The following is a 57,671-nucleotide window of genomic DNA, read 5'->3' as shown; positions in this document are numbered from 1 at the left end:
ATACCACCAAGCTGCTTTGGAGCGTTATCAATGATAGCACAAAACTCTTTATAATAAGTTTTTGAGTAGTTGAGAAACTTATTTTTCTTTTGAGTTTAAGACCTTAATATTCGTTGTAATGCGCCATACCCTTTTCATATTAGGCACTTGTGCTGGCTTGGTAGCTGCCCTTTCTTTTACCGGAACCAACACCCTCCAACAAGCGTATCAAACAGTAACCCAAGGAGATTCTAATCAAGTATATGTACCCGAAGACCTCGAAGCGACGCTCTGGGCTACCACACCTTTGTTTCATAATCCTACCAATATGGACATCGACGCCAAAGGCCGGGTATGGATTACGGAGGCGGTCAACTACCGAAATTTCAATAACAAACCTGACCAAAAACTCAGTTTTGCCGAAGGCGACCGGGTGGTGATTTTGGAAGATACCGACGGCGACGGCAAAGCCGACAAGTCGAAGGTGTTTGTCCAAGACAAAGATTTGGTGGCGCCCTTGGGGATTGGAGTCATTGGCAACAAAGTAATCGTAAGCTGTGCGCCTAATCTCATTGTATATACCGACGAAAACGGCGACGATGTGCCCGACAAAAAAGAAATCATATTGACGGGTTTTGGTGGACTCGACCACGATCACTCGCTGCATTCGCTTACGGCAGGGCCTGATGGACTTTGGCATTTCAATACTGGCAACGCCGGCTCACATCTCGTCAAAGACAAAAGCGGCTGGACGCTTCGCTCAGGAAGTATTTATATTGGCGGTACTCCCTACAACAAAAACAACCAAGGCAATCAGAAAAGCGACGACGGACGCGTGTGGGTGGGTGGCTTGGCGCTTCGTATGAATCCCGATGCAACGGGACTCAAAGTAATGGCGCACAATTTCAGGAATAGCTACGAAACCGCTATCGATAGTTATGGCAACTATTGGCAAAACGACAACGACGACCAAGTCGTAACTTGTCGTACAAGTTGGGTCATGGAAGGCTCTAATGCGGGCTATTTTAGCGCCGACGGTACACGCTACTGGCAAGCCGACCGCCGCCCCGATCAAGATATGTTTACGGCTCATTGGCACCAAGAAGACCCTGGTGTGCTCATCGCTAGCGACAATACCGGCGCAGGCTCTCCTACGGGTATGCTCGTGTATGAAGGCGACGCCCTTGGCTCCAAATACCGAGGCACGGTACTGAGCTGTGAAGCAGGTCGAAATGTAGTATGGATGTATTGGCCCAAACCCAAGGGCGCAGGCTACGACCTCAGTCAGCGCATTGATTTGATAAGTTCGTTTCCTAAAGTGGACGAACATTATATTTGGCATGAAACAGGTCAAGACAAACGGAAATGGTTTCGTCCAAGCGATGCTGCTACTGGCCCTGATGGTGCTATCTATGTGGCCGATTGGTACGATGCTGTCGTGGGAGGCCACCAAATGCACGATAAAATCGGCTATGGTCGCATCTATCGGATTACGCCCAAAGGTAAAAAACTTACCACGCCCAAAATCGATTTGACCACTACCGCTGGACAAATCGAAGCCCTCAAAAATCCCGCTATCAACGTAAGAAACCTCGGTTTTGTGGCACTGAAAGCACAAGGAGAAAAGGTAACACCTGAAGTAAAAGCCTTACTCAATGCCCCCAATCCCTTTGTACAAGCAAGAGCGGTGTGGCTATTGGCGCAATTGGGGCCAAAAGGAAAAGCTGAAGTAGCTACAATTCTCAAAAATAGCCCTAATAATCAACTCAAAATCACCGCTTTCAGAGCGCTGAAACAGCTCTACCCTGCCAACGACCTTTCGTGGGTGCCCGCTATCAATAGCATCACAGATGTGGCTTTGCTACGCGAAATCGCCATTGCATTGCGGGATGTTCCTTACGAAACTTCCAAAAATCCTCTCAAAGCGCTCATTGCTAAATTTGACGGTAAAGACCGCTACTATCTCGAAGCACTTGGGATTGGATTGGACAGTAAAGAAGAGGATATCTACCGTGACCTTCGCCCTTCTTGGCCTAAAAATCCGGTTCAATGGACACCTCAGCAAGCTTGGCTCACGTGGAGAATTCACCCCAAAGCTTCTCTTTCTGATTTGAAAACAAGAGCAACCGCGGCTACCCTGCCCGCCGACGAGCGTAAAAGGGCTATTACGGCTTTGGCTTTTATCAAAGACAAAGAAGCTGCACTCACGATGCTTGAACTTTCTAAAAATCAGCTTAAAGATGTAGCCGAGCAAGCATTCTATTGGGTCAATTTCCGCAAAACCAACGATTGGCAAGACCTCCTCAACTGGCAAGAGGCCGCTGCGGCACAACTGACTCCTGAACAGAAAAAAATGCTCGAATGGCAAAAAATAATGCTCGATACCTTAGCTTCCAAACCTGACCGTGAAAATGCCGCAAAAAGCCTCGCCGCTGATGTGTTTGGGGGACAATTGATTTTGGCGACCGCAAGCGAATATAAAATTCCTAAAGAAGTACGTCCCGTCATTGCCGAGCATATTTTCAACAATCCCGACCGTAGTATTCGTATGATGGCGGGCGATTATTTCCCACGTCCAAGCGGCAAGGGACTCTCAATCAATTTGGCAGCAAGCTTTCCAAGTGACGCTGCAAAGGGGCAGAAAATTTTCCAAACCAATTGCGCCATTTGCCACCGTTTTGGTAAAGACGGCAAAGACATCGGCCCAGATTTGTCGTTGATTGGCAAGAAGTTTGATAAACCCGGCTTGCTTGACGCCATCATCAACCCAAGTGCTAGCATGGCTTTCGGCTATGAACCTTGGATTATCCAAACCAAAGACCAAAATACTTATTATGGTTTTATTGTAGGTGACGGCGCCACGGTGGTGCTCAAAGATGCAGGCGGTCAAACTACCGCTATCAAAGCTACCAATATCGCCTCTCGCAAACAACTTACCAATAGCCTTATGCCAGAGCCGTCGTCGCTAGGACTCAAAGAGAAAGACCTTGCTGATTTGGCCGGTTATTTATTGAAACTACCAGCTACCAAATAAGCTCAGCATTCATTTATTTGTATAATTTTCAACAATTACAAATTCAATATACCCTTAAAAAATCAATATAGTTCAAATTTTGGCAATTTGAAGGCTAGAAATTGACTTTGAGGTTCCATTATCTTTGTATTATTATTTCAATCAAAAATATTACAAAACATGGAAGCGCAAACAATGACCCCTACCATGATTCCGAATCAGAATCACAAAGAAATACCCGGTAACCCCTCTACCGCTACAAGCAGTCATATCAAACTCAGCGACCGCTCCAATGGACAGTCTTTAAGAGTTTTGACCGAAGAAGATTGGACATTTTGGATACATAACGGTTACGTAGTTGTCAAAAATGCAGTACCACGCGAGCAAGCCCTAAAAACCGCAGAATTTTTGTGGGAATTTGAAGAAAAAGACCCCAACAATCCCCAAACGTGGTATGCTCCACCGCGCGCCGAAATGAAAATGAAGGAGTTGACGGGCACCGGAATGGTAGAAGTATACAACCATCAACATCTCTGGAACAATCGCCAAATGCAGCGGGTCTATGATGCCTTTGTGGATGTGTGGGGTACAGAAAAACTATGGGTCACCATCGACCGCGCCAACCTCAACTTCCCTATTCGTCCGGGTTTTGAATACAAAGGGTTTATTCACTGGGATTATGACCCCGAAACCAAACCCCAAAATGTACAGGGGGTACTCGCCCTTGCCGACCAAACCGACGAAAATATGGGTGGGTTTCAGTGTATTCCTGAGCTTTTCAGAACTTACGATACTTGGAAGCTTACCCAACCCGCCGACCGCAATCGCTTCCAGCCCGACATCAGTGGTTTGGAAGACAAACTCGTAAAAGTAAAACTCGAAGCGGGTGATTTACTGATATTTAATAGCAGTCAGCCGCACGGTATTCGGCCCAACTTGTCAGGAGATAAAGTCAGAATCGCCCAGTATATCTCAATGATGCCCGCCGAAGAAGACAATGATGCCATGCGCGAATGGCGCATCAATTCATGGAAAAACCGCATTGCCCCTGAAGGCTACGCTTTTCCGGGCGACCCTCGCCGTTGGGAACAAATCAAATATGACCGTGCCGAACTCAACGAACTAGGCAAGAAATTGTTAGGACTTGAAAAGTGGTAAAAAATAGACAAGCCTGCTGAGAGAAATCCTCAGCAGGCTTGTCTATTTTCAATGGTAGTACTTAATTGCTTATTCAGAAGTTTTAAACTGCCCTTGCCCTACGCCCATTTTCCCTGCACTGGTCATACCTTCTACTTTTAGTTGAATCGTAGATTTTGCATCGGAAGTAAAAAAGGTCACTTTGGCCTTTCCTTCTTGGTTGGTCTGGATGAGAGGTGCCCAAAATACAGTAGGACGAAAATCAGGTCGAACATGCTCAGGAGCAGGCGTATCGTATTTAGGAGCGTAAAATTCTATTTCTGGGCTGTATCCTAAGATTTTGGTGACTAAGGTGCCTGGAACCGCTTCTTTTGACCAATCGTAGTTGCTACCACCACGCTTTGTCAATATCGCAATCACTCCTCCTCCGCCACGGCTCCCATAGATAGCCGCCGAAGCACCTTTCAAAATATCGACCGCATCTACGTCCGACGGTGGGAGATTCATGATAGCTTGTTTGTCAACGGGTGTGCCGTCCAACACAAAAAGCGGTTCTACTACGCCACTAAAATTGGCCGCTCCCCGAATTTGGACTGTTCGGTTCATACCACTTCCCGTGATAGTAACCCCCGCTACTCTGCCCTGAATCACATCAAAAATATTCATAGCTCCCGCTGTATTGATTTGGTCAAATTTCACAGTGGCATCAGGATTACCATAAAGTGCCCTTCGTCCATCATCTTTTAGTGGGTCAGCTTTTTTTGCTTTTACTACCACTTCTTGTAGCATTTGCTCTCGGCTTGCCCGTATTTGCCGCTCAATGCGCAGGTATTCTTCGGTTCGTCTGAGATACTCCGCCAATTCGTTGGCGTCAAATTCGACTGGATTGTAAGGTACTTTAGTCACCGTCATTTTGGCAGGCTGAATGGGCGTAAGACTAAGAACGAGGTTTCTATTGCCTTTTTCCGTAACAGCCTGTACCAACAGATTGGTAGTATCTCGCAAGTCTACGTCATATACTGCAAACTCTCCTGTTTCGGTGCTTTCGCCCGTCAAAAACGACTGAGCGCTGTCTTTTTGCATCATCATGAAAGTCAGTTTTACCTTACCGGGTTGCTTTTTATTGAGGCGCGTTACCTTGCCTTGGAAACTTATACCCTGCTCTAAGAAAAAGGGATGAGTGCCCAAAGAATCACCCAAAACCGACGCCCAATTGAACCGTCGCCAGCCTTGGGTCATCATCAACAAATCAAGTTGCGCATTTGAATTGGTATTTTGGGTACTAAAATACCTTGCAGGTTCTTCAATATTTCCTTTCAAATCAGAAGTCAACAAAAAGTACGAGCGGATGTTGTTAGGGTAAAGTTCTTTGTCAATGATTTGACCAGCATCAACGGCTGCCAACGAAAAATTACCGCTCACAGGCTGTCCATTAGCGTCTTTGGCGGTAATTTCTACCTCTACTTTTTCGCGCGATTTATAGACTTGCTTATCAGTCGCAACCTGAATATTTAATTGTTGGTTTTTATTGATAAAAGCCAAACGCTCAGCTACGGGCTTTGCTTGCTCATCAAACAACGTAAAATGAATAACACCTTCGGGCAATTCAGCGCGTGGGACGCTAAAAAGCAGCGTTTTTTTTGCCATTGCCCCTTTGGCACCGTATACTACTAGTCCCCTTGTGTGTGCAAAAAGTGCTAATTCTCCTTGAGTCACGTTTTTATTATGCCTCACAATCACCCTTATGTTATCTTTATTCGAGAGATTATCGACGGTCAGTACAAAGCCTTCAGCCACTATCTCGGGCATCGGATATTTGACGTATTGTCCATTAGGTTTTCGAACTTCTATTCTATATTGTTGCCCAGACTCAGGTTTTAGATTAAAAAAGCCCATCCCTAAATGCCCAGTATTAAAACCTGCCACAGTATCATTGGCTTGGTTCAATACTGCTCCTGTAATATCGGTTCCTTTTCCCAAGGTATTGAGTGCTTTAAAAGCAACTCGACTTTCTAAATTGACTACAAGATGCCCACCTTCTGGCATAAACTGCACATCAATATCATCAGGGTTTGGTGGCAATGACGACGCTTTAAAATCGGGACGCAGAATTTTTATATCTCGTTGAAAAAAGAAAGAATCGTCGTAATTACGCATCCAATTGGTATACGCTCTTAAACGGTACTCTCCTACTGCTAGCGAGTCTCCAAGAGCCAACTCCCCCCTTCCTATTCCACCCGACATAGCGACTTTTTTCATCAAAATGATATTTCCATTTTGCTTGTTTACCAAATCCACATAAAGCACTCGGCTGATGGAATCGGCTTCGTGAAGCATAGCCGTTACAAGGTAGGCTTTAAACCAAATTCGTTCTCCTGCCGAATAATAGGGCCTGTCTAGATGCAAATAGACTTTTTCTTGAGGATAGCTACGCTGGTAACTTTGAAATTTACTCACAATTTTGTCAAACCAAGCATCGTCCATTTGGAAGGAGCTCAACAAAAGACTTAGTACAATAGTAAAAGTTAAGAGGCTGTAACGGGTCATGACTTTTGTTTTTATTTATATGAAGTGCTAATAAACAAAAAATGAGCTTACAAAAAGCTCATTTAATACAAAATAACTAACTTTTTAAGTATATCATTTTTTTATGTCTTATTCCTTTGGTATATAGTAAAGAATTTTACTTGTTTGTTTTCCAACTGAATTTACGTTTTTTCCTCCCAAATCTGGCACAAATTCACAATCACTTCAACGGCCTTCTGCATATCTTGCACCGATACCCACTCTAGTTTGGAATGGAAGGCATGTTCACCCGCAAAAATATTAGGGCAAGGCAAACCCATAAAAGACAAACGCGAGCCGTCGGTTCCTCCTCGAATACTTCTTCTTAGGGGAGTCAAGGCTGAGCGTTTGATGGCTTCTAGGGCGTATTCGCTTACTTGGGGATGCTGGTCTAACACTTCTTTCATATTTCGGTACTGCTCAATCACCTCAAAATCAGCCCTAGAGTGAGGATAGTTGACGAGTATATTGTCCAAAATATTTTTCAAAAAAGTTTCTTTTTCGTGCAAACCTTCTACCGAAAAATCACGAATGATAAACTCCAACACTACTTTTTCGAGAATGCCTTCTATGTGTGTCGGGTGAATAAATCCTTCCTTTTCTTCGGTGGTTTCGGGCGAAAGGCGGTCTTTGGGCAAAGCGGCCAACACATCGCCCGCTATTTTAAGGGCATTTTCCAATTTCCCTTTGGCAAACCCAGGGTGAGTACTAACGCCATAAATTGTGATTTTGACCGCATCGGCGCTAAAAGTCTCATCTTCGAGCGTTCCGAGGCTTTCCCCGTCAATCGTATAGGCAAAATCTGCCCCCAATTTCTCCAAATCGACCTTGGCAGTTCCTCGCCCTATTTCTTCATCGGGCGTAAATAGGATTTTGATAGTGCCGTGTTTTATCTCAGGATGATTGACAAGCTGATAAACGGCATCCATGATTTCGGCTACCCCTGCTTTATTGTCAGCCCCCAAAAGCGTAGTCCCACTGGCCGTCACGATATCATTACCGATTTGGGCTGCTAAATCTGGATGGTCAGCTACTCTCAAAACTTGCGATATATCCTCCGGCAAAACAATATCTGAGCCATCCCATTGCTGATGCACAAGTGGCTTTACACCTTTTCCCGAACAATCTGGCGCCGTATCTACGTGCGAGCAAAAGCAAATCACGGGAACATTAAGCTTGGGAGTATTGGCGTGTAAAGTAGCATATACATAGCCATACTCGTCCAAATGAGCATCTACAAGCCCCATTTCAAAAAGCTCATTTACCAAAACCCGACTTAAATCTTTTTGTTTTTCGGTAGAAGGTTGAGTAGAAGAATGAGGATCTGATTGAGTATCTATTTGCACATAGCGAAGAAAACGCTCCAAAACAGTAGAAGACATGACTATCGGTTAAGAGGTGAAAAAACAAAAACCGCTTAGTGCGTACACACTAAGCGGTTGCTAAGTTACCAAAGTGGTTTATTTTGGCAAAATTCTAGCCTAAATCGTTGATAATTTTCAACGAGCACTAATAGGGACCTTTTGGTATCTTCCCCAAGCCACAAACAACGCCAAAGCTCCCAATACGAAATTGAAACCAATAGCCGCAAATTCACCTTTAAGCGCATGATAAACCGCCGCTGCAATCATCACCGTAGCCAGTCCTAAGGCAGCAAGGGGAGTCAGAATAGGCTTTATTCTCAGAAGCGAAGGCAAAATAAGGCCGATTGCTCCAAGCAGCTCTACTGCTCCCACAAATCGTACCATACCTTCCGAAAAATCATTAACCCAGGGCATTTGAGGTGCCAACTCGGCGATTGGAGTCGTCAGTTTCATGAAACCAGCCATCAAAAACATAGCCGCAAGCAATACTTGAACAATCCAAAGCGTAATTTTCATGAGATTGGTTTGATAAAGATGTGAGTTATAACAATTCTATACAAGACTTCAACGGGGTCGTTTTACGACCTAAGATATTTTCCAAGGCAGCATCTGTGGTACTTAGTTCGCCATCTTTGATTGCTTCTGCTATCCCTCCAATCATCCCTATGACGGGTTCGGGCAGACCCGCTTGTTGCAATCCACCCACAAAAGCTTCGGTCGGAATACTTGTATAAGTAATCGTCTTGCCCTTCGCTTCGGTCAAAAGGGCAGCAATTTGGGTAAACGATAACGACTCACCCGAGGTAATTTCATATACCTGATTGAGGTGCTTTTCGGGGGCTACGAGTACCTTTGCCAATCCTTCAGCTATATCAAAACGTGCTACTAAGTTGATCTTGGCATCTCCCACAGGATAATACCAATCCCCTGTTTCGAGTGCATTACCCAACAACATCGGCAATACTTCGGCATAAAAAGTGTTTCTAAAAATAACATAATTTAGCCCTGACGCTTTGAGGTATTCTTCGGTTTTGATGTGATCAAGACCTGGCAAAAACTTGGTTTCGTAAGATGGCTTCACTACACTTGTATATACAATGTATTTTACGCCCGCTTTTTTGGCGGCATCTATGGCATTGGTATGCTGTAAAAATCGGTTTTCCATTGAACTTGATGAAATCAACAACAAAGTATCTATTCCCTCAAAAGCCTTTGATAGTGAATCGATATCCGAATAATCTCCCTGACGAACCTCAACCCCTTTTTCCGTGAGGTTGCCTGCTTTAGCTACATCTCTCACCAATGCTGCTATTTGTGTACTAGGCGTTGTTTCTAATAAAAAATCAATCGTAGCTGAACCTAAATGCCCTGTCGCTCCTGTTACTAATATCATCTTTGTAATTTATTTTATGGATACTCTTTTTATCAACAGCAAAGGTAGCTACCTTTACTATACAAAAGTAACTACTATACCAAAGTATAGTAATATACTCTATTATAGCAACTAAACGATTTATATAAAATGATGAAAGAAGAATTGCCCAATTGTGCAGACTATGTAGTACCCGTTCGCGACTGTCTTGACATCATCAGTGGCAAATGGAAACTGCCCATTTTGGGTGCCTTAATACAGGGCAAAAAGCGATTCAAAGAATTAGAAAGATCTATTCACAACATTACCCCTCGGATGTTGTCTAAAGAATTGCGTGAGTTAGAAATCAATCAAATGGTCAAACGTACCGTGTACGACACTGTTCCTGTCACCGTAGAATATGAATTAACTCCCTACGGGCATTCATTACGCAATGTTCTGAACGAAATGAGAGCATGGGGCATACAGCACCGCAAGCGTATTATGGGTGCGGGTATATCTAATGAAGTAGTACACGCTGAAGACTTTGCTTTAGTAGAAGAAGATATACAATCCTAAAAGCTTCGCCTTGGAGCTTTTAGGATTGTTATCAAGTCTATTTTATTTTTTTCAAATCTTTGACACTTACCGTACCTCCAGGATAGCTAAAAGTAAGATTTTGAGCACTGTTTGATTGGGATTGCTGCACTCCTGAAAGCGGATAACCTTTGGTACTATACTTTGTAATTTTACCTTCATGCTCAATCTCTAACTTATCCTCTGAGGAAAAATAAGCATAATGATACCCATTTTGGCTTCCCCGAAATGAGGCAGAAGATTTGGTATTTGTGCTTTCAGTTTTTGGAGGCGATTTGGTTTTGGAAGTGGTTTTAGTGGGAGTTTTAGGCGTTTCTTCCTCTGAACGAACTAGTTCCGATAGCTCAGTGCATAATCCGTCTACTTTGTATTTCAAACCTATGTCAAACATATCTCCTACCATGATCATTCCGGGTTGCCATTGACCCATTCCGCCCAGTTCGCCTATGTTAAACTGTACTTGTCGTCCACCAGTGACTTTCAGCCCCATCAGCAGAGCTTGGGCAGTTTCTTCACTTACTTGGTATTTTTCGGCAATTTTTTTAATTGTTTTCATGTGTTAAGTATTTAATTGGTTATCAAAAACTCAACTCCAAACATTCAGTGAGAACTATGGCACAGTTTTTACCTCTTACTCATTTTGCTTGTATTGAGTACTTCTTGTTATACTGATTCAAAAAACCATGCCAAGACCTTACAGTTTTGCCATCAACTCCCAATCACCAATAGCCTTTAGATATAAAAAGTCCAGTAAAATACCATTGACATTGTTGATAAGTCGATGACCCTCTACAAAAGGCAACACACAAGTCACGATGCGCTCATGCTCAGAGGCTTCTCCCATAAATTGCTCATCGTAGGCTTTGATTTGAGCTAATGGAAGTTCGATTTCACAATAGAAATAGTGCATTGCTTCGTCGCTCGTACCTGTAGAAGGGTAAGTGGGAAAATCTAACAGGCGTACCAATTGACTTCTGTCTAATTGAATCCCTGTTTCTTCCCACACCTCTTTTGCGGCCACTTTATAGGCATCCGATTCACTATCGAGCATACCTGCGGGATGCTCGTACGTCATCGAACCATCGCAGATGCGGCGCTGTTTTACCAGCAAGAGGTATTTGTCTTTGGTTTGCTCATCTATCAGGCACACCAACACACAAAGTACTTCACCTTTCAAAAAACAAATAGGGGGGATTTTGTCGCCTTCGGGCGTGGTAGCATCGAGCATTAAAAGTGAAAAAAGAGCTTCGCCATTGCTATTATGACGGGTATATTTTTCATCAATATTATGGATTTGAAGGCCATTACTTAACAAATGCCCCTTCCAAAGTTTAAATTTGTGGGAATCAAAAACGTTTTCTTTCATTGTCAAAATTTTGGACAAAGGTAATTTTAATCCAAGTTGAATTTGAGCCAAAAACTAATTTTATTGTGTTTATTCCAACTTTTTCGCCGCTTAGTTGGGATAGATATATTAAGTAGTTGGGGGATATTCTTAACTTGGTATATTTACATTGATTTTAAGAGATTCAACCGATAGCACATAGCGGCTTCTCCCTAGCAAATTACAATTTCAATAAAAACATGGAACTCGCCATAAGTACCCCAGCCATTTTGTTTTCTACAGTATCTTTGATGATGATTGCCTTCACCAATCGTTATCTAGCGATTGCGAGCCTCATTCGCGAATTGCACGACAAATTCAGAATCACCCCCGACGTCAACTACGTCGAACAAATCAAACACCTCCACCGACGTGTGCATATTATTAGAAACATACAGTTTATCATCGTGACGAGCTTGCTGTTGAGCGCAATTTCCATGCTTTTCATCTACTTACATTACCAATCTGCCGCACAAATGTTATTTTTCGTTGCTTTATTGCTCCAGATAGCTGCTTTGGGGCTTTCGGTTTGGGAAATTTCGCTTTCCATTCACGCGCTCAAAATCGAACTTAGCGATATGGAAGAACAACTCGGGAAACGCTCAGGCTTCTTTGGACGCTTTAGAGTAGATGAATAGTAAAAGTAGATTGACACACTTCAAAAACAACTAAAACTCATGAGAAAACCACTATTGTATTTGCTGTGTCTAGGCGGGTTTACAGCCTTTGCGCAAGACAATGTCGGCTATCAAACACCACCCAAACCGCTGGCTGATTTGGTGTTGGCTCCACCTACTCCTACGGTAAGTGTTGATAGCAAAGGTCAATGGCTGCTGATTTCTGAACGAAACACAGCGACTACCACCATCGAAGAGCTTTCTGAGCCAGAGCTTCGAATAGCAGGCTTACGCCTCAACCCTGCCAATAGCGGTCCAAGTCGTGCAGTATATGTCAACAATCTGAAATTGAGACAAATATCTGCAAGCGCTACAGACATTCAAATCAAGGGTTTGCCTGCTAACCCTAAATTAGCCAATATTCAGTGGTCGCCCGACAACAGTAAAATTGCTTTTACTAACACGACCGAAAGCAAAATTGAATTGTACGTAGCCGATGTGGCCACTGCTACCGCTGCCAAACTTTCTGATGTAGCTCTTAATGCCACTTTACGAGGTCCATATCAGTGGGTTTCAGACAATCAAAGCATTATTGCCAAAATCATTCCTGCCGAGCGTGGTAGCGCTCCCGAAATCAGTCGCGTACCTTCAGGGCCAACCGTACAAGAAAACTTGGGCAAAAAAGCCCAAGCAGCAACCTACCAGGATCTGCTCAAAAACCCTACCGACGAAACGCTTTTTGAGTACTATGGTACTGCCCAAGTGGCTAAAATCAGTTTGACGGGTGCAATCCAAAAAATAGGTAATATGGGTGTTATTGCAAGTGCAACCCCTTCGCCTGATGGAAGCTATGTGATGGTTGAAACCATTCACCGTCCTTTCTCCTATCTGGTAACTGTCAATCGCTTCCCTTCCAAAATTGACATTTATGGTAGTACAGGAAGTTTTGTAAAAACCCTTACAGACACCCCTTTACACGAAAACGTACCTTGGGGACCAGATGCAGCGCCCATGGGGCAACGCAACCACAACTGGCGCAACGACGCTCCTGCAACTGTCTATTGGGTAGAAGCCAAAGACGGCGGCGACCCCAAACGCAAAGCTGATGTTCGCGATGTAGTATACGCTTTGGAGGCTCCTTTTTCAGGAACGCCTAAAGAATTGTACAATGCCGCCTATCGTTTTGCGGGCGTTACTTGGGGAAATGACCAAGTGGCTTTGTTTTCAGAACGCTGGTACAGTACTCGTAAAACCTTGACAAAATGGGTCAATCCAACTAACCCAGCCAATCCAGTGGTACTATTTGACCGCTCTTCGGAAGACCGCTACAACAACCCAGGCTCGCCCGAATTGAAAAAAAATGCGTATGGTGAATATGTTTTGGACCTTACCCCCAACAATGAAATTTACCTCACTGGCCAAGGAGCTTCTCCCGAAGGAGACCGTCCTTTTGTAGATATTTTTAATCTTACCACCAAACAAAGCACCCGCTTGTGGCGTTCGGAAGCGCCTTATTTTGAGCGCCCTATCAGCATCCTTGATGCCCAAAAGGGATTGATTCTTACCTCTCGCGAATCCCAAGAAGAGCAACCCAACTATTTTATTCGTAACCTCAAGCCTGCTCCCAAAAAAGGCAAAAAGCCTGCCGAGCCGGCTTTGACTCAGATTACGTTTTTCCCGCACCCTTACCCACAATTCAAAGGGATTCAAAAACAACAACTCCGCTACAAACGCCCCGACGGCGTAGATTTGACCGCTACCCTTTTGTTGCCTCCTGGCTATAAAAAAGAAGATGGCCCGCTACCTACGTTTTTGTGGGCTTACCCTGCGGAGTTCAAAAGCGCAGCAGCCGCTAGCCAAGTCAATGGTTCGCCTTACCAGTTCAATCGTATTAGCTACTGGACGGGTGCGGCTTTTGTCACTATGGGATATGCCGTACTCGAAAATGCCTCTATTCCGATTGTGGGTGAAGGCGACAAAGAGCCCAACGATACTTACGTAGAACAACTCGTGGCCAGTGCCAAAGCGGCTATCGACGAAGGGGTAAGACTTGGGGTGGTAGATGCCAGCCGTGTAGGAGTAGGTGGTCACTCTTATGGAGCATTTATGACAGCCAACTTACTATCACACAGCAATTTGTTTAGAGGAGGAATTGCCCGCTCAGGTGCTTATAATCGTACTTTGACTCCTTTCGGTTTCCAAAATGAGCAACGTACCTACTGGCAGGCTCCTGATGTATACAACAAAATGTCGCCTTTTATGAATGCGGAAAAGATGAAAACACCGCTTCTCATGATTCACGGCGAAGCCGACAACAACACCGGTACTTTCCCGATCCAATCAGAACGCTATTACAACGCTCTCAAAGGCATGGGTGCCACTGCAAAATTGGTATTCTTACCTTACGAAAGCCACGGCTATACTGCCAAAGAATCGCTTTTGCATATGCTATTTGAGATGAACGGCTGGCTCGACAAATATGTCAAAAACGCCCCCGCCAAAACCTCTGGTAGTAAAACTGGACAGATGTCAGGCGAAAAATAAAATCATTTTATTCTTTACAAACCAAAAAAACCTAGCTCATGAGCTAGGTTTTTTTGGTTTGTAAATACAGGTGTTTATTTATCTACGCTCCTTAAGGTGATTGACAATTAGTTTTCCCCTAGGCCGAGCAGTGAACTAAGTTTGGTTGATTTTAACATGGAAAGTCCTGATGAAATTTTCCATGTTTAGCTGTATTTTATTCTGTTACAGCAACATCTATTCAACTTTTACAATGCAATATTCACACTGACTATCAGCCACTTAAACCTAAAAAATCACTCTCAACAAGGGATAAACAGACTCACAAAAGTTAATGTTTTTTTAATGTGGTTTGGATTACATTTGAGATTTCTAATCTAAACTTAAAATCTCAATGAAAAACTTGTTTTCCTTCTCATTTACTTTAATAACCATCATTCTGTTTTTATCAAGTTCTACCTTTGCTCAAAGATGGGAGCAAATAGGAAAAAAAGGTGACTGGGAAAATACAATTGATGTAGTAGCGATGAACGGATACCTATATAGTATCGAAAAAAACGGCACACTCTTTAAAACTGATAAAAACGGAAGCTATGAACAAATCGGCACCAAAGGAGAATTTGATAACGTCAATTTTCTAGTCGCTATGGGCAACGAAATTTGGACAGTGGAAGATGGAGATTTATATCACACTAACCCCACAACAGGAACTTGGGAAAGAGTAGGAAAAAAAGGTGATTGGAAGAATACCATAGGCATGGTAGGGCTAAACGGCAAACTTTATAGTATTGAGACAAACGGCACACTCTACGAAACAAACAAAGATGGAACTTGGTCTCAAATCGGTGACAATGGAGCGTTTTCCTCTGCTGAAATGCTAGAATCAATGGATAACCACCTTTGGACTGTCGAAAAAGGTACTCTTTACAAAACCAACATGCGTACGCTTCGTTGGCAACAAGTAGGTGATGAGGGAGATTGGGAAAATACAGTTGCAATGGTGGCCGATGGTGGTTTCCTTTGGAGCGTTGAGAAAGACGGTACACTTTTCCGTACTGACAAAACTGGAACTTATGAACAAATTGGCCCTAAAGGTATCCTTAGTGAAGTCAGTCTTATGACTGCCATGGGAGGAATGCTATATGTAGTCGAAAATGGAACTCTTTACCGTACGAAAGGGTAATATGATTGTATAATCTGCTACACTTTATAAAATTCGTTTTTATTCAAATGACTTCTTTAGACATCGTAAGACAGTACTACGCTTATTTTAATGAAAAAAACTGGGAGGGAATGTTGTCTTTGCTAGACCCCGAAGTGCGCCACGAGCCCAACCAAGGCGAGGTCAGAATCGGCAACGAAAAGTTCACGGAATTTATGCAGCACATGGACGAATCGTACGAAGAAACCCTGACCGACATGGTATTTTTTAGTGCTTCAGACGATAGCCGCATCGCCGCCGAATTTGTGGTCAATGGCACTTACAAGCAAGCTGAAGAAGGCCTTCCTCCCGCTCATGGACAGCAGTATGTGTTGCCAGCAGGGGCGTTTTTGGAAGTAAAAAACGGCAAAATCACCCGCGTCACCACCTATTACAACCTACCTCTTTGGATTAAATTAGTTTCGTAATCTGACGCATGAATCTATCTTTTATCAGCAAGCACGGTGGCGAAATCGCTACCGTGTTTGAAGACCTAGGTCAGCTCCGTATCGCTGTTTTTCGAGATTTCCCCTATCTATATGAAGGTACACTTTCTCACGAAAAAGAATACTTACAAACCTACGCCAATGCCGAAAGAGGGTTTTTGTTTGCAGTATATGACGGCCCACAAATGGTAGGAGCTACCACCTGTATTCCACTTCTCAACGAAACCCCCGAAGTACGTTTGCCCTTTGAGGAAGCAGGTTATGATTTAAGTAAAATATTTTATTTTGGCGAAAGCATTTTACTTCCTGCCTATCGAGGGTTAGGACTAGGTCATCGTTTTTTTGACGAACGCGAAGCTCATGCCCAAAGTTTTGGCACTTATACTATTACCTGTTTTTGTGCCGTAGTAAGAGTAGAGAACCACCCTGCTCAACCCCAAAACTACCGCTCCAACGATGTCTTTTGGCTCAAAAGAGGCTATCAAAAAGACCCAAGCTTACAAAGCAGTTTTGAATGGCTTGATGTAGGCGATACCTCTCCTACTGTAAAACCGATGGTTTATTGGAAAAAAGAATTATAAAATGAACGTTACCGTAGCCTCTGCCCAATACCCTATCAGTCATCATATACATTTTGAAGCATGGCAACAGCACACCTCTGAATGGGTCGCTCAGGCTGTGAAGCAACAAGCGCAGCTTTTGGTATTTCCTGAGTATGGCTCGATGGAATTGGTGAGTATCTTTCCCGACGAAATTCGCCTTGATATTAGGCGACAAATACTAGAACTTGACACCATCAAAAACGATTTTTGCGCAGTTTTTGAGAATTTGGCACGTATGCATCAAGTCGTGATTGTGGCTCCGAGCATCCCTGTTATCGAAAATGGAAAAGCACACAATCGCGCATTTGTCTTCTCGTCCAAAGGATTGGTAGGCTATCAGGACAAATTTTTCATGACTCGTTTTGAAGATGAAGAATGGGGTATCCAAACCTCTCCTAAAGTGTTGACGCTTTTTGAAGCCGAATGGGGCAGTTTTGGGATACAGATATGCTATGATGTGGAGTTTAGCATTGGAAGCCAGAAACTTAGCGAAGCAGGCGCGTCACTGATTTTGGTGCCAAGTTGTACAGAAACCATCCGAGGGGCTACGCGTGTACATGTAGGTGCTCGCGCTCGTGCCCTCGAAAATCAAGCCTATACGGTAGTCTCGCAAACCATTGGCGAGGCTACGTGGTCGCCTGCCGTGGATGTGAACTATGGCTTTGCAGCTTGTTATTGTACTCCCGACAAAAATCTCCCCGAAGAAGGTATTATCAATAGCATGACTCCCCAAAAAGTAGGATGGCTGGTAGAAACCCTTGATTTTACCAAAATCGACCAAGTACGTATGGATGGTCAAGTCTTCAATTTTAAAGATCACGCAAGGCTACAAGCAGATTTTCGTAGCGAACAAATTAGCATTTGTAGAATAAAGCTTTAAACGCGGGCGGCGTTTTGAACATATCAACGCAGGGAGCGTTCAAAACGCTCCCTGCGTTAAGTATGCACACACAAGGCTATAAGCAGATTTTCGTAACGAACAAATTAGCATTTGTAAAATAAAGCTTTAAACGCAGGCGGCGTTTTGAACATATCAACGCAGGGAGCGTTTTGAACGCTCCCTGCGTTAAGTATGCACACGCAAGGCTATAAGCAGATTTTCGTAACGAACAAATCAGCATTTGTAGAATAAAGCTTTAAACGCAAGCGGCGCTAACATTTAAACGCAGGGAGCGTTTTGAACGCTCCCTGCGTTAAGTATGCACACACAAGGCTATAAGCAGATTTTCGTAGCGAACAAATTAGCATTTGTAGAATAAAGCTTTAAACGCGGGCGGCGCTAACATTTTAACGCAGGGAGCGTTTTGAACGCTCCCTGCGTTAAGTATGCACACACAAGGCTATAAGCAGATTTTCGTAACGAACAAATTAGCATTTGTAGAATAAAGCTTTAAACGCAGGCGGCGCTAACATTTCAACGCAGGGAGCGTTCAAAACGCTCCCTGCGTTAAATTAAATTACTTAATCATTTTTTAATTTAAAAATAAACAAACATTCATTTATCTTTGTACCCATCATGAGAACACGTGACGAAAACAAAGAAATACAAGTACAACAAAAAGCCATTGAGCTAATCGTAGCTCACGGATTAGAGGGTTTTAGTATGCAAAAACTGGCAAAAGCGGCGGAGGTCTCCCCTGCCACTTTGTATATTTACTATAAAGACAAAGAAGACCTCATTACGAGCATTGGGCTAATCATCGGCAAAAAATTCAGTGAAAGTGTTTTGAAAGATTTCCACGCAGATTTGCCTTTTGCCGAAGGGCTCCGCATTCAGTGGCGAAACCGCGCTCAGTACGCTATCGAAAATCGATTAGAATCAGAATTTTATGAACAGATTAGAAGTTCTTCTTTCAAAGAAAAAATTATGGAAAACTTTGTAGAAGATTTCAAAATCTCGATGGGGATGTTTGTAAAAAATGCCATCAGGCGTGGCGAGCTTACTCCTATGCCCATAGAAGTATTTTGGTCAATAGCCTACGCACCTCTTTACAATCTGATTCGGTTTCATCACGAAGGGCGCAGCATCGGAGGACAGCCATTTAAAATTTCTAATGACATCATAGAGCAAACCCTAGCACTTACCATCAAAGCTTTAACGCCTTCTTGATTATCTATCTTTTAACGTATGAATCGTCTTCACTACAAAAATCATGGAAATTCCATTCGAAATACTCATCTTCAAAACCGACATCAAAACCGAGGCCCACAAACATAGCATAGGACTGGTATTGGATGCAGTAGCTGACATTCGGCGCTGGACGGTCGATTGTGAAGATTGTGACTGTGTATTACGAATCGAAACAACGCAGCTCATAAGTACTCAAATTCAAGAATTGGTATCCAACGCTGGTTTTATTTGTGAAGAACTAACCCATTAATATATGCAGCCTATCCATATTGCAACCCATCGGCTCCTGTCCCAAAAAATTATCAATAGCGATTTACTGACTCCCGCCGAGGTAGTATCACACTTGGGAGCGGTGCAAGCGCAAGATTATACCATGTCCAAATGGGGCATTGGGCTGCGTATTCCACAAACTACCAACTCGCAAGTGGAGCAGGCTATCACAGAAGGACAAATTGTGCGCACACACATCATGCGTCCTACGTGGCATTGGGTAGCAGCGCAAGACCTCCGATGGATAATGGCGCTTACGGCTCCTCATGTACAACAGTTAGTAGCGTCTATGAATCGTAAACTAGAGCTAGATGATCTAATACTCCGTAAAGCTAGTGAGGTAATGACCACGGCTTTAGCGGGTCACAACTATCTTACGAGAAGTGAGCTGATGACCCAAATTGAACAAGCAGGTATCATTACCTCCGATTTGAGAGCGGCGCATCTGATGGCGTATGCCGAACTCAATTGCTTGGTTTGTAACGGACCTATGCGCGACAAACAAATCACCTACGCACTTGTCGATGAGCGTATTCCTGCTACGCAATCTTTGTATCGGGAAGAAGCACTAGGAAAGCTAGCCCTCAAATATTTTACAAGTCACGGCCCCGCTACTGTACAAGATTTTGCGTGGTGGTCGGGACTCAAAATCACTGACGCGCGAAAGGCTGTTGCCTTGGTGGAATCTAGTTTTATCAATGAAAAAATAAACGACCAACTTTATTATTTTCTCAACTCTTCTTCTATATCCACTCATAGCGTGCATCTGCTCCCTGCTTTTGATGAGTTTATGGTCAGCTATAAAGACCGTACGGCATCGCTTTCGCCCAACAAACACCAAGAGGCGATTACGGGAAATGGCATCTTCAAACCTATCATCGTAGTGGATGGAAAAGTAACAGGCATATGGAAAAAAGTCATTTCCAAAAAACAAACAAAGGTTCAAACCTCCTTTTTCGACACGGACTTTGAATCAGACTTATTAGAAAAAGCCCTCAAACAATATATCCACTTTTTAGAGAAGTAAGACTTTCTTCTCTCTGACAAATAAAAATCGATAACAACCATGATGCAAGACAAAAAACCGCTTTTTTCGAACTATCAAAAATGGGTAGTCGCTCTACTCGCACTCACCCAATTTACCGTCGTGCTAGATTTTATGGTTATGTCTCCTTTGGGCGACCAACTGATGAAATCCATGAAAATCACTCCTTCTCAATTTGGCTTTGTGGTATCGAGCTACGCCTTTAGTGCGGGAGTATCTGGGCTACTTACGGCTGGCTTTGCCGACAAGTATGACCGCAAAAAATTACTCCTATTTTTCTACATTGGGTTTATCGTAGGCACGCTCTTTTGTGGCCTCGCTCCTACCTACGAAACCATCGTAGCGGCTCGCGTTCTGACGGGTTTGTTTGGGGGTGTCATCGGCTCAATTAGTATGGCAATTATCACTGACCTTTTCAATCTTGAGCAACGAGGCCGTGTCATGGGCTTTGTACAAATGGGCTTTGGGGCAAGTCAGGTATTAGGGATTCCTATTAGTCTTTATTTGGCTAATATTTGGGGGTGGCAATCTCCCTTTTTAATGATCGTAGGATTAAGCATTATTTTGACCATAGTCATCATCCAAATGATGCGCCCCGTCGACCAGCACCTCAAGCATCAAAGTGAGCGTAAGGCAGGGGCTCACCTTTGGCATACTCTTACCAAACATGATTATCGAATAGGCTTTTTGGCCACGGCGCTTATGTCTATTGGGGGATTTATGATGATGCCTTTTGGAAGTGTATATGCTATCAACAACCTTAAAGTAACTCCCCAACAACTCCCCCTTATCTTCATGGTAGCGGGCATTAGTTCGCTGATTATAATGCCGTTTATTGGTCGTCTTAGTGACAAAATAGACAAATACAAACTTTTCACTGGCGCCTCACTTTGGATGGTGGTCATGATTTTGATTTACACCAATTTGGGTATAGTTCCCCTTGGCATTATCATCTTTTTCAACGTCTTGATGATGGCTGGCATCATGAGTCGGATGGTTCCGGCTACTACGATGATTTCTGCGCTTCCTGTACTTCAAGATAGAGGGGCATTTATGAGTATCAACTCTTCACTTCAACAAATAGCGGGCGGAATTGCCTCCTTTGTAGCAGGTTTGATTGTGGTTCAAAAAGACAATTTCAGCCCTTTAGAACACTATAATACCCTTGGAGGAGTAGCCGCAGTGATTACGCTTCTGTGTATATTGATGATGTATCGTGTAAATCGCTTAATTAAAAGACAGCAAAATCAAAGCGCTGAAATTCAAGTAGTTTAAATTTACAACAATTAATAAACAGAAAAAAAAGGGTAAAACTTAACAAGTGTTAGATTTTATACCACTTGTTAAGTTTTACCCTTTTCCAAAGATATTCCTGTCTTGGGCATCCGAGTGACGACTGACGTTTTTTTTATCCTCTCACCAATTCCAGAATCGTAATCTCAGGCAAAATCCCTACTCTGCCAGGGTAGCCAATGTACCCAAAACCTCTATTGACATACAAGTGCTGCTCACCTTGCGTGTACAATCCACCCCATTGTTTGTAACGATACTGAACCGGGCTCCACTGAAACCCTCCTACCTCTACCCCAAATTGCATACCGTGCGTATGCCCTGCAAAAGCCACATCAATATCCTTAAATCTATCGGTAGTTACTTGAGCATTCCAGTGGCTTGGGTCGTGCGACAACAAAAGTTTAACAGGAAAATCTTCGGTGTTTTGAGCAGCCCTTTCCAAACTACCATATTGGGCAAAACCACCCATTCCCCAGTTTTGAATTCCCAACAAACCAATCTGCTCGTTACCTACTTTGATTGCGCGATGTTCGTCAACCAACAAGTCCCAGCCCAATAGCTGATGTGCTTCTTTCAAATCTAGTAAATTTCGGCGTTTGGCTTCGGCACTTGGCCATTGGTAATAATCCCCATAATCGTGATTACCAAGCACCGAAAAGGTCCCGAGGGGGGCTTTAATTTTTTTGAAAATATCGATGTAGTCTTTTACTTCATCAGCAGTGTTGTTAACCAAATCACCCGTAAAGAAAAACAAATCTGGCTTCTGTTCCATCAACATTTCTACTCCACCTTTTACTGCTGTTTTATTAAAAAAACTACCAGAATGTATGTCTGATAATTGTGCGATTTTGATACCTTCAAAAGCCTTAGGTAAGTTTTTCAAAGGTACTTTTATCCGACGAATCCGGTAATCATGCGCTCCTGAAATAATGCCATATGTAAAACCAGCAACGGTAGTTCCGGCAACAGCCAAAGCAGATTTCATCAAAAATTCTGAACGCGGAATTGTAGGCTCTCCCACCGCCGGACTTGGTGCGGCAGCTTGGTCTCCAAACAAACTTATGACCCACTTTCCAAAGCGTACGACATCATCGAGCAACACAAAAAACAAAGCAAATACCTTGGCAAAATAAGGAATCAATAGCCCCGTCCAGATGAATTGGCGTGTCATGCGACTGAGCGAGTCGGCAGGCATCAAAAACTGCGTCACAATCCAAATCCCTAAACTGACAATAGGAATAGCCCAATAAATAGCGTGAATAAGGCGGCGGGCATCAAGAGATAGGCCGCGAGTTAGGGTACGAACAGCTTGAAAAACATACAAGTCCAACAAAAAAAAGACGCCTATAGTTATGAGAATAGAAGGCAAACGATTCATGGTTAAATGATTAGAATGGATTTGGAAGTACAACAAAATACATCATCAAAAAGTGTATTATCTGACAGAGATTTGTGGGAAACGGAAGATTTTTAGGATGAACCTGCTATTTTTGGCTTTTATCCCTTTTGATTCGACATGATTGACATACAACTTTCTGATAAAACCCTCAATCCACAAACTTGTTTTGACTCCGTAGTTTCAGAAGCTGCTGGCGGAATTGTCACCTTTGTAGGTACAGTCCGCAATCAGACCAAAGGCAAAACAGTATTACGGCTCGAATTTGAAGCCTATGCACCAATGGCCATCAAAGAAATGCAAAAAATTGCTGAAGAAGCCGCCCAAAAATGGCCCGTTCTTAAGATAGCAATTTATCATCGCGTGGGTATTTTGGAAGTGGGCGAGATACCCGTAGTGATTGCCGTGGCCTGCGCGCACCGCCGCGCCGCCTTTGAAGCTTGTCAGTTTGCAATAGATACTCTTAAAGAAACTGTACCTATTTGGAAAAAAGAATTTTTTGAAGATGGCGAAGTATGGGTAGCAGCTCATCCTTAATGCCTGTATCTCTTTATCACATTTAAAGCTTGGTACCTTTAAACAATACCGAAGCTTTGATGGCCTGTTCTTTTAGACTTAAAAACTTTTTCCGCTCTTCATCTTTCATAAAATCTTCAAAATCTTGCTGAGTCCCAAATTCAACAAGGTGAATCTCATAGGGATTCTCTATGTGAGATGCAATATAAGAATCGTCCGAAGGGCGTACCCGAAACAAAAGCTTCCCGTGGTATTTGGCAATGAGAGGAATCGCCACGCTTTCAAACTCATCAAAAACCTTTTCTTGGCCTGGCCTTATATAAATAAGTTGGGTGATATAAATCATTGTGTTTATAATATACTGATGGTTATTATTATCAATTATGTCTATGATTGAGTAAGATTTCTCAGTTATTTTTTACAATTAACTGACCTGCAATCATATAACTTTACAATTTTATCAATAACTTCGGAAACAACCACAATTATAGACAAAAACTATATCGATATAAAAACAATCAATTTGATTTATCAAAAAGCTTATTGTAATTTTGAAAACCAATCATGGAAAAATCCAGATACAAGTTGGAAGAATTTGAAGTAAAATATACATTTCACCCTACTCTTCTTTCATAAAACCAATAAACACAGAGTTTCTTAAATAAATAATCAATATTATAAAATGGAACAACATACCCCCTCAAACCCCTCCGTTTATGATGTCAACAGTGAAGGTGGCAAATGCCCATTTTCAGGTGCTTCTTTAAGTAAAGGTGCTGGTGGTGGCACACGCAACAGAGACTGGTGGCCCAATCAATTGCGATTGAATATCCTTCGTCAGCATTCCTCATTGTCTAATCCGATGGGCATTGACTTCAACTATGCAGAAGAGTTCAAATCGCTTGACTTAGCTACCGTAAAAAAAGAAATTGTGGAGTTGATGACTACTTCACAAGACTGGTGGCCTGCCGATTATGGTCACTACGGCCCTTTCTTTATTCGTATGGCGTGGCACAGCGCAGGTACTTACCGTATCGCTGATGGTCGCGGCGGAGCAGGTTCAGGAAGCCAACGTTTTGCACCACTCAATAGCTGGCCCGACAACGGTAACCTCGACAAAGCACGTCTTTTGCTTTGGCCTATCAAACAAAAATATGGCAAAAAAATCTCATGGGCCGATTTGATGATTTTGGCAGGCAACTGCGCTCTCGAATCTATGGGTTTCAAAACCTTTGGATTTGGCGGTGGTCGCGAAGATATTTGGGAACCCGAAGAAGACATCTATTGGGGCTCAGAAGGCAAATGGCTCGACGATAAAAGATACTCTGGCGACCGCAATCTCGAAAATCCCCTAGCAGCGGTTCAGATGGGGCTTATTTATGTGAACCCAGAAGGCCCCAATGGCAACCCTGACCCTATTGCTGCTGCACGCGACATCCGCGATACGTTTGGACGTATGGCCATGAACGACGAAGAAACAGTAGCACTCATTGCGGGCGGACATACTTTTGGTAAAGCGCACGGTGCCGCCGACCCTAGCAAATATGTAGGCCCTGAGCCCGCCGGTGCAAGCATCGAAGAACAAAGCCTTGGCTGGAAAAATACTTTTGGTACCGGCAACGCTGGCGATACTATCACGAGTGGTTTGGAAGGTGCTTGGACTACCACACCTACCAAATGGAGCAACAATTATTTCTGGAATCTATTTGGTTATGAGTGGGAATTGACCAAAAGCCCTGCGGGTGCACATCAGTGGAAACCCAAACATGGCATGGGAGCTAATACCGTACCCGACGCCCACGATCCTGAAAAGCGCCACAATCCCATCATGTTTACGACAGACTTGGCCTTGAGAATGGACCCCGCCTACGAAAAAATCTCAAGACGTTTCTTCGAAAATCCCGATGAATTTGCTGATGCTTTCGCAAGAGCATGGTTCAAACTTACCCACCGCGACATGGGCCCTATCGCTCGTTATCTGGGACCAGAAGTACCTAGCGAAGAGCTTATTTGGCAAGATCCCGTGCCAGCCGTAGACCATGAACTCATTGATGACAACGATGTGGCAGCCCTAAAAGCCAACATTCTTGCATCTGGCCTTTCGGTGTCTGAGTTGGTATCTACTGCTTGGGCTTCTGCTTCTACTTTCCGTGGCTCCGACAAGCGCGGTGGTGCCAATGGTGCCCGTATTCGCCTGTCACCGCAGAAGTACTGGGAAGTCAACAACCCTTCGCAGCTTTCTAAAGTACTCGGGATACTTGAAAGCATCCAAGAAGAATTCAATGCTATCCAAACAGGTGGCAAAAAAGTATCCCTCGCCGACCTCATCGTTTTGGCGGGAGGTGCTGGTATTGAGCAAGCCGCTAAAAATGCAGGTGTAGAAGTAAGTGTACCATTTACGCCTGGCCGTACCGATGCTTCACAAGAGCAAACTGATGTAGAATCTTTTGCCGTACTTGAGCCAATCGCCGATGGTTTCCGCAATTACCAAAAGAAACACTATACCACCACTGCCGAGGAGATGCTGGTAGATAAAGCGCAATTGCTCACCCTCACTCCTCCCGAAATGACCGTGCTTGTGGGTGGATTGCGTGTACTCAATACCAACTTTAACCAATCTCAACACGGAGTGTTTACGACTCGTCCAGAAGCACTTACCAACGATTTCTTCATCAATCTCCTAGATTTGAGTACTACCTGGAAATCAACCTCTCCGCATCAAGATGTGTTTGAAGGTCGCAACCGTGCCACTGGCGAACTCAAATGGACAGGGACACGCGTGGATCTTATCTTTGGCTCAAACTCGGAGCTTCGCGCCCTTGCTGAAGTATATGGCTGTGGCGATTCGCAAGAAAAATTCTTAAAGGATTTTGTAGCCGCTTGGACCAAGGTTATGAATCTTGATCGTTTTGATTTGGCTTAATTGCTAAGTATCAAGGCTTACTAATAAAAAGCGGTGGTTTGATATCAACCACCGCTTTTACTTTTTTAGCCTAAGTCGCACAGCATTTTTTATATTTTTTACCGCTCCCGCAAGGACAACTATCGTTGCGATTAATCGGTATTATTTTTCCAGAGTGATAAAACCACTCATTTTGTTGCTTCACAAAAAGCGAGTGTTCATAATGCACGCGGCTTTTTTTCTGCTCATCTTTATAAAAAGCCTGAAAACTTACCTCTCCTTGCTCATCTACGGCTGTACCTTTATGAGTTGAGATGATTTTTAGCCCCTTCCATTCCGACTCTCTCGCCCAAGCTTCTATTGATTCTTGGTGATACTGAAATCGTGTAGCAGGATGCGTAGTGGCCATCAGATAGGCTCCCGCCACTGTACAATAGGCCGAGTAACGCGACTTCATGAGTTCTAAAGCTGTTTCAGCTTTGCGTTTTCCATTGATAATACCCTCACAACAATCTTCGAATTCCTGCCCCGACCCACAATAACAAACTGATGACATACAATAAGAATATTTTAAAAGAAAAAGGCCCAAATATCTTGATTACTTTCTGTTAATGAAAATTCCGACAGGGAAGACATTGCACACAACATCCCTACTAATATTTTTCTTAACTCACTTTTAGTCTTCTCTCAACTTATCCCTCACTTCCATCAAAGCAAATCCCAGCAGATTGAGTCCCTTCCAGAGTTTAGGATTTTTCACTTTTTCGTCATTCGCTGCTAGTCCTATGCCCCAGATTTTGTCAACTGGGCTTGCTTCCACCAAAATTCTGTCTTTGGTATTCAACAAAAAAGCCTTTAAATCTTCATTTTGAGAAAATTTGTGCCACGACCCTTCTACCACAATGCGTTCCCTCTCCCTAAGCCATATTTTTTCATCAAAATGACTCACTTTACGCCCTAACGCTTTAGCTTCCGCTGGAGATTGAGTATTTATAATCTTGTGATATACCTCAATATCATCAAAGAGTAGAGCTTTTTGAGCCATCATCCAATGCTCTGCCGTATTATATTTCACGCTATTGACGACGAAAGGAGAAAACCACCATTGGCTCAGACACGATTGGGTAATGTCTCCATTCTTACTTGGGTGATGCCCCCAGAAAAATAAATATTTTAACCGTTTTCCCTTCTCAAAATGGGAAATTAACTCTTCAATATTATACTCGCTTAATTTTTCTTGCATAATTAATCTGAATTCTTTGATTTCTGTATTGAGAAGTTCTAATTGGTTAAGCTGCTTCAATACAAACAGCTCCATAGCTCTTTTCTGCCCCTTTACTTAAAATATACCCTCGACTTTAGGATAAGCCGAGGGCAAAAAGGGTTTGATATAAGCCCTTACAAAAGCGAGCTATCAAATACTGTTTTTACTAAAACAGTTTTTCATTTGGGGGTTTAATACCTTTCAAGCGAAGGTAAATAGTGGTTTGACCACGGTGGTGGGTTTGGTGTTCAAAACACTTGGCAAAGGCTACTTCGCGGGTCATATCCCGTCCAAAAAGCTTCATAGTCTCTCCGAGTTGGGCATCGCTCATTCCTTTCAAGCCATTGATAGCAAAGTCATAGCTATCCATTACGGTTTTGATTACTTGTTCTTTAGAACTTGTAGCAGCAGCTTTTTCGGCAGCTCCTCTCTCCATAGGGCTTGCTTTGCCAGTAGCCGCAGCCGTAAATCCGAAATTTGCATCCGCAAGGTGCATCATTTGCTCCGCAAAAGAACGAATCTCTGGGGTGGGTTTGAGTTTGTAGCCATCTTCAGGCATCGCATCCAAATACTCTTTGGTGTACTCCTTGGCACGTTCCCAATCTTTCACGGCTTGCGCCACGTTGGCTACAGGCTTGGTGGTGGCGTTTGCCAAAATCAGCAAAGTGGCCAAGCCCAATACGATACATAGTTGTTTCATGAGATAAAAGTTAAGGTACAGATTAAGTTATATTAGTAATATCTTCCAAAAATAAAAAAACTCTTTTCCTAAAGATGAGGGTATTAACATTTTAAACTGTCATTAGAAAGAAAATCAACAAAAAAACGTTATATATTTACATACCAAACTCTGACATGCTATGAAATCGCGAATCACTCTTTTAGCTACCTTTATCGCATTAACTACTTTTTTGAGTAGTTGTTTTTACGGAGGTTATCGTGGGCGTCCCGATTATTATGGGTCGCGCTATTATGCTCCTCGGCCATATGCGCGGGTTGTACCGCCTCCTATGGTGGTCCGGCCAAGGGTATATGTAGCTCCTCCACGTTATAATTATCGCCCCCGATATGAAAGTAGACATCGTCATCGCGACTATCGTTCGGGACGTAGACGTTGGTAAAAAAGCATATTAACTTTTTGAATTAGACATAAAATATCATGAAACGTAGCGTTTGGCTCATTCTGACCATTGTCCTTTTGCAAGTAGACGCCCCTGAAGCAGAGGCCAAAGTCAATACAAATCAAAAAGCGACCGTAGAAGCCGCTTCCGAAAAGTCTTTGCTTCGAAAACGTAAGCGTAATCGTCAGCGCAAAGGATTTATGTGGGGACTATTTCGTAAGCGCAATGCTTGTGATTGTCCCAAACATTAGGAGTCTCACAGCTGTTATCATCCAGTAGCTGTATATCTGTTATCTGTATGTGGGTTGTCAGGGAATCAAACTGAAATAGGCATCCTAAAATTTTGAAGAAAAGCCGCTTGAATTAGGCTGTATTTATAAAAAAATCCCCCTCTTGATGAGCAAGAGGGGGATTTTTTATGTGGATGAAAAAGCCTAAGCCATTTCCAAATCTTTTGAATAACGCTTACGCTCGTTTTCGTCAAGATAAATCTTACGGATACGAAGCGTAAGAGGGGTTACCTCTAGGTATTCGTCTTTTTGGATATACTCCATTGATTCTTCCAATGAGAAATTGATTTTGGGTGCAATCCGAACGTTGTCGTCTGAGCCAGAAGCACGCATGTTGGTCAATTTCTTAGTTTCTTGCAGGTTTACCACAATATCTCCAGGACGGCTATGTTCACCTACTACCATACCCATATAAAGTTCTTCGCTTGGATCTACAAAAAACTTACCACGCTCTTGCAAACGGTCGAGGGCATAAGGAGTAGCAGGGCCAGTTCCTTTCGAAATAATCGAACCATTGATACGCCCAGGAATCGCCCCTTTATGAGGTTCATAAGATTTGAAACGGTGAGAAATTACCGCTTCTCCCTGCGTAGCTGTCAATACATTAGAACGAAGTCCAATCAACCCGCGCGACGGAATATCGAACTCCAAATGTTGCAAATCGCCCCGTGGCTCCATCACAAGTAAATCTCCTTTGCGTTGAGTCACGAGCTCGATTACCTTTCCAGCCGATTCTTCGGGTACATCTACCACTAGCATCTCAATCGGCTCGAGACGTTGTCCACGATCATCTTGTTTGAAAATCACCTGTGGCTGCCCTACTTGTAGTTCATAACCTTCGCGGCGCATGGTTTCAATCAATACCGACAAATGAAGAATTCCGCGCCCAAACACCAAAAATTTATCTTCAGTATCGGTTGGCTCTACGCGCAAGGCAAGGTTTTTCTCCATTTCCTTAAACAAGCGATCGCGCAAGTGACGTGAAGTTACAAACTTGCCTTCTTTACCAAAGAAAGGTGAATTGTTGATGGTAAACAACATATTCATCGTAGGCTCATCTACTGAGATACGAGGAAGCGGCTCTGGATTTTCGTAAAGCGTGATGGTATCTCCGATTTCAAAATCCTCCAAACCTGTCACGGCACAAATATCACCCGAAGAAACTTCACTTACTTTCTGACGGCCTAGCCCTTCAAAAGTCTGTAACTCTTTGATACGAGCGCGTTTTACACTTCCGTCTGATTTGCAAAGACCCAGTTGAGCACCTTCTTTCAAAGTACCACGATGCACGCGACCAATGGCGATACGCCCAACAAAAGAGCTATAATCTAAAGATGTAATTTGCATTTGAGGCTCCCCTTCATTGACAGGTGCCGCAGGGATATGCTCCACAATGACATCCAAAAGATAAGAAATATCATCGGTAGGTTTTTGCCAATCAGGCCCCATCCAGCCTTGTTTTGAAGAACCAAAAACGGTTGGGAAGTCAAGCTGATCTTCGTTGGCCTCTAAGTTAAACATCAAATCGAAAACCGATTCGTGTACTTCGTCGGGGCGGCAGTTGGGTTTATCTACTTTATTTACGACCAATACCACTTTGAGTCCCAATTGCAAAGCCTTGCCCAATACAAAGCGAGTTTGGGGCATAGGTCCTTCGAAAGCATCTACTAAAAGCACAACGCCATCGGCCATCTTGAGTACACGCTCTACCTCACCCCCAAAGTCGGCGTGGCCTGGCGTATCTATAATGTTGATTTTTACGTCTTTGTAGCGTACTGATACGTTTTTAGAGACAATAGTAATACCCCGTTCGCGTTCGAGGTCGTTGTTGTCCAAAATGAGGTCGTCAAACTGTTGGTTTTCACGGAACAGTTTTGAAAAGTGGATAAACTTATCCACAAGAGTGGTTTTACCGTGGTCAACGTGCGCAATGATGGCAATGTTGCGGATGCTTTGCATTTGAGTTGTTTTGTTAACTGTGTTATTGTCAATTGTGAAAGATTCGCTTTAGGTTAGCTAAACGATTAATTTTCAACAATTAACTTGTCTTCAAAAAGACCCGCAAAGGTACAACTATTTTATCAAAAACACAGATGAGTACAATATTAAGTACACAAAATAGAAGAAAATAGCAGTTTTTTATCGGAATAATTCAAATATACAAATAACTTTTCACCTTCCTCAACATCGCTTCTACTTTTACCTTAGGGTCACCGGGGCCGAGGGTTTCGATAGGTACATATCCTTGATAATCGGATTGCTTTATCATTTTAATGACTCGCTCTAAGTCGGTATCTACTTCTTGCCCCTCTACAAAGATTTTTTCTTTCAGTTGCCAGTTTACTGCGTATTGTATGGTTTGCTGTATTTGCTGGTAAGGGTCTCCGATACGGTAGCTACCCGTATCCAGAATAAGCCCAAACCATTCGGACTCAATCGCCTCAAAAACAGAAATAACATGCTGCGCTGTTTGAATAAAATCAGCATGATTTTGTAATCCGATAATCACCCCATTTTGCTTGCCATAGGCTACGCAGGCGTCAATAGATTCCAGCATCCATTCTTGTACCTGCTCTCGCGCTACGCCTTCATTTTTTTGCACTCCTGAAAAAATCCTCAATACGGGGGCACCTAGTTTGGCGGCTACTTCAATCCATGCTTTTACAAGTTGTACTTCTTTTTCTCTTTTTTCCTTGTCGGAAAGGGTAAAGTCATTTCTCACGCCCGCTCCGCTTATTTCTAATCCTTGCCGAAATGCCCTTCTTTTGACATGATATATGTATTCGTTGCTCGGTACTTGAGGATAACCTCTAAAATAATATCCCGTGATGTCTACCGCATCGAAGCCAATTTCTGCACAAAAATCAATGAGGTCATCAAGATTCATGCTGCCATTCATGAGAGGCGCATTGAAAGAATAAGCATTGAGACTTGTCTTAAGACGTTTGGGCGTAGCCACCGTATGGGCTTGTGCCGCTTCACTACCAAGCGAACCTAATGCACCTATTGCCAACGATTTGATGAAATTTCTACGCTGCGATTGTGTGTCCATTTTTTGAGGGGGAATTGGTGTGTAACTCATGTTTTATCCTACTTTTGTCAAAACATCAATTGTATTCGAAAATACTCTATGAAAACCCTTTTATCCGCTTTCTTCTTTTTTATTTTGTTGGCAAACAGCCATGGCCAATCTTCTAATTTTGTAAAGGATAATTATACAAAATGGGATCGACAAATTACGATGCGTGATGGCGTGAAGCTGTACACTGTCATTTATATTCCAAAAGACAACAGTCAAAAATACCCCATTTTGATGGAGCGTACACCTTATTCGGCAGGGCCTTATGGCGAAACAAACTACACCACAAATGGCCCCGGCCCAAGTCAATTGCTTTCGGAAGAGAAGTATATTTTTGTGACCCAAGATGTGAGAGGACGCTACATGAGCGAAGGAAAGTTTGAAGAAATGACACCTCATCAGTTTTCCAAAAAAACACCCAAAGACACCGATGAAAGCACTGATACCTATGATACCGTAGAGTGGCTTCTCAAAAACATACCTCAACACAACGGGCGCGTAGGGATTACGGGAATATCTTACCCAGGGTTTTATGCTTCTGCTTCCTTGCCCGATGCTCACCCTGCCATCAAGGCAGTATCGCCCCAAGCGCCCGTTACGGATGAGTTTGTGGGAGATGATGCCCGTCACAATGGTGCTTTTTTTCTCATGGACAACTTTAGTTTTTTGAGCTATTTTGACGCCCAACCCAGTCAACCCGTTGCCAATTATAATCCTCTGTTTAGTGCCAAAATCAAAGATGCCTATGATTTTTTCTTGAAACTTGGCCCGCTTAAGAATGCCAATAATGCCGCGTATTTCAACAATAAAGGGCGGATTTGGAACGAATACCTCCAACACGAAACCTACGATGAGTATTGGAAATCGCGCAATATCCGTACAGCCCTCAAAAACGTCAAACCTGCCACTTTGGTAGTAGGAGGATGGTTTGACGCCGAAGATTTGTTTGGCGCTTTACGGACGTATGAAGCTATTGAAAAGCAAACTCCTTCTAATAAAAATCAGCTTGTTATGGGGCCGTGGACGCATGGTGCTTGGTCGCGGCCAGATTGGTCTAGTTTTGGCAATCTCAATTTTGGTTCCAACACCGCCAAGTACTTTCAGGAAGAATTGGAATTGAAGTTTTTTAATTTTTATCTAAAAGACAAAGGACAATGGAACGCCGCCGAAGCCACGGTTTTTGATACAGGCACCAATGAATGGAAAACTTTTGAGACGTGGCCACCCAAAAACCGCGAAGCCAAAGAATTACATTTTCAGGCCAATGGCAAACTTACTTGGGAAGAAGTTGCCAATGCGGAGGGATTTGATGAATACATCAGCGACCCGCACAAACCTGTTCCTTATACCGACGGAGTTTTTGCACGTCGCAACAATCAATATATGATAGAAGATCAGCGTTTTGCCGCTCGTCGTCCCGATGTGCTTACCTATGAAACCGAACCTCTCACCGAAGATGTTACATTGGCAGGCCCGCTTACGGCTCATTTTTTTGCCTCTACCACGGGGAGTGATGCCGATTTTATTGTAAAATTGATTGACGTACTTCCCGACGATACACCTGCCCCAAGCCCCAACCCTAAAAACATCACCTTGGCTGGTTATCAGCAACTTGTAAGAGCAGAAGTACTAAGAGGAAAATTTAGGAATAGTTTTGAAAAGCCCGAAGCTTTTGTCGCGAATCAAATCACTGACGTAAAAGTGCGTATGCCAGATGTGTTACATACTTTTAAGAAAGGGCACAAAATAATGGTACAGATTCAAAGTTCTTGGTTTCCGTTGGTAGATAGAAATCCCCAAAAATTCATGAATATCAGCGAGGCCGATGAAAAAGATTTTCAGAAAGCAACCATCAGAATCTACCATGCCCCCAAAAACGATTCGCACTTGCACATGTCGGCTATTAAACCATAGCATTGATTATTAAGCCCTAAATCATAATGAACACACTCAACGTATCCCAAATCAGTCATTTAGAAAATATTGTTTTTCCTGTTTATTTTAACACCTGCCGATGGTTTGCGGGCAAAGCACGCGCTCAGGATAGCTTTCATATCCGTCAGCAATTGCCTTTGGGTAATGCCCTCATTCTGATTGTCGAAACTACTTATCATGACGGTCCCTCGGAGTTTTATCAGCTTCCATTGAGCCAATTAAGTGCGGCGATAGAGATACCAGAGAAAGGTATCCTCGAAAAATCGGAGCAGACTCAATTTATCGATGCCATTTATGATGCACAATTTCGGCACCACATTTTTAGCAATATCTATCATAACCACAGCCTTCCTTCATCAGAGGAAGCCAATAGTTTGTTTTTTGAGCGAGGCAAAGGACTGTCGGAGGCGGATTCTCATGAAGTAGAAAGCAGAGTGCTGCCAGTAGATTCGAGCAATTCTGCGATGCTTTTTGATGGCAAATACTTTATGAAGTTATACAGAAAGCTATTTGACCAGACTAACCCCGAAGTAGAAATGGTAAGTTTTTTGACCCAACATTCCGATTTCAAACACATTCCAGCTTACGCGGGTAGTGTCACTTGGAAACGCCACGACTTACCAGACATCACTTTGGGCATGATGCAACAGGCCATTAATACCAACAAAGACAACTGGGCTTTGACGGGCGATTTCCTCAATGACTTTATGTATGGCGTGCCGCAGGGGCTTTTTGGAATCAAAGAAGAGGTATTTGATGAAGTAGTTTTGTTGGGCAAACGTACGGGCGAAATGCACAAAGGGCTTTTTGCGCCCGAAGCTTCCGCAGAATTTGCACCTGAGCCTTTTGATGAATTTTATCGGCATTTTTTGGTCAATCGCCTTACCGATTTGCTCGACCGCCGCTATGCGTTATTGATTGAAAACTACCAAAAGCTCGACGAATCTACCCAACAACTTGCGTGGATATTCATGGAAGCGCGCGAGTTGATTGACGAATTTGCCCATGAAATGCTCACCCGCCCTCTCGAATCACTCCGCATCCGCATTCATGGTGATTATCACTTAGGACAAGTATTGACCCAAGACGGTGATTTTATTTTGATTGATTTTGAAGGGGAACCCGAAGCAAGCATTGCAGACCGTAAAATCAAACATAGCCCTCTCAAAGATGTGGCGGGGATGATCAGGAGTTATCATTATGCAGTAAGCGCTAAACTTTTTGAAAGTAGAGAAACGCAGGGTATTTCATCCGAAAAACTACAGATTGTATCCGACCGGTGGTATAAACTTATGCGCGATACCTACATCGAATCTTATTTAGAAACTTTTGGCTGGCCTCATCCACTTTTTAAAAGTCAAATCGAAATCAACTTTTTGCTGCTCTTTTTCTTGCTCGAAAAAGCCGTTTACGAACTAGGCTATGAAATTAGCTACCGACCGTCGTGGGTCAAAATCCCGATGCGCGGTATCGTAGAAGTGATTCGAGAAATCGAAAAATTAAAAGAATCTTCGGTAAGAATTAGCCGCTTAGGAGCTGCTCGTAAGTTTTAATCTTTCGGAGAGTTCGCAATTTTGCTATTTTTGCCCCCTGATTAAACAACGTATTTTAATGACCAACATCCAAGCTATCGTTCAAGCCTCTATTGATACTAAAATCCGAGTTATGGCCGACGAAGCCCTCCTCGGTACCGTTGCACAAGTAGCAGAAGCCATGACTACTGCCTTCCAAAACGGTAAAAAAGTGCTTTTTTGTGGTAATGGTGGCAGTGCCGCCGATGCCCAACACCTCGCCGCAGAGTTTAGCGGAAGATTCTACTACGACCGTCCGCCCTTGTTTTCGGAAGCCCTTCATGTCAATTCTTCTTATGTGACGGCTGTAGGAAATGACTATAGCTATGATGTGATTTATTCGCGCCTTGTACAAGCCATGGGACGCGAAGGCGATATATTGGTAGGTATCTCGACTTCGGGCAATTCTACCAACGTAGTCAAAGCCTTGGAAGTAGCCAACGAGCTAGGAATGATTACGGTTGCGATGACGGGCGAAACAGGCGGAAAAATGAAAGATATCAGTAAGTTTTTGATTAATATTCCTTCCAAAGATACCCCCCGTATCCAAGAATGCCATATCTTGCTCGGACACATCATGTGTGAGATTGTGGAGGCCAATGTATTTCCGAAATAAAGGGGCGAGATTTATGATAAAAAGCGTAAACTATATATATAGTGCTCCCTAAGTTAAATATCACAACCCGTAAAAATAAATAAATGTCTCTATTACAAAACAAAGTAGCTATCGTTACAGGTGCCTCTCGGGGTATCGGCAAAGCTATTGCTACTCGATTTGCCCAAGAAGGCGCACAAGTAGCTTTTACTTATTTATCAAGTGTAGAAAAAGGCTTGGCCCTTGAAGAAGAGCTACAACAATTTGGCACCAAGGTAAAAGGATATCGCTCTGATGCCTCTGATTTTAAAGCAGCCGAAGAGCTCATCGCCCAAGTGGTGGCCGACTTTGGCACAGTAGATGTAGTGGTCAACAATGCGGGCATTACACGCGATGGCCTATTAATGAGAATGACCGAAGAACAATGGGATGAGGTAATTCGCGTTAATCTAAAATCAATCTTTAATTTAACAAAAGCCGTAACGAGGGTGATGATGAAAGCCAAAAGTGGGTCAATCATCAATATAACATCAGTAGTAGGACTTACCGGAAATGCCGGACAAGCCAACTACGCAGCCTCCAAAGCGGGTATCATCGGATTTACAAAATCAGTTGCCAAAGAACTAGGCTCGCGCAATATTCGTTCCAATGCCATAGCTCCTGGCTTTATCGAAACCGAAATGACGGGTGAACTCAACGATAAAGCTGTGGAAGAGTGGAAACAAAGTATTCCGCTCAAACGCGGCGGTCAGCCAGAAGAAGTCGCCAATAGTGCCGTATTTTTGGCATCAGATTTGTCTAAATATATTACAGGACAAGTACTGCAAGTGGATGGTGGAATGGTAATGTAAACTTATTGACCCTTAACGCTGGACATTGGACAGCCGAAGCGGTATTTGCTCAGTTTGTCCAATGTCTAATGCCATTATAGAAAATGCTCTTAAACGAAATTATCTTTCAGACTTCACCTTGGTACGTAGGGCTTTGCCTGTTGTTGGGAGCGGCTTATGCATATTTCCTTTACCAACCCAAACCCATTTGGAGCAAAAACCTCAACATCCTGTTGGCCATTTTGCGGGGGGCATTGGTAAGTATCATCGCTTTTTTGCTGCTCAATCCTCTCTTGCGAAGCATTCAAACCCTTACTGATAGCCCCAAGGTCGTATTGGCGATTGATAATTCTGAGTCTGTCAAAAATTATGCTCCTACGTTTTTAGAGGCTTTAGACAAACTTCGCGAAACCCTAACCGACGAGGGAATAGAGGTGGCTGTCCAAACGCTCAATAGCGAAAATTACCAAGAAGACATTACCAAACTCCGTTTTGACCGTCCCACTACCAATCTGTCGGGCTTACTTAGTGGGGCAAAAAGCAACTACGAAGGGCGTAACCTTACCGACGTGATTTTGCTCACCGATGGTATTAGCAACCAAGGTCTTTCGCCCACTTATGGACAATACCCGTTTCGAATTCACAGCGTGGGCGTGGGTGATACCCTTCCCAAACGTGACTTGAGTATCAAGGCTATTGCCGTTAATAAAATCGCCTACCTAGGCAACCAATTCCCGATTCAGGCTGATATAGTAGCTAGTGGTTTTCAAGGACAAACAGCTACCATATCTTTACGTCAAAACGGCAATACTATTTCAAGTCAACGCGTGACTTTTGGACAAAAAGAAGATTTTAAACAAATCACCTTCCAAACTACTTCTACCCAAAAAGGCGTTCAACACTATGTGATTGAGATTGAGACCCTTAAAGGCGAATTCACCCCGCGCAACAATCGCCGCGATGTGTATATCGATATCATCGACGGCAAAGAGAAAGTACTTTTATTGGCCCTTGCTACTCATCCTGACATTAAGGCGATTCGTACGATTTTGGAGAAAAACCTTAATTATGAGGTAGATGTGAAAATATTTGGGTTGAATCCTTCTTCGGAAACCTATCCTGAAAAAAAATACGATCTAATCGTTCTCCACCAACTCCCCGATTTGTTTAATGTAGGTGGTGATATTTTACAGCGCTATCTTCAGCGCGACAATACTCCCGTATTTTTTATTTTAGGAACTCAATCCAATACTACCAAAACAAGTCAGCTCAATTCGGCTTTAAGTATCAGTGCAAATCCAGGTCAAATCGACAAAGTTTCGGGAAGGTTTAACCCCAATTTCCGATTGTTGAATTTGGACCCTGAAAAATTAACTATTTTAGAAAAAATGCCACCCCTTACCGTACCTTTTGGCGAATATCGTCTTATGCCAGGGAGTGAGGTGGTACTATACCAAAATGTAGGAAATCTCAAAACCAACAAACCTCTTTTGGTGATTAACACAGGTGGTGCTCGCAAATCGGCCGTGTTGGCAGGAGAAGGTATTTGGCAATGGCGTTTAGAAGAATATGCCCTTACCGACAAACAAGAAGCGGTTGACGAGTTACTTCAAAAAATCATCCAATTGATTTCGGTCAAAGACGATAAACGAAAATTTAGGATTTACCCACTTGCCAACGAATACAATGTAGGCGATAAAGTAACTTTCGAAACGGAAGTGTATAATGATATTTATGAGAAAACGTACGGGCAAAGTATCCGCCTCGAAATTACGGACGAGCGCAACAAAGTACAAGCCTATACTTACACCAATGCAGAAGGCAATTCGAGATTTGAATTGAGTGGGCTTACCGAGGGAGTGTATCAATACAAAGCTACCACCAGTCTCAACAATAAAATCGAAAATGTAACCGGGCAATTTATTGTGAGAGATTTAGCCCTCGAATCTCTTAACCTTACCGCCGATTTCGGCATGTTGAGATCATTATCACAGCAGTCGGGAGGACAGTTTGTGAGAGGAGAGCAAATCGAAAGTTTGAAGGATTATTTAATAAAAAACAAAGCCCCTGATCGCTTAGATAGTACCGAAGACCTCTCCGAGCTGATTCAAAACAAATGGTTGTTTTTCTTACTCTTGCTTTTAGCGACGTTGGAATGGGGCATAAGAAAGTATCAGGGCAGTTATTGACCGTGAGAAATATCCACTATTTTTTTTGTTTTCTTCTGTTTTTTCTAGTTTGTAACAACAGTGTTAAAGCACAATCCGACAGTCTTCCACGTCCCAATTACCGGGCTTTGCGGTGGATATTGGCGGGGGAGTCGTTGGCTTATAGTGCTTCTATTTATGGTTTGAGTCAAGCTTGGTACAAAACACCTTTCACAAGGTTTAGTATCAACGACGACTCTCACGAGTGGTTGCAAATCGATAAGGTAGGTCATTTTTTTACGGCCTATCAGATTTGTCGTCATACGGCGGTGATTTATAAAAAAACTGGGATTACCAATCGCCAAGCAGCCTTGTATGGTGCCTTGTCGGGTTTTTTGTTTTTGACCCCTATCGAAATACTCGATGGTTTTCAATATCCTACTTATGGGTTTTCGCCCAGCGATATGCTCGCCAATATCGTAGGTCCTTCTATGTATTTAGCTCAGTATGCCCTTTGGGGAGAAGAGCGTATTCAACCCAAATTTTCTTTTTATCCCACCAATCTCGCCAAAGTCCGCCCCGAACTGCTAGGACGAAACTTCAGTGAGCAGTGGCTCAAAGATTACAATGGCCAAACGTATTGGTTTTCAGTGAATGTATCGTCGTTTGCGCCCAATACCCGACTACCCAAATGGCTAAGTGTATCGTTGGGCTATGGCATCCACGACATGGTAGGAGCCGAAATTGAGAAAAGCCAATCCTTAGGCTACAATCCATATCGGCAGTTTTATTTGTCGTTGGATGTGGATTTTCGTCGGATTCCGACGCGTCATAAAGCCCTTAAGACCTTGTTTTTTATGCTTAATACCCTTAAAGTACCTGCCCCAACCCTTGAATTTAATCAGAGACATGGCTGGAAAGGTCATTGGTTATATTTCTAAAAAGTCAACAATTTTTAGCTGCTTTGAAAGATTTGTACCAATTTTTTAACCATTTTTCACCGCTATCCGACAATACGTGGAGAGCAGTACAACCTTTGTTTGAAGAAACATTCCTCAAAAAAGGTGCTTTTTTTCTGCAAGAAGGGCAAATAGCTACCCAAATTGGTTTTCTCCGCAAAGGTGTGGTTCGGGCTTTTTATCGGACGAGTGAGGGTATAGAATACAACAAACATTTTTTTGTTACCCCTTCGTTTATAGGAGGTTATGCTTCTCTTATTACCCACAAGCCCACTACTATTGTACTACAGACCCTGACAGATTGTGAAATATTGACAACCGATTTTCGGCAACTCACCGCTCTATACGACAATCATGGTGATTTGGAGCGAATCGCTCGCAAACTTGCAGAAGCTTATTTTGTACAAAAAGAAGAAAGAGAGATAGACCTCGTATTGCTCGATGCCGAAAAGCGATACGAAATTTTCCAAAATCAATATCCTGGATTAGAGCAAATGATTCCTCAATATCACATTGCTTCTTATTTGGGAGTCAGCCCCACCCAACTGAGCCGCATTCGTAAAAAAATATCGGGTAGATGATTTCTTTACCTATGTAAATGCTTTTGGCAAAGCAGGTCGATAGTTTTGTGATGACATCATAACTCATCCAAAATCAATCTCTTATGCAAACCCACGGCAACACAATCTTACTCACAGGTGGTACTTCGGGTATCGGTCTTGAGCTTCTTACTCGTTTTTATGAATTAAACAATGTCATCATTGTAGCGGCTCGTAACCAAGCCCAACTGCAAGCAACCAAACAACGTTTTCCCAAAATCGATACTATTGTATGTAATTTGGCATCGGAGCGTTCTGTTCAACAACTTATCATTCAGTGTAGTAAGCAATATCCGTCGCTCAATCTGATTATCAATAACGCTGCCGTTCAGTATAATTATTCCTTTATTTCTGAGAAGGTAGGATATGACAAAATTGCTTCTGAAATCCATACCAATTTTACGAGTGTATTTCAGTTGATTGAGGGGCTTTTACCATTGTTACTTAAGCAGCCTAGGGCGGCGATTGTCAATGTTTCTTCGGGCTTGGCCTTTGCACCAAAAAAATCGGCGCCGATTTATTGTGCGACCAAAGCCGCAATTCATATCGGTACCAAAGCACTTCGGTATCAACTCGAAGAAACCTCGGTCAAGGTTTTTGAAATCATTCCGGCCTTGGTCGAAACGCCCATGACCGCAGGAAGAGGTAAAGGAAAAATAAGTCCACAGCAACTAGTGGAGGAGTTTATGAAAAGCTTCCAAAAAGACCAGTTCGAAATCAATATAGGCAAAACGAAACTGCTGCGATTCTTACAAAGAATCGCGCCCTCAGTAGCCGATAAAATATTGAAGAATAGTTAGAGGAGTTTTTTCAACGCCATAATGTATCCAAAATGAATTCCTTCATGAAATAGCACATATTGGAGTGCGTCGTCGATGCTAGCCATTTCACCATAACGGATGGATGAAACTGGGTAATTGTCAAAAACGCCATTGGCATAATCTACTTTGAGCGTATCAAGGGTACTCAACATCATGTCCTTGATTTTTTCAATTTCATAGGCATCTACCAATCCTTCAGGTTTAGTACCAGGCTTATAAAGAGGCATATATCTTTCGTCAATGACTACAGGTTGGCCAGCCCGTAAATAACAAAGCGACTGCTGCGCCACCACAAGATGCGCCAAATTCCAGATTACATTGTTGTTGAATCCTTTCGGAATTTCATTGAGTTGTTCGGGCGACAAATCACTAATTTGATTCAATAGAAAACGACGTACATTGCCAATTTTTTCAATAATAGCCATCATAAGGTGTATGTTAAATAGATAGGTTTGTTTGGTTTTAAGAAGATAAAGGAGATTTTCCCACAAAAGTTCAAATCTAATCAAAATGAAGGGATTATGAACAATGTTGGTAGCCACTAAAATTAGTCTTATCAATAAGCAAGTAAAGCTTTTTACTAAAAAAGCCTATCGCCTACCGCCTAATGCATATAGCTAATTAGTGTGCTTTTTTTGTTTCTATTCAAAGAAAAAACATAACTTTACCCAAACAACAAATCTTTAACCAATCCATGATTCAGACCAGAATTGTTCCCCGTACGCCCTCGGCCTATGACCCGCCATTGATTATAAAAATGCTCTTTGAGCAAGTAACTAGGTACAATCCACAGAGAGAGATTGTTTATCGTGATTTGTATCGCATGGATTACCTTGCCTTCGATAAACGTGTGCGTCAGCTTGCCAATGTACTTACCGAAGCAGGTGTAAAGGCTGGCGATACCGTAGCCGTAATGGACTGGGACAGTCATCGTTATTTGGAGTGTTTTTTTGCGATTCCTTGCATTGGAGCAGTACTTCATACCATCAATGTACGTCTCTCTCCGGCTCAGATTCTTTATACAATGAATCATGCCGAAGATAGATTCGTGATAGTACATGAAGATTTTTTCCCGATTGTGGAAGCAGTAAAAGACCAACTGACCACTGTCGAGAAGTTTATTGTGGTGAGTGATAAAGTATACCAAAACCCAGAGGCTTCACTTACTCCCACTTCTTTTAAGACGATTGGTGAATACGAAAACTTGCTCTCCAAAGCATCAGATCAATATGATTTTCCTGATTTTGACGAAAATAGCCTAGCCACTACTTTCTATACGACGGGTACAACGGGCAATCCAAAAGGAGTGTATTTTTCGCACCGTCAGTTGGTGATGCACACCTTCTGCCTGATGTCGTATTTTCCAGGGTATCGAGCTTTGCCGCTTGATAACCGTGATGTATATATGCCGATTACGCCTTTGTTTCACGTACATGGTTGGGGATTTCCGCTATTGGCTACGATGCTCAATTTCAAGCAAGTATTTCCGGGAAGATACGAGCCCGAAATGTTGCTGAAACTTTTACTTAAAGAAAAAGTAACTTTCTCGCACTGTGTACCCACGATTTTGACCATGCTAGTCAATAGCCCTGTGGCCAAGCAAGTGGATTTGAGTCAATGGAAAGTACTCATCGGTGGCTCAGCACTCACCAAAGGGCTTGCCAAAGCTGCTTTAGAATTAGGCATCAATATCACCCAAGGCTATGGTATGTCCGAAACAGCGCCTATCATGTCGGTGGTGCACCTTAATGATGAACAGCTTCAATTGAGCATTGAAGAGCAATTGCCTTTCAGAACCAAAGCGGGGAAAGTGGCTCCATTTGTAGAGTTAAGAATCATGGACGATGAAGGCAACTTCCTGCCCCATGACGGCGAAGCCGTGGGCGAGTTGGTGGCTCGTGGCCCGTGGATGACCCAAGGGTATTTCAAAGACGTAGTAGCCTCCGAGACCCTTTGGAGCCAAGGATGGCTCCATACCGGAGATGTTGCCTCTATTGGCCCAGACTATTACGTAACGATTTCGGACCGCGTAAAAGACGTCATCAAAACGGGTGGTGAGTGGGTATCGTCACTTGATATTGAAAACCTTTTATCACAAATAGAAGGGGTAGCAGAGTCGGCGGTGATTGGTTTTGCGGATGCAAAATGGGGCGAGCGTCCACACGCCATCGTCGTTATCAAACCAGAATATGCTGACAAAGTAACGCCTGAGACTATCAAAGCAAATTTGCAAGCCAAAGTAGAGGCAGGCGAAATCAACAAATGGTATGTGCCTGACCACATCAAGCTTGTAACAGAGATTCCCAAAACTTCAGTCGGAAAGATTGATAAAAAACGCATTCGAGCCGAAATGAAAGAAATGATTTTGGGGTAAAAAAGAAACGCCTCTCTTCCTCCCACCCATTCCCTGAGGTGGGGGGAAGAGGTAAGACTATTCAGCTCTCTGTTTCTTTTTCGATACCCCAACCAACTACTTTCTCAATTTTGATGCTTAAATCTGGTGGGGTGAATCCTTTTTTCTGCTAGTTTTAGAGGAGATTCTGATACACCTAAACCAGCCTCAATGTCATCTTCTAATAAATTCACTTCATCATCACAGCAAAATACTATTTGGGGAGCCGCATTTCTGATGGCCACTTCTGCCGTAGGCCCTGGATTCCTGACTCAAACTACGGTTTTTACCCAACAACTCGCGGCTAACTTTGGATTTGTAATTTTACTGTCTATCCTTCTTGACTTAGGAGCGCAGCTCAACATCTGGCGCATCATTGCCATTACCGAAAAACGCGCCCAAGACATCGCCAATGACTTGCTTTTTGGACTTGGGTATTTCTTGTCGTTTCTAATCGTAATTGGCGGATTTGCCTTCAACATCGGCAACGTGGCAGGCGCAGGGTTAGGAATTGAGGTCATGAGTGGACTCCATGTGAAAACAGGTGCTATATTGAGTGCCTCACTTGCCATATTGATTTTTTTACTACCTCAAGCCGGCTACCTCATGGACAGCATTGCCAAATGGCTCGGGTTATTGATGCTAGTCATGATTGCTTACGTAGTATTATCGGCTCATCCTCCCCTAGGAGAAGCTATCACAAAGACACTTCTGCCTCAACAATTTGACCCGATTGCCACTATCACCCTCGTAGGTGGGACAGTGGGTGGATATATCACTTTTGCCGGAGGGCATCGTTTGCTAGAAGCTGGTATCAAAGGAAAAAATGCCCTTCCCCAAGTCAACCGAAGTGCCACTACCGGTATATTGGTGACTTCTATCATTCGTTATTTTTTATTTTTGGCCACTTTAGGAGTCGTCGCGACGGGGTTGGTTCTTAGCAAAGAAAATCCACCTGCCTCCGTATTCCAACTCGCTGCTGGGCCTCTCGGGTACCGTCTTTTTGGGGTATTGATGTGGAGTGCCGCCATTACTTCTGTGATTGGGTCGGCTTATACTTCTGTGTCTTTTTTACGTACATTTCACCCTATTTTAGAAAAAAATCATCGTTATCTAACGGTCATTTTTATTAGCATTTCCACCCTTTTATTTGTTTGGATTGGAAAACCTGTTCAAGTGTTGGTATTTGTCGGTACACTCAATGGGTTTATTCTCCCCATAGCCCTAGCGGTGATGCTTGTGGCTGTCCGTCAAAAAAGACTGGTCGGCAATTATCGACATCCCTTTTGGCTCCAAGCAGCGGGCTGGCTAGTTGTTTTTATCATGACTGCAATGGCAATACGCAGTGTAATGGCATAATTTTTAACAAAAGCGTTTTCTTTATATGACTCATATTGGCCTTTTATCTGATACGCATTATTATTTGGACGAAGCTATTTTTGACTACTTCAAAAACTGTGACGAAATTTGGCATGCTGGTGACGTAGGTAATGTAGAAATTTTAGAAAAACTCGCAAAATTCAAGCCTCTACGAGCAGTTTATGGCAATATCGATGCCAAAGAGGTACGCTGGCAAGCACCTGAGCACCAGCGGTTTGAGCTTGAAGGTTTTCGTATCTGGATGACTCACATTGGCGGAGCACCTCCCAAATACAACCCTCAAGTAAGACCCGAACTCAAAAGCCAAACTCCTGATATATTTGTGTGTGGGCATTCGCATATCTTGCGAGTAATGCGTGACCCACAGCTTCACAATATGCTTTATCTCAACCCTGGTGCAGCCGGCAGAGAAGGTTTTCATAAAATACGCACAGTGCTGAGGTTTAGCCTCGACCAGCGCAAAATCTCCAACCTTGAAGTAATTGAACTAGGGAAAAGAGGGGCTTTGTCGTAATTTTTTTACACTCAATGCTAAAAAATGATTCAAGAAATTCAAAAAGAACTTCTTCGCCTCGAACAACAGCACAACATCAAGATTTTGTACGCAGTAGAAAGTGGAAGCCGTGCTTGGGGATTTGCCTCTGTCAACAGTGATTGGGACGTGAGATACATTTATATTCATCGTCTTGAGTGGTATCTAAAAATAGACTTACCTAAAGACCATCAAGAAGAAATCTTAGCCAATGACATCGACTTGGCGGGTTGGGAACTAAAAAAAGCATTGCGGCTTTTTAGAAAGTCTAACCCTCCCCTTATGGAATGGTTAAGAAGTCCGATTGTTTATGCAGAGCCGTTTTCTACTGCTCAACAACTACGTGATTTAGGAAACGAATACGTCAATCCGCACTCGTGTTTGCATCACTACTTACATATGGCAGAAGGCAACTACCGCGATTATTTGCAGAAAGACGTCGTTAAAGTAAAAAAATACTTTTATGTGCTACGTCCTATTTTGGCTTGTGATTGGATTAGACAGTACAAAACTATGCCTCCGATTGCGTTTCAGCAGTTACTTGATAGCCAACTGTCCGATGAAGGTTTATTAGCCATAATTCAAACATTATTGGATAGAAAAACCAAGGGAGAAGAGCTTCATGAATCTCCTAAAATCCAAGCACTTAATGACTTTTTAGAAGATAAAATTTCTTTTTATAATCATTACCTCAAAACTTCTACTAACATTCATCCGCCTGAGTATTCTAAACTCGACGCCCTTTTCAAACAAACTTTGGAAGAAGCATGGAGTAACTAATGACATACTTACTAATACAAGAAGCCCGCTGAGTGAGCGGGCTTCTTGTATTAGTGAAAAACGAAAGACTCTTATTCTTTTTCTCCATTCAGATCATCCGTAATCATCTTTCTAATCATCTGATGAGGACGCAGTCCGTTGGAGCGGCGAGCGTTGTTGGGACTTCCATAGTTGATACTACGATCAGAAGACGATGAAGCTTTTACGGCCAAATTGTGCGTATTGAGCATGGAATTTCTGAACTGCGTAAACTCTTCTTCGTTCATCATTTCACGGGCAATCTCTCCTTTGGCATAACCATCATTGAAAGAGGCAATGCGGCTATCCGTTTGAGCCAAGCGCGTATCTTCTATCAGTTGATCTAACTCGTCTCGCTTCTTAGTACGGTCTGCTCTTAACTCATCCAGATTGGGCAAGATAGCTATTTCATTCTCCAAAATATCACGCTGTGTGGTATCTTCGGCCAGTTCTTTTTCTATACCTTCTATTTGTTTGACGACTTTTTTGCGACGACGGCTCAGTCGCCACAAACGAGGGTCAATCTGTAGCCAACGATACCAGAAATTTTGCAATACTGGCAAGGCCATCCCCAACGAAACAGCCCCCGCTAAGGCAAACAAAATCCCACTCAATACAAACGAAGCCAAAGCCCACGGACTATTGACAAGCCCTAAATTCAACTCATCTGAACGCAATAGCTGCTGTTCAATTTTTTGCAACAAAGCCTGCTGTTCCTGAGGAGAAATAGTACTTGTGGGGTCGAGCGGAGTTGCCCCAAGTTGTAAGTTTTTGACCGACTTGTTAATAGCTTCTTTGAGCTTATCGGTGCGATACGCCTCGTAGCGAAACCATCCTAAAATCCCCAAAGTCACAATGGCAAAACCCGCCAACCCTACTTTAAACCAAGCATAGCGTGTACGCGACTGCTGGGTATGCTGATCTACGTAAGGCTTTTCGATAAGACGGTCATAAGCAGGCTTTAACAAAATTGAAATCATCGCCAAGCCAACCGCAAACGCCCAAGCTTCGTTCGAATTTCGGATGTTGAGGGCATAAGCCACGATTTCGTGGGAGATAATAAGGTCACCAAATACAAATGCTAAACCCGCCGCAAAAAAGAACAAACCCGCCAAAAGCGAATATTCAGATTGGGTCTGTTTGCGTCGTGAGCGTAGATTGTCGGTTTCGGCATCGATGGCATCTCTTTGCTGAGTAAGTTCAGTGAGTCTTTTGGTGGTTTTAGCTACTTTTTGTACAAACTCTTGTAATCGGTCAAATGCCGTTTTTCGTTTTACCACCGTCTCATCTATCTCACGTTCAATGCGTTGAATTTCATTGCGACGATCAGTAATACGTTGCGATAGCCAATTATAGTGAATTTGGCTCGACAAATAGCTCTCGTAGGGATTCCGATTTTCAGACCCCTCTATACCACTATGATAACCATGATCATAGTCTTGTTGATTGGTATGCTGATTTTCTTCTTGCATGTTTTCAATGACTAAGTTATGATATTAAAATCTATCATTTATTGTCCTCGGTTGATGGAGGAATGTATATCTCTCACCTGACGGTCAGATAAGCGTTCACGAAGTTGACGAGCCAAATTAAACTCACTTTCAAACATCTTAATCAAAGCATCTCGGCGCGCATTGACTCGCGCTAGTTCTGCCTCTGCACGGTTGAGATGCGGTAAAATCTGCCACTTCTGCACCCGCAATTCATCTATTTCAGACGTAAGGCGGTTGATTTCGGCATCCCATGTGTCGGTTTTACTCATTTTTTCCTTTTTTAAGCTAGACCCAGTCAACCAAATCCGTAAGTCATTGCGAAGTACGGTCATGTTGCTTAAAAGGAGTTTGCCGGCAAACAAAAACAAGAAAAACACAAAAACAAACAAAGCACCCGCCCGAACTAAGTTTTGGTTTTGGAGTGCTTGCACAAATACAAACAAAGCGGCAGCGAAAGGCATTCCAACCTCCTCAAGCCCTCGACGCCATGAAACTGGACTGTCAGTGTCATGAAAGAACGATACTCTGCCAAACAAATTGAACATTCCGGCCAAAAACACCCCAATCGCAATCCATTGACTATTTGGGTACAATGGGCGTAGGGTGTCATCAATCAGAAAATAATTGCCGACACACATAGCTATCGAAAAAATCGTACCAACGACCGTACGAAGCAAATAATGCTCTCCTTCTGGCCTACGATTTTCGAGCTGATACGTTTTTTCTTTTAATTCGTTAATGCGATTTTCTTTTTGTTCAATAAACAAATTCAATTCCTGAATCTTTTCGCCATGGCGCTCTACTTCGCGCTCTAAACCAGCGGTTTGATGCACAAAATAGTTTTTAATAATGGCCACTTTTTCCTCTGGTTTAGACTCCGACAGCCCAAATATTACTCCTTCATCGCGCAAAAGCGTCTCATCTTCAAGCCATGCTGGCCACTCTACGGGTGTGGCAGGTGGCGTAAAGACCCACGATTTGGTTTCGGCGGGTGTTTCTTCTAAATATTCGCTACGCTCAGTAGGCATAGAAGAAATTGAGGAAGGTATCACGGTAGAATCCGTAGGGGTAGAAACAGTCGTAGGAGGGGTAAAAGCCCCCACAGATTTTACCACCGACGCCGATAAGGGCGATTGGGGTGGCTCCAAATCAGAAAATGACACCAATTCGGGATCGGATTTGAAGTTTTCACGACTGAAGTAGTTTTTGATACGATCAATGAGGTTCATAGACTATGAATGAGGGGCTGTTAGGTTATCCGCAGAGGCGGTTATTTGTTTTTTGTAAACTGTCATAAGATTGATTACTAAATGATTGGCGACCCAATTATTTTCTTGCAACAACTTCCAAACAATTGCTACTAAAACTGGAAGTTGGTTAAAATTATTGTACATACGATTGAAAATGGGACGAAAGGCGCAATTTATGATGTAGAATTAAAAAAACGATATTATAGCTTAAAACTATATTCGAAAGTGAGGCGTTTTTTCCACAAATTTTGACCCTTATCACTCATCTTTCCGTTTGGGTGAAGAATGTATCCCATTAAAAAGCAAAAACTCCTCACCAAAATGAGGAGTTTTTTAAATGATTATAGGATTACAATTTCATTTTAAGCTTTTGTCGCAATCTTGAGTTCGTCCAATTGTTTTTGGTCAATCGGCGACGGAGAATCAATCATGACATCCCGTCCAGAATTGTTTTTAGGGAAAGCAATAAAATCACGAATCGAATCGGCTCCGCCAAATATTGAGCACAAACGGTCGAATCCAAAAGCAATACCTGCGTGCGGCGGTGCACCAAACTCAAAGGCTTCCATCAAGAACCCAAACTGTGCCTTGGCTTCTTCGGGGCTAAAGCCTAAAAGTTCGAACATCTGCATTTGCAAAGGACGCTGGAATATCCGTACAGACCCCCCTCCTACTTCGGTACCATTGATTACCATATCGTAGGCATTGGCACGTACTTGGCCAGGGTTGGTAGTGAGTAGTTCGATGTCTTCGGGTTTGGGGCTAGTGAATGGGTGGTGCATCGCAAACCAGCGGTTTTCTTCTTCGCCATACTCCAACAGCGGAAAATCCAACACCCACAATACTTTATACTCATTAGGATTGCGAAGTCCCAAACGGCTTCCCATTTCGAGGCGAAGTTCATTAAGTTGCTTACGAGTTTTGTTGGCTTCTCCGGCCAAAATCAACATCAAATCACCCGGCTGCGCCCCAAAAGCTTCTGCCCATTTTTTCAAATCTTCTTCGCCATAAAATTTATCTACGGACGATTTGATGGTACCATCAGCGTTATAACGAGCATATACCAAGCCTTTGGCACCGATTTGAGGGCGTTTTACCCATTCTGTCAGCTCGTCTATTTGTTTGCGGGTATATTCGGCACAGCCTTTGGCACAGATACCCACCACTAATTCGGCTGCATCAAACACCCCAAAGTTTTTACCAGATATGACATCAATATCACCTTTCAATTCTACAAACTCCATCCCAAAACGCACATCGGGCTTATCAGAGCCGTATTTTTTCATGGCCGTGGCATAAGTCATGCGCGGCACTTCGGGTAAATCAACATTTTTGACAGTCTTAAACAAATGACGAATCAACCCTTCAAACATTTGCAGTACGTCTTCTTGGGTTACAAACGACATTTCACAGTCGATTTGGGTAAACTCAGGCTGACGGTCGGCGCGAAGGTCTTCATCACGGAAACACTTTACAATCTGAAAATAACGATCAAAACCCGATACCATCAACAATTGTTTGAAAGTTTGGGGCGACTGCGGTAAGGCATAAAACTCCCCCGGATTCATACGGCTAGGTACCACAAAATCGCGTGCTCCTTCGGGTGTTGACTTAATCAACACGGGAGTTTCGACCTCAATAAAGTTTTGGGCATCCATATAAATACGCGTCTGCTGCGCTACACGGTGGCGTAGTTCGAGGTTTTTGCGAACTGTATTCCGACGCAAATCCAAATAGCGATATTTCATACGGAGGTCGTCACCGCCGTCGGTTTCGTCTTCTATCAAGAAAGGAGGTAGCTTGGCGGGGTTCAGTACTGTTAAGCCCGTTAGTTTGATTTCAATATCTCCCGTTGCAATTTTATCATTTTTGGCAATACGCTCCGCTACCACACCCGTAGCCTGTACCACAAACTCCCTTCCTAAGCTTCTGGCTTGAGCGAGGATATCGGCACTGGTTTTTCCTTCTTCTAGCATCAACTGCGTAATTCCGTAGCGGTCGCGCAAGTCAATCCATATCATCCCTCCTTTGTCACGAATCCGTTGTACCCATCCACTGAGGGTTACTTCTTTGTTAACATCTGAAATTCGGAGTTCTCCGCAAGTGTGCGTTCTGAGCATTTTTAAATCGTTTTTTGGATTCTCGTTAGATTTTAGTAAATCAAGCATCGCTTCAGGAAAGCCATCTTTCCCTACGCTCCTTTATTTAATTTTGATAACTACTTAGCACTACGCTTTAGGCCATAAGCTTTTTATTAAAAATGATTTTGCTTACTCAACGAGTAAAATCGCAAAAAATGCCTACTGCCTACTGCTTATTGCCTAACGCTAAGTAGTACTCCTCTTTGAAAAGTGCCGCAAAAGTAAGGAATAAATAGCAGTTAGTCATTCTTTTCGCGGCCTTACTTACAGAAAATTCGCTTTGCATACTATCGTTTTGCCTAGTGCGGTTCGGGATGCTCGACCCTCAAAGGAGGCACCTCGGCACTTTGTCTTAAATTTTTGGCTTGGATGGCTTTGGTGTAAGCATTATATACAAAAATCAAAATGCTACCGCTATTGAAAGGAAATCCCAAGCTTCCATTCTGATACCTTAAGGCATTTACAAACAATACACAGGTGATATTTTGAGGAAATTTCATCCAGATAGTACGCAATCCCCGGCCATTTTGACCCAAGTATTCATACCACCAGCCATCATGATAATAATAAGTACCAGCACTAGAAGTAGCCTTATAAGACCCCAGATTTTTGATTAAAAGAGAATCTGCCAAGGCTGGACTCAACACTGTATTATCAGTCGACGATAAGGCCGAAGCATATACACTTCCGGCTTCAGCAGCCGTCAGATACAACCCATAACCGCCCATAGTAGCACTAAAATTCCCTGGATTCCAGCCTGATTGGGAAGCCGTAAGAGGATAATTATAGGTGTACGTTATCTCTCCTGTTGGAAAAGGAGAAACGTTTTGAAGGTTTATTTTCTCAAACAATTCTTTTTGTAAAAAACTTAGGTAAAGTTTCTGGGTTTCGGTATCATCTACGTTGTCATCGCCCGTAAATTGATAGCCCATTATGCTCGGAATCAACACTCTAAACAGACCGAAATTGGCATTTTGGTAGCAATAACTACCTCTGCTAGCTCCTTTCCCAATCAATTGTTTAAGACCCGAATAGACATTTTCGCTAAAAGCTCCATTTTGGCAATTATTTCCCAAACCGCGTATCCCACTTTGATGCGTCAACAAATCTCCAAAAGTGATTTGGTCAATTCCTGCTCCTTTGGGCCAATTTGACGGCAAATAATTGGCTATTTTGTTGGTAGTTCTCAGTCCTTTCTGCTGAGCAGCTTTCAAAAAAGCCATCGCAGTCAGGGTTTTGCTCATACTTGCGATATGGAGTTTAGTATCGACCGTAAATGCTTTTTGCCCACCTGCATCATTGACCGTGGATTTTAAACCCCCACTGCCTTGCGCCATGATTTTAGTACCTTCATATATGGTAAAAGCATAGCCAATTCCGCTGTTTTTGAGGGTATCTTCGAGTTGTTTGGCCATCAATACGGGCAGCGTTTGTTTGGGTTCTGTTACGGCGTTTTCTTCTCCACATCCCCACAAAATCATTGCTACACCCAGGCCTCCGATGATTGATTTGATTGCCCATTGATGTTTGTTTATATTCATATCGTTTATTTTGAATGTTTTCACAACTGTATTACTCAAATTTTCTTTTTCAAATCATCAAAAAGGCTCTTTGTCCCAATACCTCTCCCATATAATTTTCACCTCTTCTACCAATTCATCAATAGGTTGTAGCGCATCTAACCAATGAATTGCTAATCCGTCACGTTCCATTTTCCTAAAAAAAGTCATTTGTCGCTTCGCAAATTGATGAATAGCCACATTGAGTCGCTCAACCATCGTGCCATAGTCGAGATTACCTAGGAGGTGTTCGGTGATAAATTTGTATTCTAATCCGTAGTAAATCAGTTTTTCGGGCGGAATGCCTCTATTGAGCAATCCTGCTACCTCTTCTATCATACCTTCTTCCAAACGTTGGTACAAACGCTGCGTGATTCTGTCCCGACGTTGTTCTACCGGAATATCAAGCCCTATGATTTGATAGTGCAATTCCTTTTTTGAAGAAGAAGGCAAAGGATTTTCTTGCAAAAAAGTGGCAATTTCAATCGCACGAATCAGTCTCTTGCGCGTGGAGGTATCAGCCAAAGGCGTATAATCTGAAGGCAATGACTCAAATCTATGTCGCAATTCGTCGTCGGTCAGGGCAAAGAGTTGTTGTCTCAAATGCTCGTCAATAGGTACACTTGTAAATTGATGTTGATTCAGCACCGCCTCGATGTACAGTCCCGTTCCACCGCACAAAATAGGAACCTTATGCCGCGCCAGAATGTCGGTAATCGCAGCCTCACAGTCTTGTTGGAAGCGATGCACATGATAGGCTTCGCCTGCCTCTACGATATCAATGAGATGATACCGAATCGACTGCCCCTGCACTTCATATTCAGCCAAATCTTTGCCCGTACCGATGTTCATATCACGATATACTTGCCTCGAATCGGCGCTGATGATTTCGCCGCCAAAGGCATAAGCCACGTGCGTCGCCAAGCGAGTTTTGCCACAAGCCGTCGGGCCAAGTATCACTAGCAAGTTATTTTCTGTTTTTTTTGACATCCAACAAATACTTCAAATTTCCTGAGTTATATACCTTTATGTCATTCTCTTTCTTATCGTAGTGTCGCTCAAAAGTGAGTGAATCAACCCAAAAGTCTTGGGGAAGCGTAGCGTTTTGGAACAAAAACCCAAGACGTTCGTAGCTTTCTCCGTTTGACCAATCGCGGTCTGCATACGTCATAATATCGTCAGGATTCATTTCTTTGATAAAAGCTTTCAGCAATTTGTCCACTCCACCTACCACGGTATAATTGAGCAAATTGGCAAACCGTATCAATTCAAAAGAACGATAAACTTCATAATCTCTGGTAATTTTTTTTGCCCCACTAAACGACGCCACCGCCACCAATAGCTCTTCATCTGTACGAATGTTGTCTTGGGCGGCTAGTACTCTAAAGTAACGATTTGGCAAAAACAACCCATATTTGAATTTCCCAAAAGTAGGTACTTGTAAGTGATTTGTTTCTAAAAAAGTCGTAAGTGTAGGTTGGTCAATACGCCGAACTTGGGTCAGGCGAGCAGGAATGCGGTGCGTTTTCCCGAGTAAGGCACGCAAACGAGATTTGACAATATCGGTTTTGGTACGCCACACATCTTCCCACACAAAAACGTGCTTCATACCTGAGGGATGGGTTAATACTTCTTTTTGAAAAGGTAAAAAGATATTTTCTAACCAATCAGATGAAAGCCCACTCAAAGATACGCTATGAATAAGAAGCGAATGAGAAGCGAGCCTCCAAGTCTTTATCATAAGCGGTGAAGCAATCTCCGTAAATCCGTCATTTAGCTCCCATAAAAATTGCTCCAAATCACGCTTCCAATCTATCATTGATGTATATTATTAGAAAATATTCTTAACAAGCAGCTTTCCGCATAAAAAACATTTAAACCACTCATTATAAGAATATTAAATCCAATTCAAATTTATTAAAATCTATTTCATTCTTCCCAAGGAATCATTTTAACTCAAATCTTCTGTGCGATATCTAATAATTTAGATTAGAAAAAATGATTTTCAACTTTTTATAATAAGTTTAAAAAACTCTCCATTTTTTTACCAAAAATAGTGATGAATCCTGACAAATGGCTCGACAACAAAACAATTGTAATCATGGGTGGAACCACGGGGTTGGGATTGTCGGCGGCCAAAGCTTTCGTAGCACAAGGTGCTAAAGTAGTGGCAGTAGGTCGAAATGCAGAAAGCTGTCTACAAGCGCAAAGCTCATTGGGCAATGCCGCACACGTATTGGAAGGAGACGCCACCGAAAGTCACACTGCCGACAAAGCCATCCAAACAGCCCTCGAAAAATTTGGGAGTTTTGAGGGGCTTTATCACGTAGCAGGTGGAAGTGGTCGTAAATACGGCGACGGGCCATTGCACGCGTTGAGCTTAGAAGGCTGGAACAAAACTTTTGAGCTTAATCTTAACTCGCTGATGCTCTCCAATCAAGCAGCAGTCAAGCAATTTTTAGCCCAAAATACGGCGGGAACCATTCTCAACATGAGCTCGGTTTTGGGGTTTTCACCTTCGCCTCGCTATTTTGTGACACACGCCTACGCCGCCGCCAAATCAGCCATAGTAGGATTTAGCAAATCAATTGCGGCCTATTATGCTTCTCACAATATCCGCATCAACGTGCTTGCTCCCGCTCTCGTCGAAACTCCAATGAGTCAGCGAGCCTCCCAAGACGAAGTCATTATGAAATTTGTAAAAACCAAACAGCCCCTCGACGGTGGACGCAACGGGCAAGCAAGTGATTTGGACGGCGCAGCAGTGTATTTTATGTCAGATTATTCCAAATTTACCACTGGTCAAGTGCTTTCGATAGATGGCGGTTGGGAGCTTTCGGAAGGTCAGTATGAAGTTTAAATTAACCTGTGCTTTAGCACTTAAATGTAAAGTGTCAAACCTATGAAAATCGCAATGGGCATCGACCTAGGTGGAACCAATGTAAAAGGTATCTTGGTCAATGACGAAGGAGAAATCCTAAAACAACATTACATCGCCACACAAGATGACTTCGAAGGCAAATGGCGCGCCAATGTGCTCGAAATGGTCAATTATTTGAGAAACTACTGGCAGCAGCCTATCCATAGTATCGGTCTTTCATCCCCTGGTCTCCCAGACGCTCACAATAGATGTATTTCATTTTTACCCAATCGCCTTGCTGGCCTCGAAAATTTTGATTGGGGTGAGTATTTTCAGCAAACCACCCACGTTATCAACGATGCTCATTCGGCGCTTATGGCCGAAGCTACTTTTGGCGTCGCCAAAGGCTACCGTCATGTAGTACTACTTACATTAGGTACAGGCGTCGGTGGGGGGTTATTGATAAACGGTCAACTCTACCAAGGACTTAGCCAAATGGCAGGGCATTTGGGCCATCTATCGCTCCATGCCACCGACGATGAAGTCAGTATCGTGGGTACACCGGGTAGTCTGGAATATGCGATTGGGAACTACTCAGTAGCTAAACGCTCCAAAAATCGTTTTCAATCTACCTGGGAATTGGTAGAAGCCTATCGCCAAGGAGACGCTTGGGCTGCGCTAGTATGGCTCACTTCTGTCCAAAAACTTGCAGTAGCGCTTTCATCCATTACCAATGCCCTTTCGCCTGAATTAATTGTATTGGCGGGTGGTATTACCTTGGCCGACGATGCTCTTTTTGGCCCTTTAAAACAATATCTGAACCTTTATGAGTGGCGTCCGGGAGGTAAGCAAACGCCTATCGTTCAAGCTCATTTTGGCGACATGGCTGGGGCAATTGGGGCGGCAGGTTTTGCCCTTACTCGTACGTTATAAATCCTCTTTATTTAATCAAAATAGTTTTCAAATCTACCCATTTTCATCACCTCTATCCGTTATTATGAGTGTTATTCAGCAGTATCTCGAAAAATGTAAGTCCATCTTAGAAACCGTCCAAGCCCAAGAATCACAGATAGCTATCGCCGCTAGTTGGTTTGCTCAAAGTATTTTAGCCGGACGTATGGTGCACGTGTTTGGAAGCGGTCATAGCCGTATTATGGTCGAAGAAATGTGGCCTCGATACGGGTCTTTTGCAGGTTTCAATCCCATTGTGGAGCTTTCATTGACTTTTCACAACCTTGTCGTAGGAGCCAATGGCCAACGGCAAGCGATGTTTTTGGAAAATGTACCCGGTTTTGCCGACAGAATTTTACGCAATTTCGACCTTTCGGCGCAAGACACCGCCTTGGTGATTTCGTCTTCGGGCACCAACATTGTACCCGTAGAAATGGCCGAAATTTTTCAGAAAAAAGGCATCAAAGTAGTCGCTCTCGTTACCAGTTTGCACTCAGAAGCAAGTACTTCCAAACGAGCCGATGGTAAAAAATTGACCGATTTTGCTGATCTCATTTTGGATACGGGAGCACCCGTAGGTGATGCAATGGTACACATTCCCGCTCTTGATACACCCGTAGCACCGGGTTCTACCGTAGGTGGAGCCACCGTTATCAATTGCCTCAAAGCCGAAACCGCTCGCTTGCTTACCGAAGCAGGGCAGCCTCCCAAGGTGTTGAGCGCTACCGCCGTGGTAGGTCCTCAACGTGCCGTAGAGCTATTTGAAGGTGCC

Annotated in this window: 53 protein-coding genes (2 of these 53 cut by a window edge); 33 read left to right on the top strand and 20 right to left on the bottom strand. The window is 43.1% G+C overall.

Translation table 11 applies throughout. The features are described 5' to 3' along the window. The 3 genes from P1X15_RS22865 to P1X15_RS22855 form a co-directional block, all read left to right on the top strand. Positions 1-34, top strand: the 3' end of a protein-coding gene (locus P1X15_RS22865; RefSeq protein ID WP_277340464.1) for a YafY family protein. It extends 956 nt beyond the left edge of the window; the window shows 34 of its 990 coding nt (coding positions 957-990); the start codon falls outside the window, past its left edge; its stop codon occupies positions 32-34. Positions 35-118: 84 nt separating this feature from the next. Further along, entirely contained in the window at positions 119-3,013 is a 2,895-nt protein-coding gene (locus P1X15_RS22860) for a PVC-type heme-binding CxxCH protein (protein ID WP_277340463.1), read from the top strand. Between the two features lie 159 nt (positions 3,014-3,172). Beyond that, a complete protein-coding gene (locus tag P1X15_RS22855; protein ID WP_277340462.1) occupies positions 3,173-4,150 on the top strand; it encodes a phytanoyl-CoA dioxygenase family protein in 978 nt (325 codons plus the stop codon). 69 nt (positions 4,151-4,219) lie between these two features. Here P1X15_RS22855 and P1X15_RS22850 read toward each other — a convergent pair whose 3' ends face one another. The 4 genes from P1X15_RS22850 to P1X15_RS22835 form a co-directional block, all read right to left on the bottom strand. Beyond that, positions 4,220-6,676, bottom strand: a complete 2,457-nt coding sequence (locus tag P1X15_RS22850; RefSeq protein WP_277340461.1) for a TonB-dependent receptor plug domain-containing protein — start codon at positions 6,674-6,676, stop codon at positions 4,220-4,222. 161 nt (positions 6,677-6,837) lie between these two features. After that, the gene (gene pepT, locus P1X15_RS22845) at positions 6,838-8,076 is read right to left on the bottom strand and encodes a peptidase T (protein ID WP_277340460.1); all 1,239 of its coding nucleotides are present in this window, start codon (positions 8,074-8,076) and stop codon (positions 6,838-6,840) included. A 117-nt stretch (positions 8,077-8,193) separates the two neighbouring features. Then, on the bottom strand, positions 8,194-8,574 hold the full coding sequence (locus tag P1X15_RS22840; RefSeq protein WP_277340459.1) for a DoxX family protein: 381 nt from the start codon (positions 8,572-8,574) through the stop codon (positions 8,194-8,196). Positions 8,575-8,599: 25 nt separating this feature from the next. Next, positions 8,600-9,451 (bottom strand): SDR family oxidoreductase, encoded by an 852-nt coding sequence (locus tag P1X15_RS22835; protein WP_277340458.1) that lies wholly within the window; start codon positions 9,449-9,451, stop codon positions 8,600-8,602. Positions 9,452-9,580: 129 nt separating this feature from the next. On the opposite strand from P1X15_RS22835, the gene P1X15_RS22830 reads away from it, so the two are divergent. After that, on the top strand, positions 9,581-9,988 hold the full coding sequence (locus tag P1X15_RS22830) for a helix-turn-helix domain-containing protein (RefSeq protein WP_310586041.1): 408 nt from the start codon (positions 9,581-9,583) through the stop codon (positions 9,986-9,988). Positions 9,989-10,025: 37 nt separating this feature from the next. Here P1X15_RS22830 and P1X15_RS22825 read toward each other — a convergent pair whose 3' ends face one another. Both P1X15_RS22825 and P1X15_RS22820 read right to left on the bottom strand, forming a co-directional pair. Further along, positions 10,026-10,562, bottom strand: a complete 537-nt coding sequence (locus tag P1X15_RS22825; RefSeq protein WP_277340457.1) for a hypothetical protein — start codon at positions 10,560-10,562, stop codon at positions 10,026-10,028. Between the two features lie 138 nt (positions 10,563-10,700). Then, the gene (locus P1X15_RS22820) at positions 10,701-11,372 is read right to left on the bottom strand and encodes an NUDIX hydrolase (RefSeq protein WP_277340456.1); all 672 of its coding nucleotides are present in this window, start codon (positions 11,370-11,372) and stop codon (positions 10,701-10,703) included. 218 nt (positions 11,373-11,590) lie between these two features. On the opposite strand from P1X15_RS22820, the gene P1X15_RS22815 reads away from it, so the two are divergent. From P1X15_RS22815 to P1X15_RS22770, 10 genes are all read left to right on the top strand, one after another. Further along, positions 11,591-12,028, top strand: coding sequence for a DUF2721 domain-containing protein (locus tag P1X15_RS22815; RefSeq protein ID WP_277340455.1), 438 nt, complete (start codon positions 11,591-11,593; stop codon positions 12,026-12,028). A 39-nt stretch (positions 12,029-12,067) separates the two neighbouring features. Continuing rightward, positions 12,068-14,551 (top strand): S9 family peptidase, encoded by a 2,484-nt coding sequence (locus tag P1X15_RS22810; protein ID WP_277340454.1) that lies wholly within the window; start codon positions 12,068-12,070, stop codon positions 14,549-14,551. A gap of 373 nt (positions 14,552-14,924) precedes the next feature. Beyond that, positions 14,925-15,713, top strand: a complete 789-nt coding sequence (locus P1X15_RS22805) for a hypothetical protein (RefSeq protein WP_277340453.1) — start codon at positions 14,925-14,927, stop codon at positions 15,711-15,713. A 47-nt stretch (positions 15,714-15,760) separates the two neighbouring features. Next, a complete protein-coding gene (locus tag P1X15_RS22800; RefSeq protein ID WP_277340452.1) occupies positions 15,761-16,159 on the top strand; it encodes a ketosteroid isomerase-related protein in 399 nt (132 codons plus the stop codon). A gap of 8 nt (positions 16,160-16,167) precedes the next feature. Continuing rightward, positions 16,168-16,758, top strand: coding sequence for a GNAT family N-acetyltransferase (locus P1X15_RS22795; protein ID WP_277340451.1), 591 nt, complete (start codon positions 16,168-16,170; stop codon positions 16,756-16,758). A gap of 1 nt (position 16,759) precedes the next feature. Then, entirely contained in the window at positions 16,760-17,659 is a 900-nt protein-coding gene (locus P1X15_RS22790; RefSeq protein ID WP_277340450.1) for a carbon-nitrogen hydrolase family protein, read from the top strand. 636 nt (positions 17,660-18,295) lie between these two features. Beyond that, entirely contained in the window at positions 18,296-18,889 is a 594-nt protein-coding gene (locus P1X15_RS22785; protein ID WP_277340449.1) for a TetR/AcrR family transcriptional regulator, read from the top strand. 43 nt (positions 18,890-18,932) lie between these two features. Continuing rightward, positions 18,933-19,160, top strand: a complete 228-nt coding sequence (locus P1X15_RS22780) for a hypothetical protein (protein WP_277340448.1) — start codon at positions 18,933-18,935, stop codon at positions 19,158-19,160. A 3-nt stretch (positions 19,161-19,163) separates the two neighbouring features. Then, on the top strand, positions 19,164-20,207 hold the full coding sequence (locus P1X15_RS22775; RefSeq protein WP_277340447.1) for a winged helix DNA-binding domain-containing protein: 1,044 nt from the start codon (positions 19,164-19,166) through the stop codon (positions 20,205-20,207). A 39-nt stretch (positions 20,208-20,246) separates the two neighbouring features. Continuing rightward, positions 20,247-21,500 carry an MFS transporter gene (locus P1X15_RS22770; protein ID WP_277340446.1) on the top strand — a complete coding sequence of 418 codons (1,254 nt, stop codon included), beginning with the start codon at positions 20,247-20,249 and terminating at the stop codon, positions 21,498-21,500. Between the two features lie 133 nt (positions 21,501-21,633). Here P1X15_RS22770 and P1X15_RS22765 read toward each other — a convergent pair whose 3' ends face one another. Then, on the bottom strand, positions 21,634-22,896 hold the full coding sequence (locus P1X15_RS22765; protein ID WP_277340445.1) for a metallophosphoesterase: 1,263 nt from the start codon (positions 22,894-22,896) through the stop codon (positions 21,634-21,636). A gap of 138 nt (positions 22,897-23,034) precedes the next feature. Between P1X15_RS22765 and P1X15_RS22760 the strand changes: the two genes are divergently transcribed. Then, positions 23,035-23,451 carry a molybdenum cofactor biosynthesis protein MoaE gene (locus P1X15_RS22760; protein WP_277340444.1) on the top strand — a complete coding sequence of 139 codons (417 nt, stop codon included), beginning with the start codon at positions 23,035-23,037 and terminating at the stop codon, positions 23,449-23,451. A gap of 22 nt (positions 23,452-23,473) precedes the next feature. On the opposite strand, the gene P1X15_RS22755 is transcribed toward P1X15_RS22760, so the two are convergent. Further along, positions 23,474-23,776 (bottom strand): DUF1330 domain-containing protein, encoded by a 303-nt coding sequence (locus tag P1X15_RS22755; protein WP_277340443.1) that lies wholly within the window; start codon positions 23,774-23,776, stop codon positions 23,474-23,476. A 336-nt stretch (positions 23,777-24,112) separates the two neighbouring features. On the opposite strand from P1X15_RS22755, the gene katG reads away from it, so the two are divergent. Further along, positions 24,113-26,353, top strand: coding sequence for a catalase/peroxidase HPI (gene katG, locus P1X15_RS22750; protein ID WP_277340442.1), 2,241 nt, complete (start codon positions 24,113-24,115; stop codon positions 26,351-26,353). A 70-nt stretch (positions 26,354-26,423) separates the two neighbouring features. On the opposite strand, the gene P1X15_RS22745 is transcribed toward katG, so the two are convergent. From P1X15_RS22745 to P1X15_RS22735, 3 genes are all read right to left on the bottom strand, one after another. Then, on the bottom strand, positions 26,424-26,888 hold the full coding sequence (locus P1X15_RS22745; protein ID WP_277340441.1) for a YchJ family protein: 465 nt from the start codon (positions 26,886-26,888) through the stop codon (positions 26,424-26,426). A gap of 120 nt (positions 26,889-27,008) precedes the next feature. Continuing rightward, a complete protein-coding gene (locus tag P1X15_RS22740; protein ID WP_277340440.1) occupies positions 27,009-27,650 on the bottom strand; it encodes an NADAR family protein in 642 nt (213 codons plus the stop codon). A gap of 112 nt (positions 27,651-27,762) precedes the next feature. Continuing rightward, positions 27,763-28,296, bottom strand: coding sequence for a DinB family protein (locus P1X15_RS22735; RefSeq protein ID WP_277340439.1), 534 nt, complete (start codon positions 28,294-28,296; stop codon positions 27,763-27,765). Between the two features lie 160 nt (positions 28,297-28,456). Between P1X15_RS22735 and P1X15_RS22730 the strand changes: the two genes are divergently transcribed. Next, positions 28,457-28,717 carry a hypothetical protein gene (locus P1X15_RS22730; RefSeq protein WP_277340438.1) on the top strand — a complete coding sequence of 87 codons (261 nt, stop codon included), beginning with the start codon at positions 28,457-28,459 and terminating at the stop codon, positions 28,715-28,717. A gap of 38 nt (positions 28,718-28,755) precedes the next feature. After that, positions 28,756-28,968, top strand: coding sequence for a hypothetical protein (locus P1X15_RS22725; RefSeq protein WP_277340437.1), 213 nt, complete (start codon positions 28,756-28,758; stop codon positions 28,966-28,968). 183 nt (positions 28,969-29,151) lie between these two features. Here P1X15_RS22725 and typA read toward each other — a convergent pair whose 3' ends face one another. Together typA and P1X15_RS22715 are read right to left on the bottom strand one after the other, a co-directional pair. Then, positions 29,152-30,966 (bottom strand): translational GTPase TypA, encoded by a 1,815-nt coding sequence (gene typA / locus P1X15_RS22720; RefSeq protein ID WP_277340436.1) that lies wholly within the window; start codon positions 30,964-30,966, stop codon positions 29,152-29,154. Positions 30,967-31,159: 193 nt separating this feature from the next. Then, positions 31,160-32,089: a sugar phosphate isomerase/epimerase gene (locus P1X15_RS22715; protein ID WP_277340435.1), complete on the bottom strand. Its 930-nt coding sequence runs from the start codon at positions 32,087-32,089 to the stop codon at positions 31,160-31,162. 48 nt (positions 32,090-32,137) lie between these two features. Here P1X15_RS22715 and P1X15_RS22710 point away from each other — a divergent pair, with 48 nt between their 5' ends. From P1X15_RS22710 to P1X15_RS22675, 8 genes are all read left to right on the top strand, one after another. Further along, a complete protein-coding gene (locus tag P1X15_RS22710) occupies positions 32,138-34,000 on the top strand; it encodes a CocE/NonD family hydrolase (RefSeq protein WP_277340434.1) in 1,863 nt (620 codons plus the stop codon). 26 nt (positions 34,001-34,026) lie between these two features. Then, positions 34,027-35,574, top strand: coding sequence for a maltokinase N-terminal cap-like domain-containing protein (locus tag P1X15_RS22705; RefSeq protein WP_277340433.1), 1,548 nt, complete (start codon positions 34,027-34,029; stop codon positions 35,572-35,574). 58 nt (positions 35,575-35,632) lie between these two features. After that, complete coding sequence (locus P1X15_RS22700; protein ID WP_277340432.1) at positions 35,633-36,208, top strand: SIS domain-containing protein; 576 nt, start codon at positions 35,633-35,635, stop codon at positions 36,206-36,208. An 83-nt stretch (positions 36,209-36,291) separates the two neighbouring features. Further along, on the top strand, positions 36,292-37,038 hold the full coding sequence (gene fabG / locus P1X15_RS22695; RefSeq protein WP_277340431.1) for a 3-oxoacyl-[acyl-carrier-protein] reductase: 747 nt from the start codon (positions 36,292-36,294) through the stop codon (positions 37,036-37,038). Positions 37,039-37,121: 83 nt separating this feature from the next. After that, positions 37,122-39,206 (top strand): VWA domain-containing protein, encoded by a 2,085-nt coding sequence (locus tag P1X15_RS22690; protein ID WP_277340430.1) that lies wholly within the window; start codon positions 37,122-37,124, stop codon positions 39,204-39,206. Then, positions 39,134-40,105, top strand: a complete 972-nt coding sequence (locus P1X15_RS22685) for a DUF2279 domain-containing protein (protein WP_277340429.1) — start codon at positions 39,134-39,136, stop codon at positions 40,103-40,105. Before P1X15_RS22690 ends, P1X15_RS22685 begins: the two co-directional genes overlap by 73 nt. 23 nt (positions 40,106-40,128) lie before the next feature. After that, positions 40,129-40,704 (top strand): Crp/Fnr family transcriptional regulator, encoded by a 576-nt coding sequence (locus tag P1X15_RS22680; protein WP_277340428.1) that lies wholly within the window; start codon positions 40,129-40,131, stop codon positions 40,702-40,704. Positions 40,705-40,787: 83 nt separating this feature from the next. Further along, on the top strand, positions 40,788-41,522 hold the full coding sequence (locus tag P1X15_RS22675; protein ID WP_277340427.1) for an SDR family oxidoreductase: 735 nt from the start codon (positions 40,788-40,790) through the stop codon (positions 41,520-41,522). Here the strand turns inward: P1X15_RS22675 and P1X15_RS22670 are convergent. After that, positions 41,519-42,103, bottom strand: coding sequence for a DinB family protein (locus P1X15_RS22670; protein ID WP_277340426.1), 585 nt, complete (start codon positions 42,101-42,103; stop codon positions 41,519-41,521). The genes P1X15_RS22675 and P1X15_RS22670 overlap by 4 nt on opposite strands. 134 nt (positions 42,104-42,237) lie before the next feature. Here P1X15_RS22670 and P1X15_RS22665 point away from each other — a divergent pair, with 134 nt between their 5' ends. From P1X15_RS22665 to P1X15_RS22650, 4 genes are all read left to right on the top strand, one after another. Then, entirely contained in the window at positions 42,238-43,917 is a 1,680-nt protein-coding gene (locus tag P1X15_RS22665; RefSeq protein WP_277340425.1) for a fatty acid--CoA ligase, read from the top strand. 189 nt (positions 43,918-44,106) lie between these two features. Beyond that, positions 44,107-45,294, top strand: coding sequence for an NRAMP family divalent metal transporter (locus P1X15_RS22660; RefSeq protein WP_277340424.1), 1,188 nt, complete (start codon positions 44,107-44,109; stop codon positions 45,292-45,294). A gap of 25 nt (positions 45,295-45,319) precedes the next feature. Next, complete coding sequence (locus tag P1X15_RS22655; RefSeq protein WP_277340423.1) at positions 45,320-45,829, top strand: metallophosphoesterase; 510 nt, start codon at positions 45,320-45,322, stop codon at positions 45,827-45,829. A gap of 24 nt (positions 45,830-45,853) precedes the next feature. Beyond that, entirely contained in the window at positions 45,854-46,627 is a 774-nt protein-coding gene (locus P1X15_RS22650) for a nucleotidyltransferase domain-containing protein (protein WP_277340422.1), read from the top strand. A 71-nt stretch (positions 46,628-46,698) separates the two neighbouring features. Here the strand turns inward: P1X15_RS22650 and P1X15_RS22645 are convergent, their stop codons facing one another. The 6 genes from P1X15_RS22645 to P1X15_RS22620 form a co-directional block, all read right to left on the bottom strand. Further along, entirely contained in the window at positions 46,699-48,117 is a 1,419-nt protein-coding gene (locus P1X15_RS22645; protein ID WP_277340421.1) for a hypothetical protein, read from the bottom strand. A gap of 38 nt (positions 48,118-48,155) precedes the next feature. Beyond that, positions 48,156-49,367 carry a hypothetical protein gene (locus tag P1X15_RS22640; protein WP_277340420.1) on the bottom strand — a complete coding sequence of 404 codons (1,212 nt, stop codon included), beginning with the start codon at positions 49,365-49,367 and terminating at the stop codon, positions 48,156-48,158. 383 nt (positions 49,368-49,750) lie between these two features. Next, positions 49,751-51,508, bottom strand: a complete 1,758-nt coding sequence (gene aspS / locus P1X15_RS22635; protein ID WP_277340418.1) for an aspartate--tRNA ligase — start codon at positions 51,506-51,508, stop codon at positions 49,751-49,753. A 320-nt stretch (positions 51,509-51,828) separates the two neighbouring features. Next, positions 51,829-53,070, bottom strand: coding sequence for a serine hydrolase (locus P1X15_RS22630; protein ID WP_277340417.1), 1,242 nt, complete (start codon positions 53,068-53,070; stop codon positions 51,829-51,831). Positions 53,071-53,127: 57 nt separating this feature from the next. Continuing rightward, positions 53,128-54,048, bottom strand: coding sequence for a tRNA (adenosine(37)-N6)-dimethylallyltransferase MiaA (gene miaA / locus P1X15_RS22625; RefSeq protein WP_310586042.1), 921 nt, complete (start codon positions 54,046-54,048; stop codon positions 53,128-53,130). A 7-nt stretch (positions 54,049-54,055) separates the two neighbouring features. Beyond that, complete coding sequence (locus P1X15_RS22620) at positions 54,056-54,907, bottom strand: hypothetical protein (protein ID WP_277340415.1); 852 nt, start codon at positions 54,905-54,907, stop codon at positions 54,056-54,058. 240 nt (positions 54,908-55,147) lie between these two features. Between P1X15_RS22620 and P1X15_RS22615 the strand changes: the two genes are divergently transcribed. The 3 genes from P1X15_RS22615 to P1X15_RS22605 all read left to right on the top strand — a co-directional run. Beyond that, on the top strand, positions 55,148-55,948 hold the full coding sequence (locus P1X15_RS22615; protein WP_277340414.1) for an SDR family NAD(P)-dependent oxidoreductase: 801 nt from the start codon (positions 55,148-55,150) through the stop codon (positions 55,946-55,948). Positions 55,949-55,990: 42 nt separating this feature from the next. Then, entirely contained in the window at positions 55,991-56,881 is an 891-nt protein-coding gene (locus tag P1X15_RS22610) for an ROK family protein (RefSeq protein WP_277340413.1), read from the top strand. A gap of 64 nt (positions 56,882-56,945) precedes the next feature. Next, positions 56,946-57,671: the 5' portion of an SIS domain-containing protein gene (locus tag P1X15_RS22605; RefSeq protein ID WP_277340412.1), read on the top strand. It continues 81 nt past the right edge of the window; 726 of the gene's 807 nt are visible here — the first part of the coding sequence; its start codon is at positions 56,946-56,948; the stop codon falls past the right edge of the window.

This window comes from Runella sp. MFBS21, assembly GCF_029433105.1.
Lineage (GTDB): Bacteria > Bacteroidota > Bacteroidia > Cytophagales > Spirosomataceae > Runella.
Note: the sequence above shows the minus strand (reverse complement) of the source record. Positions and strands in the feature narration are given on the sequence as shown.

Bases quoted from the DNA above. Each gene is read 5' to 3' on its own strand.
- P1X15_RS22775 (WP_277340447.1), top strand. From the start codon at position 19,164: ATGCAGCCTATCCATATTGCAACCCATCGGCTCCTGTCCCAAAAAATT.
- P1X15_RS22645 (WP_277340421.1), bottom strand. From the start codon at position 48,117: ATGCAAGAAGAAAATCAGCATACCAATCAACAAGACTATGATCATGGT.
- typA (WP_277340436.1), bottom strand. From the start codon at position 30,966: ATGCAAAGCATCCGCAACATTGCCATCATTGCGCACGTTGACCACGGT.
- P1X15_RS22790 (WP_277340450.1), top strand. From the start codon at position 16,760: ATGAACGTTACCGTAGCCTCTGCCCAATACCCTATCAGTCATCATATA.
- P1X15_RS22715 (WP_277340435.1), bottom strand. From the start codon at position 32,089: ATGAGTTACACACCAATTCCCCCTCAAAAAATGGACACACAATCGCAG.
- P1X15_RS22800 (WP_277340452.1), top strand. From the start codon at position 15,761: ATGACTTCTTTAGACATCGTAAGACAGTACTACGCTTATTTTAATGAA.
- P1X15_RS22665 (WP_277340425.1), top strand. From the start codon at position 42,238: ATGATTCAGACCAGAATTGTTCCCCGTACGCCCTCGGCCTATGACCCG.
- P1X15_RS22655 (WP_277340423.1), top strand. From the start codon at position 45,320: ATGACTCATATTGGCCTTTTATCTGATACGCATTATTATTTGGACGAA.
- P1X15_RS22795 (WP_277340451.1), top strand. From the start codon at position 16,168: ATGAATCTATCTTTTATCAGCAAGCACGGTGGCGAAATCGCTACCGTG.
- P1X15_RS22685 (WP_277340429.1), top strand. From the start codon at position 39,134: ATGGTTGTTTTTCTTACTCTTGCTTTTAGCGACGTTGGAATGGGGCAT.
- P1X15_RS22835 (WP_277340458.1), bottom strand. From the start codon at position 9,451: ATGATATTAGTAACAGGAGCGACAGGGCATTTAGGTTCAGCTACGATT.
- P1X15_RS22850 (WP_277340461.1), bottom strand. From the start codon at position 6,676: ATGACCCGTTACAGCCTCTTAACTTTTACTATTGTACTAAGTCTTTTG.
- P1X15_RS22640 (WP_277340420.1), bottom strand. From the start codon at position 49,367: ATGAACCTCATTGATCGTATCAAAAACTACTTCAGTCGTGAAAACTTC.
- P1X15_RS22710 (WP_277340434.1), top strand. From the start codon at position 32,138: ATGAAAACCCTTTTATCCGCTTTCTTCTTTTTTATTTTGTTGGCAAAC.
- P1X15_RS22690 (WP_277340430.1), top strand. From the start codon at position 37,122: ATGCTCTTAAACGAAATTATCTTTCAGACTTCACCTTGGTACGTAGGG.
- P1X15_RS22830 (WP_310586041.1), top strand. From the start codon at position 9,581: ATGATGAAAGAAGAATTGCCCAATTGTGCAGACTATGTAGTACCCGTT.
- P1X15_RS22740 (WP_277340440.1), bottom strand. From the start codon at position 27,650: ATGGAGCTGTTTGTATTGAAGCAGCTTAACCAATTAGAACTTCTCAAT.
- P1X15_RS22745 (WP_277340441.1), bottom strand. From the start codon at position 26,888: ATGTCATCAGTTTGTTATTGTGGGTCGGGGCAGGAATTCGAAGATTGT.
- P1X15_RS22610 (WP_277340413.1), top strand. From the start codon at position 55,991: ATGAAAATCGCAATGGGCATCGACCTAGGTGGAACCAATGTAAAAGGT.
- P1X15_RS22840 (WP_277340459.1), bottom strand. From the start codon at position 8,574: ATGAAAATTACGCTTTGGATTGTTCAAGTATTGCTTGCGGCTATGTTT.
- fabG (WP_277340431.1), top strand. From the start codon at position 36,292: ATGTCTCTATTACAAAACAAAGTAGCTATCGTTACAGGTGCCTCTCGG.
- P1X15_RS22735 (WP_277340439.1), bottom strand. From the start codon at position 28,296: ATGAAACAACTATGTATCGTATTGGGCTTGGCCACTTTGCTGATTTTG.
- pepT (WP_277340460.1), bottom strand. From the start codon at position 8,076: ATGTCTTCTACTGTTTTGGAGCGTTTTCTTCGCTATGTGCAAATAGAT.
- P1X15_RS22630 (WP_277340417.1), bottom strand. From the start codon at position 53,070: ATGAATATAAACAAACATCAATGGGCAATCAAATCAATCATCGGAGGC.
- P1X15_RS22780 (WP_277340448.1), top strand. From the start codon at position 18,933: ATGGAAATTCCATTCGAAATACTCATCTTCAAAACCGACATCAAAACC.
- P1X15_RS22815 (WP_277340455.1), top strand. From the start codon at position 11,591: ATGGAACTCGCCATAAGTACCCCAGCCATTTTGTTTTCTACAGTATCT.
- P1X15_RS22620 (WP_277340415.1), bottom strand. From the start codon at position 54,907: ATGATAGATTGGAAGCGTGATTTGGAGCAATTTTTATGGGAGCTAAAT.
- P1X15_RS22765 (WP_277340445.1), bottom strand. From the start codon at position 22,896: ATGAATCGTTTGCCTTCTATTCTCATAACTATAGGCGTCTTTTTTTTG.
- P1X15_RS22660 (WP_277340424.1), top strand. From the start codon at position 44,107: ATGTCATCTTCTAATAAATTCACTTCATCATCACAGCAAAATACTATT.
- P1X15_RS22820 (WP_277340456.1), bottom strand. From the start codon at position 11,372: ATGAAAGAAAACGTTTTTGATTCCCACAAATTTAAACTTTGGAAGGGG.
- P1X15_RS22725 (WP_277340437.1), top strand. From the start codon at position 28,756: ATGAAACGTAGCGTTTGGCTCATTCTGACCATTGTCCTTTTGCAAGTA.
- P1X15_RS22805 (WP_277340453.1), top strand. From the start codon at position 14,925: ATGAAAAACTTGTTTTCCTTCTCATTTACTTTAATAACCATCATTCTG.
- katG (WP_277340442.1), top strand. From the start codon at position 24,113: ATGGAACAACATACCCCCTCAAACCCCTCCGTTTATGATGTCAACAGT.
- P1X15_RS22785 (WP_277340449.1), top strand. From the start codon at position 18,296: ATGAGAACACGTGACGAAAACAAAGAAATACAAGTACAACAAAAAGCC.
- P1X15_RS22760 (WP_277340444.1), top strand. From the start codon at position 23,035: ATGATTGACATACAACTTTCTGATAAAACCCTCAATCCACAAACTTGT.
- P1X15_RS22825 (WP_277340457.1), bottom strand. From the start codon at position 10,562: ATGAAAACAATTAAAAAAATTGCCGAAAAATACCAAGTAAGTGAAGAA.
- P1X15_RS22770 (WP_277340446.1), top strand. From the start codon at position 20,247: ATGATGCAAGACAAAAAACCGCTTTTTTCGAACTATCAAAAATGGGTA.
- P1X15_RS22855 (WP_277340462.1), top strand. From the start codon at position 3,173: ATGGAAGCGCAAACAATGACCCCTACCATGATTCCGAATCAGAATCAC.
- P1X15_RS22650 (WP_277340422.1), top strand. From the start codon at position 45,854: ATGATTCAAGAAATTCAAAAAGAACTTCTTCGCCTCGAACAACAGCAC.
- aspS (WP_277340418.1), bottom strand. From the start codon at position 51,508: ATGCTCAGAACGCACACTTGCGGAGAACTCCGAATTTCAGATGTTAAC.
- P1X15_RS22860 (WP_277340463.1), top strand. From the start codon at position 119: ATGCGCCATACCCTTTTCATATTAGGCACTTGTGCTGGCTTGGTAGCT.
- P1X15_RS22730 (WP_277340438.1), top strand. From the start codon at position 28,457: ATGAAATCGCGAATCACTCTTTTAGCTACCTTTATCGCATTAACTACT.
- P1X15_RS22705 (WP_277340433.1), top strand. From the start codon at position 34,027: ATGAACACACTCAACGTATCCCAAATCAGTCATTTAGAAAATATTGTT.
- P1X15_RS22755 (WP_277340443.1), bottom strand. From the start codon at position 23,776: ATGATTTATATCACCCAACTTATTTATATAAGGCCAGGCCAAGAAAAG.
- P1X15_RS22810 (WP_277340454.1), top strand. From the start codon at position 12,068: ATGAGAAAACCACTATTGTATTTGCTGTGTCTAGGCGGGTTTACAGCC.
- P1X15_RS22615 (WP_277340414.1), top strand. From the start codon at position 55,148: ATGAATCCTGACAAATGGCTCGACAACAAAACAATTGTAATCATGGGT.
- P1X15_RS22700 (WP_277340432.1), top strand. From the start codon at position 35,633: ATGACCAACATCCAAGCTATCGTTCAAGCCTCTATTGATACTAAAATC.
- P1X15_RS22675 (WP_277340427.1), top strand. From the start codon at position 40,788: ATGCAAACCCACGGCAACACAATCTTACTCACAGGTGGTACTTCGGGT.